This window comes from Stenotrophomonas sp. YJH_SMC_80 (assembly GCF_059372495.1).
In genome coordinates, this window is sequence record NZ_JCAFVP010000003.1 from 334,061 (window position 1) to 388,427 (window position 54,367).

Annotated in this window: 58 protein-coding genes and 2 tRNA genes (1 of these 60 only partly in view); 44 read left to right on the plus strand and 16 right to left on the minus strand. The window is 66.3% G+C overall.

Going from position 1 to position 54,367, the window contains the following annotated elements; translation table 11 throughout:
• On the minus strand, positions 1-73 hold the start of the coding sequence (locus AC5P99_RS07355; protein ID WP_005408921.1) for a transcriptional regulator. The gene continues 329 nt to the left of window position 1, outside the view; only the first 73 of its 402 coding nucleotides appear in the window; its start codon is at positions 71-73; its stop codon lies beyond the left edge, outside the window.
• Positions 74-184: 111 nt separating this feature from the next.
• Here AC5P99_RS07355 and AC5P99_RS07360 point away from each other — a divergent pair, with 111 nt between their 5' ends.
• Entirely contained in the window at positions 185-394 is a 210-nt protein-coding gene (locus AC5P99_RS07360; protein WP_005408922.1) for a helix-turn-helix domain-containing protein, read from the plus strand.
• Between the two features lie 352 nt (positions 395-746).
• A complete protein-coding gene (locus tag AC5P99_RS07365) occupies positions 747-983 on the plus strand; it encodes a hypothetical protein (protein ID WP_005408923.1) in 237 nt (78 codons plus the stop codon).
• Between the two features lies 1 nt (position 984).
• Here the strand turns inward: AC5P99_RS07365 and AC5P99_RS07370 are convergent, their stop codons facing one another.
• Both AC5P99_RS07370 and AC5P99_RS07375 read right to left on the minus strand, forming a co-directional pair.
• Positions 985-2,028 (minus strand): 4Fe-4S dicluster domain-containing protein, encoded by a 1,044-nt coding sequence (locus AC5P99_RS07370; protein ID WP_049449142.1) that lies wholly within the window; start codon positions 2,026-2,028, stop codon positions 985-987.
• Positions 2,025-2,312, minus strand: coding sequence for a hypothetical protein (locus tag AC5P99_RS07375; protein ID WP_005408925.1), 288 nt, complete (start codon positions 2,310-2,312; stop codon positions 2,025-2,027). The genes AC5P99_RS07370 and AC5P99_RS07375 overlap by 4 nt, the downstream gene beginning before the upstream one ends.
• 178 nt (positions 2,313-2,490) lie before the next feature.
• On the opposite strand from AC5P99_RS07375, the gene AC5P99_RS07380 reads away from it, so the two are divergent.
• Together AC5P99_RS07380 and hemN are read left to right on the plus strand one after the other, a co-directional pair.
• Positions 2,491-2,928 (plus strand): group III truncated hemoglobin, encoded by a 438-nt coding sequence (locus tag AC5P99_RS07380; RefSeq protein WP_049449144.1) that lies wholly within the window; start codon positions 2,491-2,493, stop codon positions 2,926-2,928.
• Positions 2,929-2,972: 44 nt separating this feature from the next.
• Entirely contained in the window at positions 2,973-4,382 is a 1,410-nt protein-coding gene (gene hemN, locus AC5P99_RS07385) for an oxygen-independent coproporphyrinogen III oxidase (protein ID WP_049449169.1), read from the plus strand.
• 23 nt (positions 4,383-4,405) lie between these two features.
• Here hemN and AC5P99_RS07390 read toward each other — a convergent pair.
• Positions 4,406-4,492 (minus strand) — tRNA-Leu (locus tag AC5P99_RS07390).
• Between the two features lie 128 nt (positions 4,493-4,620).
• Between AC5P99_RS07390 and AC5P99_RS07395 the strand changes: the two genes are divergently transcribed.
• From AC5P99_RS07395 to AC5P99_RS07410, 4 genes are all read left to right on the plus strand, one after another.
• Complete coding sequence (locus tag AC5P99_RS07395) at positions 4,621-5,055, plus strand: BLUF domain-containing protein (protein ID WP_049452791.1); 435 nt, start codon at positions 4,621-4,623, stop codon at positions 5,053-5,055.
• A 142-nt stretch (positions 5,056-5,197) separates the two neighbouring features.
• Positions 5,198-6,484, plus strand: a complete 1,287-nt coding sequence (locus AC5P99_RS07400; RefSeq protein ID WP_005408982.1) for a nucleotide sugar dehydrogenase — start codon at positions 5,198-5,200, stop codon at positions 6,482-6,484.
• Between the two features lie 55 nt (positions 6,485-6,539).
• On the plus strand, positions 6,540-8,162 hold the full coding sequence (locus AC5P99_RS07405) for an FMN-binding glutamate synthase family protein (RefSeq protein ID WP_109813829.1): 1,623 nt from the start codon (positions 6,540-6,542) through the stop codon (positions 8,160-8,162).
• Positions 8,163-8,288: 126 nt separating this feature from the next.
• Complete coding sequence (locus tag AC5P99_RS07410) at positions 8,289-8,750, plus strand: GNAT family N-acetyltransferase (protein WP_164223042.1); 462 nt, start codon at positions 8,289-8,291, stop codon at positions 8,748-8,750.
• 53 nt (positions 8,751-8,803) lie between these two features.
• On the opposite strand, the gene AC5P99_RS07415 is transcribed toward AC5P99_RS07410, so the two are convergent.
• Together AC5P99_RS07415 and AC5P99_RS07420 are read right to left on the minus strand one after the other, a co-directional pair.
• A complete protein-coding gene (locus AC5P99_RS07415; RefSeq protein ID WP_111108377.1) occupies positions 8,804-10,051 on the minus strand; it encodes a TIGR03862 family flavoprotein in 1,248 nt (415 codons plus the stop codon).
• Entirely contained in the window at positions 10,038-10,472 is a 435-nt protein-coding gene (locus AC5P99_RS07420) for an FKBP-type peptidyl-prolyl cis-trans isomerase (RefSeq protein ID WP_049449157.1), read from the minus strand. Before AC5P99_RS07420 ends, AC5P99_RS07415 begins: the two co-directional genes overlap by 14 nt.
• A 70-nt stretch (positions 10,473-10,542) precedes the next feature.
• Between AC5P99_RS07420 and AC5P99_RS07425 the strand changes: the two genes are divergently transcribed.
• The 4 genes from AC5P99_RS07425 to AC5P99_RS07440 all read left to right on the plus strand — a co-directional run bounded on the left by AC5P99_RS07425 (position 10,543) and on the right by AC5P99_RS07440 (position 13,754).
• Complete coding sequence (locus tag AC5P99_RS07425) at positions 10,543-10,908, plus strand: DUF6164 family protein (protein ID WP_108270445.1); 366 nt, start codon at positions 10,543-10,545, stop codon at positions 10,906-10,908.
• Positions 10,909-11,201: 293 nt separating this feature from the next.
• Positions 11,202-11,969 carry a sulfurtransferase gene (locus AC5P99_RS07430; RefSeq protein WP_033834118.1) on the plus strand — a complete coding sequence of 256 codons (768 nt, stop codon included), beginning with the start codon at positions 11,202-11,204 and terminating at the stop codon, positions 11,967-11,969.
• Between the two features lie 223 nt (positions 11,970-12,192).
• Positions 12,193-13,188 (plus strand): LLM class flavin-dependent oxidoreductase, encoded by a 996-nt coding sequence (locus tag AC5P99_RS07435; protein ID WP_329768877.1) that lies wholly within the window; start codon positions 12,193-12,195, stop codon positions 13,186-13,188.
• A gap of 68 nt (positions 13,189-13,256) precedes the next feature.
• Positions 13,257-13,754, plus strand: coding sequence for a pyridoxamine 5'-phosphate oxidase family protein (locus tag AC5P99_RS07440; protein WP_049449163.1), 498 nt, complete (start codon positions 13,257-13,259; stop codon positions 13,752-13,754).
• A 92-nt stretch (positions 13,755-13,846) separates the two neighbouring features.
• On the opposite strand, the gene AC5P99_RS07445 is transcribed toward AC5P99_RS07440, so the two are convergent.
• The gene (locus tag AC5P99_RS07445; RefSeq protein ID WP_049449166.1) at positions 13,847-14,506 is read right to left on the minus strand and encodes an exopolysaccharide biosynthesis protein; all 660 of its coding nucleotides are present in this window, start codon (positions 14,504-14,506) and stop codon (positions 13,847-13,849) included.
• Positions 14,490-15,794, minus strand: a complete 1,305-nt coding sequence (locus AC5P99_RS07450) for a hemolysin family protein (RefSeq protein WP_032966609.1) — start codon at positions 15,792-15,794, stop codon at positions 14,490-14,492. Before AC5P99_RS07450 ends, AC5P99_RS07445 begins: the two co-directional genes overlap by 17 nt.
• Before the next feature lie 292 nt (positions 15,795-16,086).
• Here AC5P99_RS07450 and AC5P99_RS07455 point away from each other — a divergent pair, with 292 nt between their 5' ends.
• On the plus strand, positions 16,087-16,713 hold the full coding sequence (locus tag AC5P99_RS07455) for a DUF47 domain-containing protein (RefSeq protein ID WP_004152833.1): 627 nt from the start codon (positions 16,087-16,089) through the stop codon (positions 16,711-16,713).
• Positions 16,714-16,726: 13 nt separating this feature from the next.
• Complete coding sequence (locus AC5P99_RS07460; RefSeq protein ID WP_005408993.1) at positions 16,727-17,848, plus strand: inorganic phosphate transporter; 1,122 nt, start codon at positions 16,727-16,729, stop codon at positions 17,846-17,848.
• A gap of 370 nt (positions 17,849-18,218) precedes the next feature.
• Here AC5P99_RS07460 and AC5P99_RS07465 read toward each other — a convergent pair whose 3' ends face one another.
• The 3 genes from AC5P99_RS07465 to parE all read right to left on the minus strand — a co-directional run bounded on the left by AC5P99_RS07465 (position 18,219) and on the right by parE (position 22,486).
• Positions 18,219-19,715, minus strand: a complete 1,497-nt coding sequence (locus tag AC5P99_RS07465) for a S10 family peptidase (RefSeq protein ID WP_005408994.1) — start codon at positions 19,713-19,715, stop codon at positions 18,219-18,221.
• 110 nt (positions 19,716-19,825) lie between these two features.
• Complete coding sequence (locus tag AC5P99_RS07470) at positions 19,826-20,404, minus strand: GNAT family N-acetyltransferase (RefSeq protein ID WP_024956351.1); 579 nt, start codon at positions 20,402-20,404, stop codon at positions 19,826-19,828.
• Positions 20,405-20,596: 192 nt separating this feature from the next.
• A complete protein-coding gene (parE, locus tag AC5P99_RS07475) occupies positions 20,597-22,486 on the minus strand; it encodes a DNA topoisomerase IV subunit B (protein ID WP_005408996.1) in 1,890 nt (629 codons plus the stop codon).
• Positions 22,487-22,658: 172 nt separating this feature from the next.
• Between parE and AC5P99_RS07480 the strand changes: the two genes are divergently transcribed.
• The 10 genes from AC5P99_RS07480 (at position 22,659) to truD (ending at position 30,552) form a co-directional block, all read left to right on the plus strand.
• Positions 22,659-22,892 (plus strand): hypothetical protein, encoded by a 234-nt coding sequence (locus AC5P99_RS07480; protein ID WP_005408997.1) that lies wholly within the window; start codon positions 22,659-22,661, stop codon positions 22,890-22,892.
• A 400-nt stretch (positions 22,893-23,292) separates the two neighbouring features.
• A complete protein-coding gene (gene pyrG / locus AC5P99_RS07485) occupies positions 23,293-24,957 on the plus strand; it encodes a CTP synthase (protein WP_005408998.1) in 1,665 nt (554 codons plus the stop codon).
• A gap of 89 nt (positions 24,958-25,046) precedes the next feature.
• Positions 25,047-25,877 carry a 3-deoxy-8-phosphooctulonate synthase gene (gene kdsA, locus AC5P99_RS07490; RefSeq protein ID WP_005408999.1) on the plus strand — a complete coding sequence of 277 codons (831 nt, stop codon included), beginning with the start codon at positions 25,047-25,049 and terminating at the stop codon, positions 25,875-25,877.
• Positions 25,874-26,221, plus strand: coding sequence for a hypothetical protein (locus AC5P99_RS07495; protein ID WP_099605599.1), 348 nt, complete (start codon positions 25,874-25,876; stop codon positions 26,219-26,221). The genes kdsA and AC5P99_RS07495 overlap by 4 nt, the downstream gene beginning before the upstream one ends.
• Positions 26,221-26,550: a hypothetical protein gene (locus AC5P99_RS07500; protein WP_099605598.1), complete on the plus strand. Its 330-nt coding sequence runs from the start codon at positions 26,221-26,223 to the stop codon at positions 26,548-26,550. The genes AC5P99_RS07495 and AC5P99_RS07500 overlap by 1 nt, the downstream gene beginning before the upstream one ends.
• Positions 26,551-26,646: 96 nt before the next feature.
• Entirely contained in the window at positions 26,647-27,939 is a 1,293-nt protein-coding gene (eno, locus tag AC5P99_RS07505; protein WP_005409002.1) for a phosphopyruvate hydratase, read from the plus strand.
• 4 nt (positions 27,940-27,943) lie between these two features.
• A complete protein-coding gene (gene ftsB, locus AC5P99_RS07510) occupies positions 27,944-28,297 on the plus strand; it encodes a cell division protein FtsB (protein WP_049448393.1) in 354 nt (117 codons plus the stop codon).
• Entirely contained in the window at positions 28,294-28,992 is a 699-nt protein-coding gene (gene ispD / locus AC5P99_RS07515) for a 2-C-methyl-D-erythritol 4-phosphate cytidylyltransferase (RefSeq protein WP_049448391.1), read from the plus strand. Before ftsB ends, ispD begins: the two co-directional genes overlap by 4 nt.
• A gap of 34 nt (positions 28,993-29,026) precedes the next feature.
• On the plus strand, positions 29,027-29,524 hold the full coding sequence (gene ispF, locus AC5P99_RS07520; RefSeq protein ID WP_005409005.1) for a 2-C-methyl-D-erythritol 2,4-cyclodiphosphate synthase: 498 nt from the start codon (positions 29,027-29,029) through the stop codon (positions 29,522-29,524).
• Positions 29,521-30,552 carry a tRNA pseudouridine(13) synthase TruD gene (gene truD / locus AC5P99_RS07525; protein WP_099605597.1) on the plus strand — a complete coding sequence of 344 codons (1,032 nt, stop codon included), beginning with the start codon at positions 29,521-29,523 and terminating at the stop codon, positions 30,550-30,552. The genes ispF and truD overlap by 4 nt, the downstream gene beginning before the upstream one ends.
• A 122-nt stretch (positions 30,553-30,674) precedes the next feature.
• On the opposite strand, the gene AC5P99_RS07530 is transcribed toward truD, so the two are convergent.
• Positions 30,675-31,214 carry a Smr/MutS family protein gene (locus tag AC5P99_RS07530; protein WP_005409007.1) on the minus strand — a complete coding sequence of 180 codons (540 nt, stop codon included), beginning with the start codon at positions 31,212-31,214 and terminating at the stop codon, positions 30,675-30,677.
• A gap of 209 nt (positions 31,215-31,423) precedes the next feature.
• Here AC5P99_RS07530 and surE point away from each other — a divergent pair, with 209 nt between their 5' ends.
• The 5 genes from surE to AC5P99_RS07555 all read left to right on the plus strand — a co-directional run bounded on the left by surE (position 31,424) and on the right by AC5P99_RS07555 (position 35,126).
• Positions 31,424-32,203, plus strand: a complete 780-nt coding sequence (gene surE, locus AC5P99_RS07535) for a 5'/3'-nucleotidase SurE (RefSeq protein ID WP_329768881.1) — start codon at positions 31,424-31,426, stop codon at positions 32,201-32,203.
• On the plus strand, positions 32,200-32,877 hold the full coding sequence (locus AC5P99_RS07540) for a protein-L-isoaspartate(D-aspartate) O-methyltransferase (protein WP_005409009.1): 678 nt from the start codon (positions 32,200-32,202) through the stop codon (positions 32,875-32,877). Before surE ends, AC5P99_RS07540 begins: the two co-directional genes overlap by 4 nt.
• Positions 32,878-32,895: 18 nt before the next feature.
• Positions 32,896-33,510: a YqaA family protein gene (locus AC5P99_RS07545; protein ID WP_005409010.1), complete on the plus strand. Its 615-nt coding sequence runs from the start codon at positions 32,896-32,898 to the stop codon at positions 33,508-33,510.
• Entirely contained in the window at positions 33,507-34,298 is a 792-nt protein-coding gene (locus AC5P99_RS07550) for a peptidoglycan DD-metalloendopeptidase family protein (protein WP_169448753.1), read from the plus strand. Before AC5P99_RS07545 ends, AC5P99_RS07550 begins: the two co-directional genes overlap by 4 nt.
• Positions 34,299-34,637: 339 nt before the next feature.
• On the plus strand, positions 34,638-35,126 hold the full coding sequence (locus AC5P99_RS07555) for a YqhG/Tai3 family protein (RefSeq protein ID WP_043034329.1): 489 nt from the start codon (positions 34,638-34,640) through the stop codon (positions 35,124-35,126).
• 25 nt (positions 35,127-35,151) lie between these two features.
• On the opposite strand, the gene AC5P99_RS07560 is transcribed toward AC5P99_RS07555, so the two are convergent.
• Together AC5P99_RS07560 and yhbY are read right to left on the minus strand one after the other, a co-directional pair.
• A complete protein-coding gene (locus tag AC5P99_RS07560; protein ID WP_005409013.1) occupies positions 35,152-35,526 on the minus strand; it encodes an Mth938-like domain-containing protein in 375 nt (124 codons plus the stop codon).
• Between the two features lie 13 nt (positions 35,527-35,539).
• Positions 35,540-35,845 (minus strand): ribosome assembly RNA-binding protein YhbY, encoded by a 306-nt coding sequence (yhbY, locus tag AC5P99_RS07565; RefSeq protein WP_004152868.1) that lies wholly within the window; start codon positions 35,843-35,845, stop codon positions 35,540-35,542.
• A gap of 65 nt (positions 35,846-35,910) precedes the next feature.
• On the opposite strand from yhbY, the gene rlmE reads away from it, so the two are divergent.
• The 15 genes from rlmE (at position 35,911) to AC5P99_RS07640 (ending at position 51,170) form a co-directional block, all read left to right on the plus strand.
• Positions 35,911-36,543 carry a 23S rRNA (uridine(2552)-2'-O)-methyltransferase RlmE gene (gene rlmE / locus AC5P99_RS07570; RefSeq protein ID WP_005409014.1) on the plus strand — a complete coding sequence of 211 codons (633 nt, stop codon included), beginning with the start codon at positions 35,911-35,913 and terminating at the stop codon, positions 36,541-36,543.
• A gap of 69 nt (positions 36,544-36,612) precedes the next feature.
• A complete protein-coding gene (ftsH, locus tag AC5P99_RS07575; protein ID WP_495213009.1) occupies positions 36,613-38,547 on the plus strand; it encodes an ATP-dependent zinc metalloprotease FtsH in 1,935 nt (644 codons plus the stop codon).
• A 102-nt stretch (positions 38,548-38,649) separates the two neighbouring features.
• Positions 38,650-38,835 (plus strand): hypothetical protein, encoded by a 186-nt coding sequence (locus tag AC5P99_RS07580; protein ID WP_021202558.1) that lies wholly within the window; start codon positions 38,650-38,652, stop codon positions 38,833-38,835.
• 578 nt (positions 38,836-39,413) lie between these two features.
• Positions 39,414-40,310, plus strand: a complete 897-nt coding sequence (gene folP / locus AC5P99_RS07585) for a dihydropteroate synthase (protein ID WP_049449786.1) — start codon at positions 39,414-39,416, stop codon at positions 40,308-40,310.
• The gene (gene miaA, locus AC5P99_RS07590; protein ID WP_088436847.1) at positions 40,310-41,263 is read left to right on the plus strand and encodes a tRNA (adenosine(37)-N6)-dimethylallyltransferase MiaA; all 954 of its coding nucleotides are present in this window, start codon (positions 40,310-40,312) and stop codon (positions 41,261-41,263) included. The genes folP and miaA overlap by 1 nt, the downstream gene beginning before the upstream one ends.
• 96 nt (positions 41,264-41,359) lie before the next feature.
• Positions 41,360-41,635, plus strand: a complete 276-nt coding sequence (gene hfq / locus AC5P99_RS07595) for an RNA chaperone Hfq (protein WP_004152891.1) — start codon at positions 41,360-41,362, stop codon at positions 41,633-41,635.
• A gap of 14 nt (positions 41,636-41,649) precedes the next feature.
• Positions 41,650-42,960, plus strand: a complete 1,311-nt coding sequence (gene hflX / locus AC5P99_RS07600; protein ID WP_005412934.1) for a ribosome rescue GTPase HflX — start codon at positions 41,650-41,652, stop codon at positions 42,958-42,960.
• Between the two features lie 120 nt (positions 42,961-43,080).
• Positions 43,081-43,575: a CinA family protein gene (locus AC5P99_RS07605; RefSeq protein WP_005409020.1), complete on the plus strand. Its 495-nt coding sequence runs from the start codon at positions 43,081-43,083 to the stop codon at positions 43,573-43,575.
• 34 nt (positions 43,576-43,609) lie between these two features.
• Positions 43,610-45,292: a 2-polyprenylphenol 6-hydroxylase gene (gene ubiB, locus AC5P99_RS07610; protein ID WP_088436848.1), complete on the plus strand. Its 1,683-nt coding sequence runs from the start codon at positions 43,610-43,612 to the stop codon at positions 45,290-45,292.
• 118 nt (positions 45,293-45,410) lie between these two features.
• On the plus strand, positions 45,411-46,046 hold the full coding sequence (gene lexA / locus AC5P99_RS07615; RefSeq protein WP_005412936.1) for a transcriptional repressor LexA: 636 nt from the start codon (positions 45,411-45,413) through the stop codon (positions 46,044-46,046).
• A gap of 204 nt (positions 46,047-46,250) precedes the next feature.
• A complete protein-coding gene (recA, locus tag AC5P99_RS07620) occupies positions 46,251-47,288 on the plus strand; it encodes a recombinase RecA (protein WP_005412937.1) in 1,038 nt (345 codons plus the stop codon).
• Between the two features lie 110 nt (positions 47,289-47,398).
• Positions 47,399-47,890 (plus strand): recombination regulator RecX, encoded by a 492-nt coding sequence (recX, locus tag AC5P99_RS07625; RefSeq protein ID WP_005409024.1) that lies wholly within the window; start codon positions 47,399-47,401, stop codon positions 47,888-47,890.
• Positions 47,891-47,999: 109 nt separating this feature from the next.
• Entirely contained in the window at positions 48,000-50,648 is a 2,649-nt protein-coding gene (gene alaS / locus AC5P99_RS07630; RefSeq protein ID WP_099485103.1) for an alanine--tRNA ligase, read from the plus strand.
• Positions 50,649-50,795: 147 nt separating this feature from the next.
• Positions 50,796-50,999 (plus strand): carbon storage regulator CsrA, encoded by a 204-nt coding sequence (gene csrA / locus AC5P99_RS07635; protein ID WP_004152909.1) that lies wholly within the window; start codon positions 50,796-50,798, stop codon positions 50,997-50,999.
• Between the two features lie 78 nt (positions 51,000-51,077).
• Positions 51,078-51,170 (plus strand) — tRNA-Ser (locus AC5P99_RS07640).
• A gap of 74 nt (positions 51,171-51,244) precedes the next feature.
• On the opposite strand, the gene AC5P99_RS07645 is transcribed toward AC5P99_RS07640, so the two are convergent.
• Together AC5P99_RS07645 and AC5P99_RS07650 are read right to left on the minus strand one after the other, a co-directional pair.
• Positions 51,245-51,706 carry a DUF4189 domain-containing protein gene (locus tag AC5P99_RS07645; RefSeq protein ID WP_005409026.1) on the minus strand — a complete coding sequence of 154 codons (462 nt, stop codon included), beginning with the start codon at positions 51,704-51,706 and terminating at the stop codon, positions 51,245-51,247.
• Positions 51,707-51,823: 117 nt separating this feature from the next.
• Complete coding sequence (locus AC5P99_RS07650; RefSeq protein WP_495213010.1) at positions 51,824-54,154, minus strand: TonB-dependent receptor; 2,331 nt, start codon at positions 54,152-54,154, stop codon at positions 51,824-51,826.
• Positions 54,155-54,367 lie beyond the last annotated feature (213 nt).

Consider the following 54,367-nt stretch of genomic DNA (forward strand, 5'->3'; position numbering starts at 1 on the left):
TGCTGATGGTTGCCGTGGTGGATTTGGCGGCGCGGGCCAGATCGGCCGGGCGGGGGTGCCCGGCTTTCTTCATGGCGGCGGCGAGTCGTTGGCCGAGAGTATTCATCTATGCAAGCCAGCTTAACGCGTGGAATGCGAAGAATCCTTGCCGCAAGAATAAGTCTGGTTAACAAAAGGGCAGACCATGACCGAATTCTGGAACAAGCGGCAGGTGCGTACGCGGCTGGGGTTCCAGACCGATGCGGAGCTGGCGCGCTTCTTCGGCATCAGCCGTTCCGCGGTATCGCAATGGCCGAAAGACTTCCCGATCCCCGCTCTGCGGCAGTACATCCTGCATCAGCGCTACCCGAACCTGTTCCCCGCAACTGGCGCCGCCGAAGTCGAATCCGCCTGAATTGCGCCGCCTTTTGTCGCATTTAGCATGCTAAGCGCATTCTGTTAAGTTCATTTAGCAAAATAGGAAAAACTGATCGTTTTGGCAGTACCTATTGTCGAGGCCTACCGGCTGCCGGACAGGTGCCTGGGGCGCGTTGTCGGCTTCACCCCATCCGCGAGGGGCGGGGTCCCGTATGTGGTTTCGTGAACGATTAATAATTTCAATCGCGAAAGTCGCTGCATGTAATTGACCTGTCGTGAAATCTGTGACTAATTTGAATCAACCGGGCGTGAAGCCTGGGAGTCTTTCAGTAGCACGCAAGTGAGTCGGTAGACCGTCAACGATGCAGAACAAGTCCAACGGAGGTCGTATGGAATACGGCATGCATGGCTTGGCTGAACGGGTACGCCGCGAACTGGAAGCCAGCTATCACAAACACGGATGCGGTCCGGCGTTCTGGGATACCTACCAGCAGGTGCTGGACCGGCTCGTCCCGCAGGGGACCGAGCGTACCGAGTTCACCAACGAAATGGCGCTGATCATCGAGCAGCTGGGCATTGTCCGACGCGCGCAGCTGGTACCACCGCACGCCGACGGGCCGCGTTGATTCAGAGCAGGCGCCAGGCGCCGCAGGCAAGCAGCGCCAGCAGCAAAGACAGCAGGGCCAGGGTCCGGGGTCGCCACCAGCGCTTCGGTTGTCCGGCCATCGCCTGCGGACTGCAGTAGCGCACCAGCCCCGGACCGAACCCGGCCCGGTGCTGTTGCTGTGCGCAGGCTTCCAGACAGGCGCCGCAGGCCAGGCAGTCGGCCTGCGGCCCCTGGCGGATGTCCAACTGCATCGGGCAGGCGCTGATGCAGGCCGCGCAATCGGTGCAGTCGCCAAGACGGTCGGCGCTGAAGGTCGGCATTGGTCCGGCCAGCAGCGGATGCGCGGCGCGGAACACGTAGTCCTGTGCAGTGGTCGGGTCGAGCAGGCCGCGGCCACGGCCCAGCACGCCGCCCAGTCCGGATGGGCGAGGTCCGCGTGGCTCGCCGCGGCGGGCGTCGTACAGCATGCGCGGCGTATGTGGATCGGTCAGCAGCGGCTGCATGCGTGCGAACGGGCACAGCGAACGGCAGACCTGCTCGCGCAGGAAGCTGGCGTTTGCCCAGGTGGCGGCGGCATAGAACAGCACCCAGAACGTTTCCCAGCCGCTCCAGCCGGCGCGCGGCGCTGCGATCACCAGCTCGGCGATCGGGCTGAACAGGCCCACGAAGGTGATGCCGGTCCACAGCGAGAGCAGCCCCCAGGCCAGCTGTGTGGCCGCGCGCGCAACGCGTGCCGGAAGCGCGCGGGCCACGCCGTCGGCGATCCAGTCGAAGGCACGGCGCCACAGTGTCTGCGGGCAGGCGTGGCCGCACCAGATGCGCCCGGCGAGGTGGGTGAGCAGTGCCAGCCCCACCGCGAGCACCGCCAGCAGGCCGACCAGCACCCCGACGTCTCCCGGCCACAGCGTCCAGCCGAACAGATCGAAGCGGCGGGCGTTGATATCCAGCAGCAAGGCCTGGCGGCCGTCCCAGCGCAGCCATGGCAATGTGTAGAACAGCACCAGCAAGGCGGCGCTGAGCGTGCCGCGCCAGTGCCGTGGTCTCGGTGTGCAGGTCGTACTCATCCCAGCGGCAGCTCGTCGTCGTCGCCGCTGGGCATCGGTCGCTGCAAGTACCAGGTGATCGCGCTGGACAGCGCCGTCACCGTCCAGAACATGAAGAAGCCGGCCGTGTAGCCCATTTCACGGCTGATCTGCGTGCCCGGGAAACTGATGGCCTGCAACCGCAGCGGGTCGACGAAGGCGAAGAACACCACGCTGGCCAGGCCGGCAGCGATGAAGCTGGGCCAGAGGATCGCGCCCCATTGCTGGATCAACTGCTGGCGACGGTTGGGAGAGGGTCTGTTCATGCTGTCCCGGATCGAAAAGTGGGCGGCGCGTATACTCGCCTGGGTTGGCGCGGCATCCGCAGGGCATGCTTCCTGCAAGCGTGCCAGCCTAGGTGCAGCGGACTGCGCCGACATTGATCTGGATCAACGGTGGTGCCGGCCGGCTGCGGCACACTGCCGGCACGCTTTGGGTACCCCGATGAACGCAACGCCGCCTGTCCTTCCTGTCGCCTCGCCCGAGCTGTGCACCGAGCAGGAAGTGACCCGCTTGGTCCACGACTTCTACGCCCGCGTGCGCGAGGAGGAGCGATTGGGGCCGGTGTTCGAGGCCCACGTCCACGACTGGCCGGAGCATCTGGCCCAGCTGGTCGACTTCTGGTCGGCGATGCTGCGCGGCACCCGGCGCTTCAAGGGTTCGCCGATGTCCAAGCACATGGCCATCGAGCTGGACAAGGATCTGTTCGACCGCTGGCTGGTGCTGTTCCGGATCACCACCGCCGAATGCGACAACCCGCCGATGGAGGAGCTGGCCAACGACGTGGCCGCGCGCATCGGTGACACCTTCTGGAAGCGCTACCAGATGCTGCGATGGCCGCAGGTCGGCCTGCCGGTGCTGGCGATGCCCGCCAAGGATTGATCTGGGTCAAGGCGGCGCAGGCCGCCCGGCGCGATGCTGGCGCCATGGACACGTTCTCTCCCGCCGCTGGTGGCCTGGCCTGGACCTTCGACCCCGACCTTCTGCGCCGGCACGACCGGCCGGGCCCGCGCTACACCTCGTACCCGACCGCGCCGCATTTCCATGATGGGTTCGACGCGCCGGCGCTGCGCCAGGCGATCGCCGACAGCAACCAGCTGGCCCGCGCGCTGTCGTTGTACGTGCATGTGCCGTTCTGTTCCAGCCCGTGCTTCTACTGCGGCTGCAACCGGGTGATCACCCGCGATCGCGGCCGTGGCCACAGCTATGTGTCGCGCGTGCTGGCCGAGGCCGATCTGCTGGCACCACAGTTCGAGGACGGTCGCGAGGTCATCCAGCTGCATCTGGGCGGTGGTACGCCGAACTTCCTCGATGCCGAGGCGATGACCACACTGGTGGAAGGGTTGCGCAGGCGCTTCGATTTCAGCGATTCACCGCAGCGCGATTTCTCGATCGAACTCGATCCACGCTTCATCGACACCCGTGACGTCGCCATGCTGGCGCGCCTGGGCTTCAACCGGGCCAGCCTGGGCGTGCAGGATTTCGACCCGCAGGTGCAGGAATCGATCAACCGCATACAGGGCGTGCAGCAGACACTGGACATCCTGCGCGCCTGCCGCGACAGCGGCATGCGTTCGGTCAACGTCGACCTGATCTACGGCCTGCCCGGGCAGAGCCTGGAAGGATTCGGCCTCACCCTCGAACGGGTGCTGGCGCTGCGCCCGGACCGCCTGGCGGTGTATGGCTACGCGCACCTGCCGCATCTTTTCCGGGCGCAGAAGCAGATCGACGAAAGCAGGTTGCCGTCGCCGGAAGACAAGCTGGCGCTGCTGGGTCTGGCGGTGGAGAAGCTCTCCACGGCTGGCTACCAGTACATCGGCATGGATCATTTCGCATTGCCGGAAGAGGATCTGTCACGCGCGCAGCGTGCCGGCCAGCTGCATCGCAACTTCATGGGTTACACCACCCACGCCGATACCGATCTGCTCGGCCTGGGCGTAAGTGCGATCAGCCATATCGGCGCCACCTACAGCCAGAATCCACGTGACCTGGCGTCCTGGGAGGACGCGGTGGACCAGGGGCAGTTGCCGGTCTGGCGCGGTGTCGCGCTGAGTGCCGACGACCAGTTGCGCGCGGAGCTGATCCAGCAGCTGATGTGCCAGGGCGAGGTGGATGGTGCGGTGCTGGGGCAGCGCCACGGCGTGGATTTCCAGCAGTACTTCGCCGAGGACCTGCGTTCGGTACAGCGGCTGCAGGAAGATGGCCTGGCCGAATACCGCGATGGCGTGGTGCGTGCGAGCGAACCCGGGCGACCGTTGCTGCGGTTGCTGGCAATGTGCTTCGACCCGTATCTGCGTGCCGCACATGAGCAGCCACGTTACTCGCGGGCGATCTGAAAGCCGGATGTGCTGCGTGCGTGTGGTGCCCGGAGCCGGAATCGAACCGGCATGGGGTTGCCCCCGGCGGATTTTAAGTCCGATGCGTCTACCAGTTTCGCCATCCGGGCCTGCAGCGCGGCGCCGATTGTAGCCTACCCGTGTCGCTGCAGCCGGATTGCGCGGGAGCGACGTGCTTAACTGTTATCCCTGTTCATGTCATAGTCCCAGCCACCGTTCCCAGGGGGGGAGCCACCCGATGTCGCTGCACGCGATTGCCTATGCCAGTGAGGCCCGCGCCGATCTGCGGACAACCGATCTTGATCGCCTGCTGGCCGACGCCACGGCATTCAATCGTGTAGCCGGTGTCACCGGTGTCCTGATGTTCGACGGCAGCCGCTTCCTGCAGTATCTGGAAGGCCCCGAAGATGGCATCGATTCGGTGTTCCAGCGCATCTTCAATGCACGCAGCCACACGCAGATGAGGCTGTTGTGCCGCGCGCCGGTGGTGCAGCGTGCGTTCCCGCGCTGGTCGATGGGGACGCGGCGGATCGATGCGGACCTGCTGACCCAGATCGTTGACGCGGCGTGGCCGGGTTTCCTGCTTGGCAGCGGTGGTTTCGAGCGCCTGCTGCAGGCCTGGACCGGTGCCGACGGCGAGCTGGAACCCGCTGCGGTCGCGCTGGGTTCCTGAGCCCGCCTTGGCGGCGGGGTACCGGGGCCGGTAGGCTGTAGCCTTTCTGGTGCGGGTTTTCCGGAGTGGTACAGCGAATGAGTGGGTTGGCCCAAGCCATGGCGGCACGCATCCGGTTTCACCCGGTGCACGGGACATGCCGATGAGCGTGCCCGTTGCGGCGGCGGTGACGCCGCGTTTCGCCGTGATCGGCCTGGGTTACGTCGGCCTGCCATTGGCGGTGGCGTTTGGCCGGCACTGGCCGACACTGGGCTTTGACATCGATGCTGGCCGCATCGCAGAGCTGCGCGGTGGCCGCGATCACACGCTGGAGATGGAGGCCGACGAGCTGGCCGAAGCCACGCATCTGCAGTACGGCAGCGATCCTTCGCTGCTCGATGCCTGCAACGTCTATATCGTCACCGTGCCGACCCCGATCGATGCATACGAGCAGCCCGACCTGGAGCCCCTGCGTTCGGCGACACGGCTGATTGCCAGTCATCTTCGCGCCGGCGATCTGGTGATCTACGAGTCCACGGTGTACCCCGGCACCACCGAGGAAGTGTGCGTGCCGCTGCTGGAACAGGGTTCGGGCCTGGGATTCAACGAAGACTTCTATTGCGGCTACAGCCCGGAACGGGTCAGTCCAGGTGACCGCCAGCGGCGCCTGGCCGACATCCGCAAGATCACGTCTGGTTCGACCCCGGAAGTCGCTGCGGTGATCGATGGTCTCTACCAGCGCATCATCGACGCCGGTACGTTCCCGGCGCCGTCGATGCGCGTGGCCGAAGCAGCCAAGGTGGTCGAGAACATCCAGCGCGACGTCAACATCGCGCTGGTCAACGAGCTGGCGCTGATCTTCGACCGGCTCGGCATCGATACCCAGGACGTACTGGACGCCGCTGGCAGCAAGTGGAATTTCCTGCCGTTCCGGCCAGGCCTGGTTGGCGGTCACTGCATCGGCGTCGATCCGTACTATCTGCTGCACAAGTCCGAAAGCGTGGGCTACCACCCGGACCTGATCCACACCGCGAGGCAGGTCAACAACCGCGTCGGCGAGCACGTGGCGGCGCGCGTGCTGGCGATGCTGGCCGAGCGTGGCCGTGCACCGGCGGAGGCACGCATCCTGGTGCTGGGCGTGACCTTCAAGGAGGATTGCCCCGACCTGCGCAACAGCCGCGCGCTGGAACTGGCCCAGCGCCTGCGCGATGCGGGGGCGCAGGTGGAGGTGAGCGACCCGTGGGTCGGCCCGGCGGCATTGACCGGCGAGGGCCTGGATTGGCTGGCCGAACCCGGGGCAGGGCGCTACGACGCGGTGGTGCTGGCGGTGGCCCACGCCCGTTTCAAGGCAATGGATGAAGACGCAATCCGGGCGCTGCTGGCGCCAGGCGGCCTGGTCTACGACGTCAAATCGGCCTGGCCGCGCAACGTGGTTGACGATCGTTTGTAAGCCTTGGCAGCGAGCGGCGCGGTAGACTCGGGAACAGTTGCAACCGAGGAAAGCCATGCACCGGTACATCGTCTACCTGCTCGCCATCCTGATGTTCCCGATATGCCTGTGGCTGGCCACGATCTGGCCGGCCTGGTACTGGGGCGTCGGCCTGACTGCCGCGATGGTGGCATTGGGGACCTGGGACCTGCTTCAGAAACGCAGCACGCTGCGCCGCAACTATCCGGTGATGGCGCACTTCCGCTACGGGCTGGAATCGATCGGCCCGGAGATCCGCCAGTACTTCGTGCAGAGTGACCTGGAGGACGTGCCGTTCTCGCGCCAGCAACGTGCACTGATCTACCAGCGCGCCAAGAACGAGATGGACACGGTACCGTTCGGCACCCTGCGCAGCACCTATGCGGTGGACTACGAATGGATCAACCATTCACTGGCGCCGACCGCCATCGCCAAGCATGACTTCCGCGTGCTGATCGGTCCGAACTGTGCCAAGCCCTATTCGGCCAGCGTGTTCAACATCTCGGCGATGAGCTTCGGTTCACTGTCGGCCAATGCCATCCGCGCACTGAACGAAGGCGCACGGCGTGGTGGTTTCTACCACGACACCGGCGAAGGTTCGATCTCGCCCTATCACCGTGAGATGGGCGGCGATCTGGTCTGGGAAATCGGCTCGGGCTACTTCGGTTGCCGCGACGAGAAGGGTGGTTTCAGCGAGGAACGCTTCGTTGCCAATGCCGCCCATGACCAGGTCAGGATGATCGAGATCAAGCTGTCGCAGGGTGCCAAGCCGGGTCATGGCGGCGTGCTGCCAGCGCCGAAGGTGACTGCCGAAATCTCGGTGACCCGTGGCGTGCCGATGGGCGTGGACTGCGTGTCGCCGTCGCGTCACTCGGCGTTCTCGACACCGGTCGAGCTGCTGCAGTTCGTCGCCCGCCTGCGCGAGCTGTCCGGTGGCAAGCCGGTCGGTTTCAAGCTGGCGATCGGCCACCCGTGGGAGTGGTTCGGCATTGCCAAGGCGATGCAGGAAACCGGGTTGCTACCGGATTTCATCGTGGTGGACGGTGCCGAAGGGGGCACCGGCGCGGCGCCGGCCGAGTTCGTCGACCATGTCGGCGTGCCGATGCACGAAGCGCTGCTGCTGGTGCACAACACCCTGGTCGGCCTCGATCTGCGCGAGCGCATCCGCATCGGTGCAGCCGGCAAGATCACCAGTGCGTTCGACATCGCGCGCACCATCGCGCTGGGTGCCGACTGGTGTAATGCCGGCCGCGGCTTCATGTTCGCGCTGGGCTGCATCCAGTCGTTGAGTTGCCATACCGACAAGTGCCCCACCGGCATCGCGACCCAGGACCCGGCGCGCTGGAAGCATCTGGATGCACCGGACAAGGCCACCCGTGTGTACAGCTACCACGAGCACACGCTGCATGCCTTGAAGGAACTGCTGTGTGCTGCGGGCCTGAACGACCCGGCGGAACTGGGCCCGGAGCATATCCTGCGTCGGGTTTCGCCTGTTGAGATCCGTTCGCTGGCCTCGCTGTACCGTTACCTTGAACCGGGCGAGCTGCTGCACAAGGTACCGGATCACGCCGTGTTCCATGCGTTCTGGGCCGATGCGCGCAGCGATTCCTTCCAGCCGCCGCCGAAGATCCAGGCGCTGCGCGCCAGCAAGTCGCGATAAGGTGTTGCTGTAGATACCGTGTCGCCCTCGCCTAGGCAAGGGCCGAGCCCATGCTCGGCTGCTTCTCTCATCGCGATGTTGGAACGAAGAACCGTCGAGCATGGCTCGACGCTGCAAGGAGATGCCATGCGGTTCAGGACCGGCACCACGGATGACGTGGCCACGCTGTGGGCGTTGCGCACGCGTTGCGTGCGCGGGACCTGCAGCAGCCATTATCCGCCCGAAGTGATTGCGCCCTGGTCGGCCTCGCCACCGCCGTCGCAGTACGCGCGGCTGCTGGGGCAGGGTGGCTGCGTGGTGGCCGAGGATGGGCAGGGCGGCCTTCTTGGCTTCGGTGTGTTCGATGCCGATGCCAATGAAGTCGACGCGTTGTTCGTTGATCCTGATCGTGGCGGCCAGGGAATCGGCCAGGCGCTGATGCAGCGCCTGCTGGCAATGGCCGATCGTGAGCGTGAGGTGGTGCTGTCGGCCTCGCTCAACGCGGTGCCGTTCTACCAACGGCAGGGATTCATCAGCGTGCGCGAAGAGGTCTATCCGCATCCCAGCGGCGTGGCGCTGGCTTCGGTGAGCATGCGCAGGCCATGGTGAGCACCCGGGGACTGTAAGGCAGTCGAGGATGGCTCGACTCTACAATGCAGGCGTCACCGCCCGGCCAGCCACCTGATCACGCCCTCGGCGGCGCGCAGGCCACTGGCGTAGCACGCGGTCAACAGGTAGCCACCTGTCGGCGCCTCCCAGTCCAGCATCTCGCCGGCGCAGAACACGCCGGGCACGGCCCGCAGCATCAGGCCATCATCCAGCGCATCCAGGCGCACGCCACCGGCGGTGCTGATCACCTCGGCCATCGGCCGGGGACGCAGCAGGCGCAGCGGCAGGCGCTTGAGCGTAGCCGCCACGGCAGGCAGGTCGTTGCCGGCTTCCTTACCCAGAATCTCGAACACCAGTGCGGCCTTCACCGCATCAAGGCCCGCCTGGCGACGCAGGTGCTCGCCGAAGCTGCGGCCCTTGCGCGGGCGTGACAGATCGGCCAGCAGGCGCGCCTCGTCGCGGCCCGGCACCAGATCCAGCCACAGCATCGCGTGGCCATCGCGGTTGATGGTCTCGCGCAGGTCCGCCGCCAACGCATAGATCAGGCTGCCTTCGATGCCGTACTCGCTGGCCACGCATTCGCCCTGCAGCGACTGTGGCTGTCCGGCCAGGTCGATCCAGTGCGCGACGACCGGCTTCAACGGTGCACCGGCATTGCGCTGGGCGAAGAACGGGGTCCAGTCCACGTCGAAGCCGCAGTTGGCTGACTGCAGTGGCGCGATGTCCACGCCACGGGCCTGCAGTGGTGCAACCCAGGCGCCGTCGCTGCCCAGCTGCGGCCAGCTGCCGCCGCCCATCGCCAACACGGTGGCATCGGCGTGGACATCGATCTCGCCGGCTTCGGTGGCGAAGCGCAGCGCGCCGTCGTTGCTCCAGCCGATCCAACGGTGGTTGGCATGCAGGCGCACGCCCTGTTCCTTCAGCCGGCGCACCCAGCCACGCAGCAGCGGCGCGGCCTTGCGGTCGACCGGGAACACGCGGCCGGAGCTGCCCACATAGGTCTCCACGCCAAAGCCGCCGGCCCAGTCGCGCAATGCCTGCGCATCGAAGCCATCCAGCCAGCGGCCCACGGTCGTGGACTGCTCGCGGTAGCGGCTGTCGAACAGCGGACGCGGATCGGAATGGGTGAGGTTGAGTCCGCCCTTGCCGGCGATCAGGAACTTGCGGCCGGGCGAACCCTTCGCCTCGTACAGGTCCACCTCCAGACCGGCGGCGCGCAGGCGCTCGGCGGCGAACAGGCCGGCCGGGCCACCGCCGATGACGGCGACCCGCGGAAGCGGTGCGGCATTACGGTTTGACATCGAGCAGCTCGACATCGAACACCAGCGACGAACCGGCCGGAATCGGGCCAACCCGGCGGTCGCCATAGCCGTAATCCGGCGGGATCATCAGGGTGCGCTTGCCACCGACCTTCATGCCGGCCACGCCCTCATCCCAGCCGCGGATGACCTGGCCGGCGCCGAGCGCGAAGGTGAACGGTTCGCCGTGCTTGAAGGAGCTGTCGAAGGTCTTGCCGTGCTTGGTTTCGGTGCGGTTGTCGTAGATCCAGCCGGTGTAGTGCACGGTGACCTTGCTGCCGGCAACGGCTTCGGTGCCGGTGCCGGGCACGGTATCGATGCGCTCGAAGCTGGTCAGGGTGCCGCCGGGCGGTGGGCCGGACGGTTCGGTTGTGCAGCCAGCGGCGGCGAGGGACAGCAGCAGGGGAAGCAGCAGGCGGCGCATCGGGCGTCTCCGGAAGGGCGCAGGGCGAGGGCGGCAAGGGTAGCGCATCGGCGCCGGGTATCATGGGGGCATGGCAAAACTCCTGCTCAATCTGCGCAATGTCGGCGACGACGAATATGCCGATGTCTGCACGCTGCTCGACCAGCACGGCATCGCCTGGTATCGCACCGAACCCAGCCCTTGGGGCATCTCCAATGGTGGCCTGTGGCTGCGCGAGGACGCCGATCATCCACGTGCGAAGGCGCTGATGGCGGAATACCAGGCCGAACGCGGGCCGCGCATCCGTGCCGAGCGTGAGCAGGCATTGCGTGATGGCACGGCGGAGACCTTCGGCAGCCTGTTCCGGCGGCGGCCGGTCTACGTGGTGCTGGTGCTGCTGGGGATGGTGGCTGCGGCGGCGCTGGTACTGCTGCCGTTCGTGTTGTTGCGGGGGTAATGGGGCTTCTGGCCGGGTTGCACCCGGCACCCGCAGACGCAACGGCAACAGCAACGACAAAAGCCGGGCTTCAGTGGGAGGGCGGGGCGGTGTGGACAGGCGGGGGACGGCAAAAGCTGCTCCTGCGTGCCTCGTAGAGCGCCATCCATGGCGCTCTGCGCCCCCGCCTGCCCACACCGCCCCCCCTGACAGATTCCGGATGTCTGCCGGGCTTGGGGTCGGGTCCCTCTGCTGCGCAGAGGGCTCTGACCCCTGAATCTGCCCGGAGGGGCGGGAGGCGCTAAAATGGCAGGATGATCGCCAATACTGCTGCCTACCATTTCGCCGTCATCGACGCTCCCCAGGCCCTGTGCGACCAGTTGCTGGCGCGTGCCGAGGCGGCGCAGTTGCGGGGCACGATCCTGGTGGCGGGCGAGGGGCTGAACCTGTTCCTGGCGGGTGCGCCGGAGGCGGTCGAGGGTTTCTACGCGGCGCTGCGTTCTGACGCGCGGTTTGCCGATATGCGGGTCAAGACCAGCTTCAGTGAACATCAGCCGTTCGCGCGGCTGAAGGCCAAGGTGAAGGACGAGATCATCAGCTTCCGCCGTGACGACGGTCAGCCGCTGGACTATCCGCGCGCGCCGGCGGTCGATCCGGCCACGCTGCAACGCTGGTTGCGGCAGGGGCATGACGACGCCGGCAAGCCGGTGGTGATGCTCGATACCCGCAACCTGCAGGAAGTGGAGTACGGCACCTTCAAGGATGCGCTGGTGCTGCCGATTCACAAGTTCACCGACCTGCCCGAGGCGCTGGCGCCGCACCGCGAGGCGCTGAAAGACAGCACCGTGGTCAGTTTCTGCACCGGCGGCATCCGCTGCGAGAAGGCGGCGCTGTGGATGGTCAACGACGGCATGGACAACGTGCTGCAGCTGGACGGTGGCATCCTCGGCTACTTCGAGGAGGTGGGCGGCGAAGGCTACGAAGGCCGCTGCTTCGTGTTCGATGAGCGCGTGGCGCTGGATGCCGAGCTGAAGCCGATGGTCGACCAGCCGCTGCCGGAGCCGCGCCCCAGCGCGTTCTGACGTTTCCGCGGTAGAGCCGGCCGCTGGCCGGCTGCGAAGCCATCTACCTGTATGCCGGCCAGCGGCCGGCACTACCAATCGCGCTTGGCGCGGACCAGGGCACCCCGGATCGGCCCGGTCAGCCCTGAACCCGCCACACGGGAATCAGCATCCCGCCACCGTCACTGGCCGCGGCACCCGGCCGACCCCATGCATGGGGGATCCTGTGACGGAAAAACGCCTGATGATCCCGTTGTCGATCCTTGACCTGGCCCCGGTCTGCGAGGGCAGTGACACCACCGCCGCTTTCGCCAACATGCTGGAACTGGCCCAGCATGCCGATGCGCTGGGCTACCGCCGCTACTGGCTGGCCGAACACCACAACATGCCGGGCATCGCCAGTGCGGCCACCGCCGTGCTGATCGGCCACGTCGCCGGTGGCACAAAGCGCATCCGCGTCGGTGCCGGCGGCATCATGCTGCCCAACCATGCCCCGCTGCAGGTGGCCGAGCAGTTCGGCACGCTGGCTTCGCTGTATCCGGACCGCATCGACCTCGGCCTGGGCCGTGCACCCGGTACCGACCAGCCGACCGCGCGTGCGCTGCGCCGCTACTTCGACAGCGCCGACCAGTTCCCGCAGGACGTGCGCGAGCTGCTGCATTACTTCGAGCCGGTACAACCCGGGCAGGCGGTGCAGGCGGTTCCGGGTGGCGGCCTGCGGGTGCCGACCTGGATCCTCGGTTCGAGCCTGTTCGGTGCGCGCATGGCCGCCTCGATGGGCCTGCCGTATGCGTTCGCCTCGCACTTCGCACCCGACGCGATGGATGAAGCCCTTGCCGTGTACCGCCGCGAGTTCCGCCCCTCGGCCACGCTGAAGCAGCCGCACGCGATGCTGGCCCTGAACTTCGTTGCCAGCGACAGCGAAACCGAATCGCGGCGCCTGTTCACCAGCCAGCAGCAGAGTTTCGTGAACCTGCGTCGCGGCCGACCGGGCAAGATTCCGGCACCGATCGACGACATCGAGTCCTTCTGGGAGCCGCACGAAAAACTGGGCGTGGAGCGGGCGCTGGCCTGCACCGTGCTGGGCGATCCGCAGCAGGTGGCGGAGGGCATCGCCGCGTTCGTCGAACGGCACAAGCCCGACGAGCTGATGCTCACCGCCAACCTGTACGACCACCGCGCGCGCCTGCGCTCGTTCGAACTCACCATGCAGGCCTGGCACGCCCGCCACGCGGGCTGAACAATTGCGTCACGGCCCATTGCGGCCGAACCGCGTCTGATGGGGCCTCATATCGAAGGAGCCCCCACATGGCCGATACCCGTGCCGAACACATCGCCCAGCTGGCCGAACTGATCAAGGACGTGGAGGTGGCGATGTTCACCACCACCGGCGTCGACGGCCGCCTCTACAGCCGGCCGTTGGCCACCCAGCAGGTCGCCTTCGACGGTGACCTGTGGTTCGTGATCACTGGCGACAGCCCCAAGGTGGCCGAGATCGCGCTCGACCCGCGGGTCAACGTGGCGTATGCCTCGCCCTCGAAGAACACCTATGTGTCGGTGGCGGGGCGGGCACGCGTGGTCGACGATCGCGCGAAGATCGAGGCGCTGTGGTCACCGGCGATGAAGCTGTTCTTCCCCGGTGGCAAGGATGACCCCAACCTTCGCCTGATCCATGTGCGCGCCGACAGTGCCGAGTACTGGGACGGTCCGGGCACGCTGCTGGGCACGGCGCTGAGTTTCGTGCTGTCGGCAGTGCAGGACGAACCGGCGGCGCTGGCCGACAACGGTTTCATTGATCTTCGGTGATGACCGATGTCCGGTATTGGTAGTGCCGGCCGCTGGCCGGCAGCCCTGGAAACGTGGCAGCCGGCCAGCGGCCGGCTCTACCGGATTCCGGATCAGAACCAGCGCTGGAACAGCTCCACCGTATAACCCACCAGCTGCCCCGAACTGAAACCGAAGAAGGCGATCGCTGCCACGGCGGCGATCCAGTTGAACAGCATCAGCGCGCCATCGCGTTCCAGCAGCGCCAGCGAGAACAGCAGCAGCTGGAAGCCGAACAGGAAATTGGTGAAGGGAATCGGCAACGACAGCAGCAGGCCCAGCAGCACCAGCAGCAGGCCGGTGAAGGCGTGCGCCATCAGCGGTGTCAGCAGTTGCGGCAGGCGGGGTTTCAGCATCTTGTCCAGGCGCCGCAGCGGGCGGTCGATGCGGTCCAGGAAACGATGCATGGTGCCGCGCTTCGGCCCGCGGCGGGCAATGAAGCCGGGCAGCCAGGGCCGGCGCAGGCAGAACAGCATCTGCAGGCCGATCAGGACCACCAGTGGTCCGCTGACCGCGCCGCCCATGCCCGGGATCGGGATGAACGACGGCAGGATCGCCACGAACAGGAACACGCCGAACGCGCTCTGCTGCAGGTTGCCGAGGATCTGGCCCAGCGGCATGTGCTCGGCGGGATCGCCAGAGGCGAACATCTCCAGCAGGGTACGGATGCCCTCGTTACGGTAGGCCGGGCGCTCGTCGCCCGGACCCTTGCCGGGCTCAGGCGGTGAGCTCATCGGCCTGCTCGTCGGACAACGTGCGCAGCAGCAGCTTGTCCACGCGCGCACCATCCAGGTCAACCACTTCGAAGCGCCAGCCCGCCCAGTCGAAGTACTCGCCTGCGTGCGGAATGCGGCCGAAGTAATGGATGCACATGCCGGCCAGCGTGTAGTAGTCGCCGTCCTCGGCGTCGGGCAGGTCGTTGCTGCCGATCAGTTCGCGCACGTCTTCGATCGGCAGCGAGCCGTCCACCAGCAGCGAGCCGTCTTCGCGGGTCACCACCAGCGCGTCCTCGTCGGCGTTCTCCACCGCCTGCAGGCGGCCGACCACCGCGCCCATCAGGTCGCTGATGGTCACCAGGCCCTGGATCTCGCCGTACTCGTCCACCACCAGTGCCATCGACTGCTGTTCCTCACGGAAGATTTCCAGCAGCTTCATCGCGTGGGTCGATTCGGAGACGTACAGGGGTTCGCGCAGGGTCTGGAACAGCGCGTTGTCGCCGCGCGCCATGCGCGTGGCCAGCGATTTCAGTTCGAGCACGCCGACCACGTCCATGTCGTTGTCGCGGTACACCGGGTACCGGGAGAACTCGTGTTCGGCCATGATTTCCAGGTTGCGCTCCAGCCCGGCCTGGGTATCCAGCCACGCGATGCGGTTGCGCGGGGTCATCAGGCTGTCGGCGGTGCGGTCGCCGAGGCGCATGACGCGGTTCATCATGTCGCGCTCGTGGGCATCGATCACGCCGGCCTCGTGGCTTTCGGCGACCAGCATGCGGATCTCTTCTTCGGTCACCGAGGCGACTTCATCCTTGCCCAGGCCGAACAGGCGCAGCACCAGCTGGGTGGTCCTGGACAGCAGCCAGACGAAGGGCAGGGCGAGCTTGGCCAGCCAGCTCATCGGCATCGCGACCAGGCCGGCAATGGCCTCCGAACGGGTCAGCGCCAGGCGCTTGGGCACCAGTTCGCCGAAGATCAGCGTAATGAAGGTGATCAGGCTGACCGCCAGCGCGGTACCGATGTTGCCGGCATAGGCGAAGCCCGGCATCAGGCCCTGGATCCAGCCGGCGAAGGCTTCGCCCAGCGCTTCGCCGCCGAGGTAGCCGGTCAGCACGCCGATCACGGTAATGCCGATCTGCACGGTGGATAGGAAGCTCTCCGGCTTCTCGGACAGCTCCAGCGCCTTGGCCGCGCGCTTGGAGGTGGCGGCCATCTGCTTCAGGCGGCTCTTGCGCGAGGTCATGACCGACATCTCGGACATGGCGAAGAAGCCGTTCAGCAGAACAAGCGCGAAGACAATCAGGATCATTTCAAACACGGGCGTCGTCCCCGGTTGGTGGCAGGGAGGGCGGGTGCTTGCGATGGCGGCAGGCGCTCAGGAACGGGGTCCGGCGCGGCGCAGGGGGATAAGGGTCGTCGTCCATAAGGTGCGCCCGAAGGCGCGCTGGCATCTTAGCAAAGGGGCGTGGCAGGGTGGCAACCGCCTGTTCAGGTTCGGGGTTCCGAGCCCCGGAAAGGGGGCGGGGATACCCGAGATGGTCATCTAGCCGTCATAATTCCGTCTGGTGCCGTCCTTCCCGCGACGGCTGACAGGTTTCTCAATGTTCTCTCTGCAGACCATTTTCGGTTCCGGCAAACAGTTCTACACCCTGCTCGATGAGGCTGCCGTCGCGGCCTCCGACGCCGCCAAGGCGCTGCATTCCATGCTGCGCGAGGCCGACCGCCAGCCCGCGCTGGACGCCTTCAAGCTGGCCCGCCTGCGCGAGCGCGCGGCCTCGGACAAGATCAGCCAGGCGCTGGTGGACAGCTTCATGACCCCGATCGAGCGCGAAGACATCGAAGCGCTGGGCTCGGCCCTGTACAAGATCCCCAAGCAGATCGAGAAATTCGCCGATCGCTATTCGCTGGCCACGACCCACCTGGAGCACATCGACTTCGCGCCGCGCGCGGCGATGCTGGAACAGGCCGCCGGCGTGGTGGTGGAGATGGTGGCCGACCTGCGCCACATGAACCTGGACCGGATGACCGCGCTGAACGAGAAGCTGCGCTCGCTGGAAAATGAGGCCGACCGCCTGATGCTCGAGCTGTACCGCGACATCTATTCCGGCCGCCTGGACAACCTGCAGATGTTCCTGCTGAAGGAATTCTTCGAGATCCTGGAAAAGGCCATCGACCGTTGCCGCGAGGCAGGCGTGGTTGCTTACCAGATCGTGTTGAAGAACAGCTGACGGACGCCGCCGCATGTTGACCCTTGTCCTGGTGGTGATCCTGGCCGCGCTCGTCTTCGAGTTCATCAACGGCTTCCACGACACCGCCAACTCCATTGCCACCGTGGTGGCGACCAAGGTGCTCTCGCCCGGCTGGGCGGTGATGCTGGCCGCCTTCATGAACCTCATCGGTGCGCTGACCGGCACCGCGGTGGCGCTGACCATCGCTTCGGGCCTGCTCAACACCAACGTGGTCGAGGTCACCCCGCAGGTGATCCTGTGCGCGCTGCTGGGCGGCATCATCTGGAACCTGATCACCTGGTGGAAGGGCCTGCCGTCCTCGTCCTCGCATGCGCTGATCGGTGGCCTCTGCGGCGCCGGCCTGGCGGCTGCCCACAACAACTGGGACGCGCTGATCTGGTCCGAGCGCCTGGGCAGCTGGGCGCAGAACAAGGGCCTGCTGTGGAAGGTGTTCGTGCCGATGATCACCTCGCCGATCGCCGGTTTCCTGCTCGGCATCGTGGTGATGGTGCTGCTGTGGGGCCTGATCGCCGGCCTGGCCAGGATCGGTGGCGCCATCGGTCGCCTGGCCCGCCCGCGCATCGTCAATGCCTTCTTCGGCAAGGCCCAGATCGCCTCGGCGGCCTACATGGGCTTCGCCCACGGCCACAACGATGCGCAGAAGACCATGGGCATCATCGCCATGACCCTGATCGGTGCCGAGGCCACCGGCGCACTGGATGACCTGCCGTCCTGGCTGGCCTTCATGCACCCGGACGCCCACGCCGGTGACGGCATCGCGATGTGGATCGTGCTGACCTGTGCGGTTGTGATGGCCGCCGGTACCGCTTCGGGCGGCTGGAAGATCATCAAGACCCTGGGCCACAAGATGGTCAAGCTGCACCCGATCCACGGCTTCGCCGCGGAGACCAGCTCGGCCACCATCCTGACCCTGGCCGCCCACTTCGGCATGCCGGTCTCGACCACGCACAGCATCTCCACCGCGATCATGGGCGTCGGCTTCGCCAAGAACCCGCGCTCGCTGAAGTTCGGCGTGATCGAACGCATCGTCTGGGCCTGGATCCTGACCATCCCGGCAGCCGGCGGCTGTGCGTACCTGATCCTGAAGCTGTTCGAGCTGTTCGGCTGGACCTGATCGCCACGCCAGGGTTGCAAACGAAAAAGCCCGCCGGTATCCGGCGGGCTTTTTCATGGGCAGAGAATTCTTCCGGACACATCGTGTCGACCAAGGTCGACACCTACCAGAGCAGAAGCAGGGATCCGATCCCGTGCCGACCAACGGTCGGACCCACCAACAGCAGCAGGAACCTGTCAGCGGCGGGGTGGGGTGGGGTTGCAGGACCGTTGGCGCCATGGATGGCGCCATCGAGCCCCCAGGGACGGGTTTACGACGTGTCCTGCAACCCCACCCCACCTCGCCAGCCCACGGAAACCCTGCTTTTGCCGTTGCAGTTGCCGTTGCCGTCGATCCGGCGGGTGCCGGGCCGCAGGCCCGGCCGAACCCCTCAATTACGCTGGAACAGCGCCTGCACATCCTTGCGGAACGCCGCCTGGCTGTCCGCCCGGCTGTAGAACATGTGCCCGCCCGGATAGCTCCGCACCTGCACCCGGTCCGGGTTGCTGCCCATCGCCGGCATCTGGTCCACCGTCAGGATCGAACCCATGAACGGGCACGACAGGTCGTTCCAGCCATGCACGATCAGCACCTGCAGATGCGGATCGATCGCCACCGCCTGGCGCAGCTGGGTCACCGCACCCTGGCGCAGCTCGCCGTTGCGGTCCCACAACCGATTCACGTCGTAGTTCAGCGCCTGGTAGCGTGCATCCACCTTCCAGCCGACCACGCGCGTCACGAAGTCGACCATCGCCGTGGTGGTCGGCGCAATGATGCTGTCCAGCAGCGGATCATTGGCGCGCTGCTCCGGGTCATTCGGGAATGGATCGAACGCGGTCACATTGGAGTCGTAGCGGCTGCCCAGCGTGCCCTTGTCGCGGAATACTTCGCGCAGGTAGGCCTGGGTTTCAAGACGGCCACCGGCACGGCGCACGAACTGCGGGTCAAGCCCGGTCAGCTCGGTCACCCGGCGCAGCATCGCCTCGGTCGCCTGCGGATCGCTGCGGCCCTTCATCAACGCGGTGGCGTAATCGCCACGGGTGTACTCCACCACCTCGCGCATTGCCGCGTCGGTGAGCCTGCCCTGGCGCTCCAGGTGCGCCGCGGCGATCGACGGCAGCGTCTGCATCCATGCCATCGGCGAGACGTCGGCGTTGTCTTCCAGCGTCGGGCTCAGGTACGGCGAGACCAGTACCAGGCCGTTCATCGCCACGCCCAGCCGGGTCTGCAGGAAATGGGTGATGCGCGGGCCGCGATAGCCGCCGTAGCTCTCGCCGGTCAGGTACTTGCGTGACGCCATGCGCTGGTTGCGCAGCAGCCAGTCGTAGATCGAGCGCGACAGGTACTCGATGTCGGCGCCGGGGTTGTACAGCTGCTTCTTCGCCTCGTCATCGCCGATGCGCGCGCGGCTGAAACCGGTGCCGACCGGGTCGATGAATACCAGGTCGGTGAAATCCAGCCAGGTGCCCGGGTTGTCATGCAGGGTGGCGGGCGCCGAGGCGCTGTCGCCTTCCGAACCGAAGGTGACCACCTTGGGCCCGATCGCGCCCATGTTGAGGTACACCGACGAGGCACCGGGCCCGCCATTGAGCGCGAACGTCACCGGCCGGTCCTTGCCCGGCATCGTGTACGCAGTGAACACCACATCGGCGATGACCTTGCCCTTCTCATCGCGCACCGGCAGGGTGCCGACGGTGGCGGTGTAGTCCAGGGTGCGGCCGGCCAGGCGCATGCTCTGGCGCGCCGACGCATCGGCGGGCAGCGCAGGCGCGTCGGTCCTGTCGTCTTTCGAATCGGGCTTGGTGTCAGCAGCGGGCGCGGCCAGCACGCTGGTGGGGGCGATGAGCAGGCCGACGCAGAGCGCGGCAGTGTGCAGCAGGGACTTCATGGCACCGGATCGGCAGCGGAAGGGGGTTCCGATGCTAGGCCGGTGGAGTGCCATGCCGTATGTGTCCAAAGCCATGGCCACGTTCTGCAGCGGCTTGCGGCCAGATTGGATCAAACGGGCAGGGCGGCTGCCGCTTCGTCGTTGGCCAGCAGGCCATAGACGGCCGAGTCCGAAAGCTCGCCCTGGATGCGCCAGCGCTGGCGCAGCACCCCCTCGCGGTGGAAGCCGAGGCGGTCAAGCACATGTGCCGAGGGTACGTTGCGTGGATCGATCTCGGCTTCGATGCGGTGCAGGTGCAGGGTGTGGAACAGATAGCCCAGCATCTGCTGCAGGGCCTCATGCATGTAGCCCTGGCCCTGGCGGTCGGGCGCCAGCAGATAGCCGATCTCGGCCCGCATGGCCTCACGATCAATGGCGAATGCGACGCAGACGCCCAGCAGTGGGCCGTTGGGTGATTCGCGCAGGGCCAGCTTCAACTGGGTGCCGATCGCGTGCGCGGCAAGGTCGTCGTCGATCTGTTCGCGGGCTTCGGCAGGTCGTGTCCAGGCCGGATGGTTCCACCAGCGCATCACGTCCGGATTGGATTGCAGCGCGAACAGCGCGGCCGCGTCGTCACGGCGGATCGGGCTCAGCACCAACCGCGCGCTGTGCAGCGGCAGGGCGGGGAACAGCAGCGAGTGGCTGGCCAATACGATGGTCCACACGGGTGGACGCGCATTATGCCGCCGCCGGGTTTGCCGATGGCGGCGTAATGCCAAGGGCGCATGAGCCGGTAGTGCCGGCCGCTGGCCGGCAGTCGAGGTTGCCGGCCAGCGGCCGGCACTACCGGGCAGCGGGTCAGAGCCCTTTGCCAGGCAAAGAGATCCGACCCCGTGCCAGGATCAGACCTCCAGCGAGGCCAGATCGCCCTTCGACTCCAGCCAGCCCTTGCGGTCGGAAGCGCGCTTCTTGGCCAGCAGCATGTCCATCAGCGAGCTCGTCTGCTCGCGATCGTCCACGGTCAGCTGCACCAGGCGGCGCGTATCCGGGTGGATGGTGGATTCACGCAGCTGCGGCGGGTTCATCTCGCCCAGGCCCTTGAAGCGGGTCACGTTGATGGCGCCCTTGATCTTCTCGCGTTCGATCTTGTCCAGCATCGAGCGCTTTTCTTCTTCGTCCAGGGCGTAGAACACCTGCTTGCCCACGTCGATGCGGAACAGCGGCGGCATCGCCACGAACACGTGGCCGGCATCGACCAGCGCCGGGAAGTGCTTCAGGAACAGTGCGGTCAGCAGGGTTGCGATGTGCAGGCCGTCGGAGTCCGCGTCGGCCAGGATGATGACCTTGCCGTAACGCAGGCCGCTGATGTCGTCCTTGCCGGGGTCGCAGCCGATGGCGATGGCCAGGTTGTGTACTTCCTCCGAGGCCAGCACGCTGTTGGACGAGACTTCCCAGGTGTTCAGGATCTTGCCGCGCAACGGCATGATGGCCTGGAAGTCCTTGTCGCGGGCCTGCTTGGCGCTGCCCCCTGCCGAGTCACCTTCCACCAGGAACAGCTCGGTGCGCGACAGGTCCTGGCTGATGCAGTCGGCCAGCTTGCCGGGCAGGGCCGGGCCTTGGGTGACCTTCTTGCGGACGACCAGCTTCTCGGTCTTCAGGCGTGCGCTGGCGCGCTCGATGGCGATCTGCGCGATTTTCTCGCCCAGCTCGACGTTCTGGTTCAACAGCAGGCTGAAGGCATCGTGGGCGGCGCCTTCAACGAAGCCCGCGGCCTGGCGCGAGGACAGGCGTTCCTTGGTCTGGCCACTGAACTGCGGGTCGGTCATCTTCAGCGACAGCACGAACGACACGCGGTCCCATACGTCTTCCGGGGCCAGCTTGACGCCACGCGGCAGCAGGTTGCGGAAGTCGCAGAACTCGCGCAGCGCCTCGGTCAGGCCGGTACGCAGGCCGTTGACGTGGGTGCCGTGTTGGGCGGTGGGAATCAGGTTGACGTAGCTTTCCTGCACCAGCTCGCCTTCCGGCAGCCAGGCCACGGCCCAGTCCACCACCTCGGTGTCCTTCTTCAGGTTGCCGACGAACAGGTCGGCCGGCAGCGATTCGCGTTCGCCCAGTTCCAGCTTCAGGTAATCGCGCAGGCCGTCTTCGTAGTACCAGGTGTCGACTTCACCGGTGGCCTCATCGGTCAGCTTGACCGTCAGCCCCGGGCACAGCACGGCCTTGGCACGCAGCAGGTGCTTCAGCGCGCGCACCGCGAACTTGGGCGTGTCGAAGTATTTCGGGTCAGGCCAGAAGCGCACGCGGGTGCCGGTGTTCTTCTTGCCGACGCTGCCGACCACTTCCAGCGGCGTGGCGCGGTCGCCGTTGCGGAAGGTGATGCGGTGCTCGGCACCTTCGCGCTTGATGTGCACTTCCACCAGGGTCGACAGCGCATTGACCACGCTGACGCCGACGCCGTGCAGACCGCCGGAGAAGGTGTAGTTGTTGTTGCTGAACTTGCCGCCCGCATGCAGGCGGGTCAGGATCAGCTCGACACCCGGGATCTTCTCTTCCGGGTGGATGTCCACCGGCATGCCGCGGCCGTCATCGCTGACCTCCACGCTGCCGTCCTTGTACAGGGTGATCTCGATCGAGCGGGCGTGGCCGGCGAGGGCCTCGTCCACCGAGTTGTCGATCACTTCCTGCGCCAGGTGGTTCGGGCGCGCGGTGTCGGTATACATGCCGGGACGGCGCTTGACCGGGTCAAGGCCGGACAGGACTTCAATATCGGCGGCGTTATAGCGGGCGTTCATCTGTCTTCGAAAGCTTGGAGCGACGGGCAAGTGTGGGGTCTGGCACCGGATTTTGCACGCCTGCGGTTCAGTCTCGGCGACGCAGAGGGGGTAAAATGGCAGCCGCTGGAATCTGAATGCCGGCGACCCCCGTTGGGTCGAAACATCCAAGCCATACCGCGAGGAGGACCTCATGAAGAAGTTGCTGACCATTGCGATCCTGGCCGCTGCCGCCGTTGCAGTGCCGCTGGTGGTGGCGCAGAACGCCGGCCAGCCGGCCCCGCAGCAGGGTGGCCAGGCCGACAAGGCGCAGGCCGAAGCCGATGCCAAGGCCAAGCGCCGCGCCCAGGCCAATGCCGAAATGAAGGCGCAGGGCCAGCCGGCCCCGCAGCAGGAAGAGGAAGAAGAGGCGCGGAAGAAGAAGTAATTCTTCCGCCCTCCGAAGCCCTTGCCGCAAGGGATTCGCCCCCCGACGCCCCGCCCAGCGGGGCGTTTCTTTTGGGTGATGGCCGCAACTGCCCCTTGGGTTGGCGGCCATCAATCTGTAAACTATGGCTTTCCGGGAGTAAGTGCGTGTCCACCCTTTGCGAATGGGCTGGCACGGCCATGCGTGGTCGCCAGCAATGCGGGTCGCAGGTGACGGTCGATTTGACCGGCACGGCCGCCCCGACCTCGCAGGGTGGTCCCCGTCCGGCGCCTGCCGCCGCACGGCCCAGCACCTCCCTCGCTGCCCCAGCGAACCGGAAAACCCCCTTCAAGCTCCATGCCCGCCCTCCGGGTGCGCGTGGTGCTGCCGTTTTCCATTTCCAGACAGGATGCTTGCAGCCATGACTCCCTTGATTTTCGTAACCGGCGGCGTGGTGTCCTCGCTCGGCAAAGGCATTGCCGCTGCGTCACTGGCCGCCATTCTCGAAGCCCGTGGCCTGAAGGTCACGATGATGAAGCTCGACCCGTACATCAACGTCGACCCGGGCACCATGAGCCCGTTCCAGCACGGTGAGGTCTACGTCACCGACGACGGCGCCGAGACCGACCTCGACCTGGGCCACTACGAGCGCTTCGTGCGCACCCGCCTGAGCCGCAAGAACTCGGTCACCACCGGCCGCATCTACGAGAACGTGATCCGCAAGGAGCGCCGTGGCGACTACCTGGGCGCGACCGTGCAGGTCATCCCGCACATCACCGACGAGATCCGCCGCTGCATCGATGAAGCCACGGAAGGTTACGACGTGGCGCTGGTCGAGATCGGCGGTACTGTCGGCGACATCGAGTCGCTGCCGTTCCTGGAAGCGATCCGCCAGGTGCGCACCGAGCGTGGCCCGGAGAAGGCGCTGTTCATGCACCTTACCCTGGTGCCGTACATCGGCGCCGCCGGCGAGCTGAAGACCAAGCCGACCCAGCATTCGGTGAAGGAGCTGCGCTCGATCGGCATCCAGCCGGACGTGCTGCTGTGCCGCTCCGAGCAGGCGGTGCCGGATTCGGAGCGCCGCAAGATCGCCCAGTTCACCAACGTCTCCGAGCGCGCGGTGATCAGCGTGCCGGACGTGGACGTGCTGTACCGCATTCCGTCGGGCCTGCACGCGCAGGGCCTGGACGAGATCGTGGTCAACCAGCTGAAGCTGGCCGACAAGGCCGGCCCGGTCGACCTGTCGATGTGGGAAGACGCGGTCGACGCGACCCTGCATCCGCTGGACGAAGTGACCATCGCCGTGGTTGGCAAGTACGTCGATCACCAGGATGCCTACAAGTCGGTCGGCGAAGCCCTCAAGCACGGTGGCCTGCGCCAGCGCACCAAGGTCAACCTGAAGTGGCTGGAAGCACAGGACCTGGAAGGCACCGACATGGCCGCACTGGCCGATGTCGACGGCATCCTGGTGCCGGGTGGTTTCGGTGACCGTGGTTTCGAAGGCAAGGTGCTGACCTCGAAGTTCGCCCGCGAGCAGCAGGTGCCGTACTTCGGCATCTGCTACGGCATGCAGGCGGCCGTGGTCGACTACGCGCGCAACGTGGTCGGCCTGGAAGGTGCCAACAGCACCGAGAACGACCGCCAGTCGCCGAACCCGGTGATCGGCCTGATCACCGAATGGCGCACCGCGACCGGTGACGTGGAAAAGCGCGACGACAAGAGCGACCTCGGCGGCACTATGCGCCTGGGCCTGCAGGAACAGCGCCTGAAGCCGGGCACGCTGGCCCGCGAGCTGTATGGCAAGGACGTCGTCGCCGAGCGTCACCGCCACCGTTACGAGTTCAACAACCGTTACCGCACCCAGCTGGAAGATGCCGGCCTGGTGATCGCCGGCAAGTCGATGGACGACACCCTGGTGGAAGTGGTCGAACTGCCGCGCGACGCGCACCCGTGGTTCCTGGCCTGCCAGGCGCACCCGGAATTCCTGTCCACGCCGCGTGACGGCCATCCGCTGTTCATCGGTTTCATCCGCGCCGCTCGCGAGCGCAAGGCCGGCGGCAAGCTGCTTTCCGAAGCGCGCGCCTGACTTGTGAATGGGGGCTTCGGCCCCCATCCTGCATGCTTCAACCCCCAGCGCACCGGCCCGGCCGGTGCTGCGGACAACAAGGAAACGCCATGAAACTGTGTGGATTCGAGGTCGGGCTGGACCAGCCCCTGTTCCTGATCGCCGGCCCCTGCGTGATCGAGTCGATGCAGCTGCAGCTCGATACCGCCGGCAAGTTGAAGGAAGTCACCGACAAGCTCGGCGTCAACTTCATCTTCAAGTCCAGCTTCGACAAGGCCAACCGTACTTCGGGCACCGCGTTCCGTGGCCCGGGCATGGAAGAGGGCCTGAAGGTCCTGGCCGAGGTCAGGAAGCAGATCGGCGTGCCGGTGCTGACCGACGTCCACGAATACACCCCGATGGACGAAGTGGCCTCGGTGGTGGACGTGCTGCAGACCCCGGCGTTCCTGGTCCGCCAGACCGACTTCATCCGCAAGGTGTGCTCGGCCGGCAAGCCGGTCAACATCAAGAAGGGCCAGTTCCTGGCGCCGTGGGACATGAAGCCGGTCGTGGAGAAGGCCAAGGCCACCGGCAACGAGCAGATCATGGTCTGCGAACGTGGTGCCAGCTTCGGCTACAACAACCTGGTCAGCGACATGCGTTCGCTGGCGGTGATGCGCGACACCGGTTGCCCGGTGGTGTTCGACGCCACCCATTCGGTGCAGCTGCCGGGCGGGCAGGGCACCAGTTCCGGTGGCCAGCGCGAGCACGTGCCGGTGCTGGCCCGTGCTGCCGTGGCGGTGGGCATCTCCGGCCTGTTCGCCGAGACCCATCCGGATCCGTCCAAGGCGCTGTCCGATGGCCCCAATGCGTGGCCGCTGGACCAGATGGAAGCACTGCTTGAGACCTTGATGGAACTCGACGCAGTGACCAAGAAGCACGGCTTCTCGCGCTTCGCGTGAGTCGTGACCCGTGGCTGGCGCTGGAAACCCAGCGCCGCCGCCGGCATTGGAAACAGTGGCCGTGGGGCCTGATCGCACTGGGCCTGGCCGTGCTGTTCACTGTGGGCATGTTCGGGCTGGTGCTGATCGGTGCCGCGTCCGTGCGGCCGCCGGGTGATGGCAGCAGCGCACTCGATCTGCGCGCGTACTTCATTGCGCTGCTGGTGGCAGAGCTGCTCGGTGCAGTGGGATGCGTCGCTGCTGCTGTGCAGGCCTGGAGGCTGAATCGCGGCAAGGTGGCCGCCGGCCTGGCGATCATCCTGCTCTCGCTGTGGCTCGGCGCCCTGTTCTACGAATTGCTTTGATGAATGCGACCACATCGGCGCGAGGCTGGCCCTGGGGCCTGATCGCCCCGGGGCTGTCCGTGTTGACCTGGATCGCCCTGGTGGTGGGCGTACTGGCCTTCACCGCCGGTTTCCGGCCGCCGGGGGACGGGAACAACGGCGTTCAGGCCACGCAGTGGTGGTTGCTGGGCGCACTGGTCACGATGGTGCTGTCCTTCCTGGGTAGCCCGGTTGCGATGGTGCTGGCCTGGCGACGGCGGCGTGGCCCCATCCTGGCGGCGCTTGCTGGTGCATTGCTGGTGATGCTGGTGTCGATGGTCCTGATCGTGATCGGGTCCAGCTGGGGCTGAAGCCGCCCACGCCATTTGGCAAGTGGCGGGCAGCCGGGGATAATCACGCGGCATTCGTTTTGTCGCCCCCTCTCCAGACAGGTAACCGGTCCGACCATGAGCACGATCCGCAGCATCCACGCCCGTGAAATCCTCGACAGTCGTGGCAACCCCACGCTGGAAGCCGAAGTCATCCTGGAGGACGGTTCGTTCGGTCGTGCCGCGGTTCCCTCCGGCGCCTCGACCGGCACCAAGGAAGCGGTCGAGCTGCGTGACGGCGACAAGACCCGTTACCTGGGCAAGGGCGTGCGCAAGGCCGTCGACAACGTCAATACCACGATTGCCGCCGCGCTGAAGGGCTTTGAGGCCACCGACCAGGCCGGCCTCGACCGTCGCCTGATCGATCTCGACGGCACCGAGAACAAGGGCCGCCTGGGCGCCAACGCACTGCTGGGTGTTTCGATGGCCGCTGCGCACGCCGCCGCCGCATCGAACAAGCAGGCGCTGTGGCAGTACCTGGCCGCCAGGACCGGCGTGACCCCGTCGCTGCCGGTGCCGATGATGAACATCATCAACGGCGGCGCGCACGCCGACAACAACGTCGACTTCCAGGAATTCATGGTGTTGCCGGTCGGCTTCACCTCGTTCTCCGAAGCGCTGCGTGCCGGTACCGAAATCTTCCATTCGCTGAAGTCGGTGCTGAAGGGCCACGGCCTGAGCACGGCGGTCGGCGACGAAGGCGGCTTTGCTCCGGACTTCCGCAGCAACGTCGAAGCGCTGGACACCATCCTTGAAGCGATCGGCAAGGCCGGCTACACCGCCGGTGAAGACGTGCTGCTGGGCCTGGACGTCGCCTCCAGCGAATTCTTCGAGAACGGCAAGTACAACCTGGTCGGCGAGAACAAGCGCCTGACCTCCGAGCAGTTCGTCGACTTCCTCGCCGACTGGGCCGCGCAGTACCCGATCATCACGATCGAAGACGGCCTGGCCGAGAACGACTGGGCTGGCTGGAAGCTGCTGACCGACCGCATCGGCAAGAAGGTGCAGCTGGTCGGTGACGACCTGTTCGTGACCAACCCGAAGATCTTCCAGGAAGGCATCGACTCGGGCACCGCCAACGCGATCCTGATCAAGGTCAACCAGATCGGCACCCTGAGCGAAACCCTGGAAGCGATCGCCATGGCCGACCGCGCCGGTTATGCCGCGGTGGTCTCGCACCGTTCGGGCGAAACCGAAGACACCACCATCGCCGACATCGCAGTGGCTACCACCGCCACCCAGATCAAGACCGGTTCGCTGTGCCGCAGCGATCGCGTGGCCAAGTACAACCAGCTGCTGCGCATCGAGGAAGCCCTCGGCGCCGGCGCGCGTTACGCCGGTCGTGACGCGTTCGTTTCGCTGAAGCGCTGAGCCGATGCGCGACTGGCGCTGGATGCTGCTGGTGCTGGCCCTGCTGCTGGGCTGGCTGCAGTACCGCTTCTGGTTCGGTCCGGGCAATTCGGGCGAAGTGATGATGCTCGAAGCCCAGGTCGCCAACCAGGAGCGGGACAATGAGGGTCTGCAGCAGCGCAACGACGCGCTCGCTGCCGAAGTGAAGGACCTCAAGGAAGGCCAGTCCGCCATCGAGGAGCGCGCACGCAGCGAGCTGGGCATGATCAAGCCCGGCGAGAAGTTCTATCGTGTGGTCGAGGATGCGCCGGTCCATCCGGCGCAGCCTGCGGTAGGTGTCAGTGCGCAGGTTGGCGACCACCCGGCGGACGTGCCATGAGTGCGGCCATCTGGGTCGTGGTTCCGGCTGCGGGCCGTGGCACCCGCTTCGGCGCGCCGTTGCCCAAGCAATACCTGCAGGCAGGGGGACAGATCCTGCTTGCCCATACCCTGGACGCCCTGCTGGCGCACCCGGCCGTGGCCGGGGCGATGGTGGTGATCGGCCAGGACGACGCCGACTGGCCCGGCTGGAACGAGTGGGCGGGCAAGCCGGTGCTGAACTGCATCGGTGGCGCGACCCGTGCCGCTTCGGTGCTGGCTGGCCTGCAGGCGCTGCCGGAGACGGTGCGCGCTGATGAGTTCGTACTGGTCCACGATGCCGCGCGGCCGAACCTGTCGCCGGCCGATCTCGGCCGCCTGCTTGAAGTCGGTCGTACCGACCCGGTGGGGGCGATCCTGGCCGCACCGGTACGTGACACGCTCAAGCGTGCAGGCGACGACGGTGGCATCGATGGCACCGAGCCGCGTGAGCGCCTGTGGCGTGCACTGACACCACAGCTGTTCCGCCGCCACCAGCTCAGCCGCGCGCTGTCCGACGCCGCTGCCGCCGGTGTTGAAGTCACCGACGAGGCCATGGCCATGGAGCGCCAGGGCCAGCGCCCGCTGCTGGTGGAAGGCAGCGAGGACAACTTCAAGGTCACCACCCCGGCCGATCTGGACCGGTTCGAATTCGTACTTTCCCGCCGCGCCGGCTGACCGCCCGCGCGGCCCTGTAGCAAGGGTTGCATCCATGAGCACCGCACCGTTCCCGCCCGTCCGCATCGGCCAGGGCTACGACGTCCATGCCTTCGGCGAAGGCGATCACATCATGCTTGGCGGCGTGAACGTTCCACACAGCTGTGGCGTGCTTGCGCACAGCGATGGCGACGTGATCCTGCACGCCTTGTGCGATGCGATGCTCGGTGCGCTGGCGCTGGGCGACATCGGCCAGCATTTCCCACCCAGTGACGACCGCTGGAAGGGCGCCGACAGCAGCGACTTCGTGCGTCATTGCGACAGCCTGCTGCGCGAGCGCGGCTGGCGCGTCGGCAACACCGACATCACCGTGATCTGCGAGCGGCCGAAGGTTGGCCCGCATGCGCTGGCGATGCGTGAGCGCATCGGCGGCCTGCTGCAGTTGCCGCTGGATGCGGTCAGCGTCAAGGCCACCACCTCGGAAAAACTGGGCTTCACCGGCCGTGGTGAAGGCATTGCCGCACAGGCGGTCGTGTTGCTGGTGGCGGCATGATTCCGCTGCCGTTGGCATTTGGTGCGCCGTTGTTGACGGCGCGCATCCGCACCACGCCAGACGATTTCCAGGTTGACGAGCTGCCGGCCTTCGAGGCCACCGGCGAAGGCGAGCACCTGTTGCTGCACATCCGAAAGCGCGGTGCCAACACCGTGCATGTGGCCAAGGTGCTGGCCAAGTGGGCGGGCCTGCCGGAAATGGCGGTGAGTTACGCTGGCATGAAAGACCGCCACGCGGTCACCACCCAGCGTTTCAGCGTGCACCTGCCCAAGCGCATTGCGCCGGACCTGGCCGAGCTGGCCAGTGACGAGATCGAAGTGCTCGAAGCGACCTGGCATAACCGCAAGCTGCAGCGTGGCGCACTGGCCGGCAACCGCTTCAAGCTGGTCCTGCGCGAGGTGCAGGGCGATGCCGCAGCGATCAGCGAACGCTTGCAGCAGATTGCCGGGCGCGGCCTGCCGAACTGGTTTGGCGAGCAGCGCTTTGGCCGCGACGGCGGCAACGTGCCGGCGGCACTGGCGATGTTCGGTGGCCGCCGCATGCGCAAGGACCAGCGTTCACTGCTGCTGTCTGCCGCCCGATCGGCGCTGTTCAACCGCGTGCTGGCTGCGCGCGTGGAGCAGGGCAACTGGGATCAGCCACTGGACGGCGAGGTGTGGATGCTGGACGGCAGCCGCAGCGTGTTCGGCCCGGAGCCGTACACCGACGTGCTGGCCGAGCGCCTCGCGCGGTTCGACATCCATCCCAGCGCACCGCTGTGGGGTGAAGGCGAGCTGCGCAGCACCGGAGCGGCACGCGAGCTGGAGCTGGCCGCACTCGACGACGAGGAATCGAAGGCACTGCGGGCCGGGCTGGAAGACGCGCGCCTGAAGCAGGAGCGCCGCGCGCTGCGCCTGCGCCCCGCGTTGTTGCAGCACCAGTGGCTGGGCGATGACGTGCTGGAGCTATCGTTCGCGCTGCCGCCGGGCTGCTACGCCACCGCCGTGCTGCACGAGCTCGGCCCGGTCGAAGACGCCTCGCAGGCCTGAGCAGGGCGCGCGGTAGAGTCGACTGTCAGTCGACTTGCGCGCGCAGCGCGGGGTATTCGCTTGCCGCTGGAAGAGCAGTCGACTGACAGTCGACTCTACCTGGACTCATGGCGTCCCTTTTTTCAGCGCCGTGCCAGCAGCACCAGCACCGCGCCGGTGCCGCCTTGCCCGGTCGGCGCCGAATGGAATGCCAGTACGTCGTTGCGCAGCCGCAGCAGGCGGTCGACCAGGTTCTTCAGTACCGGTGCACCGCCGTCGGACTGCAATCCCTTGCCGTGGATGATGCGCACGCAGCCATACTCGTGTGCATGCGCTTCCAGCAGGAACTGGCGCAGCAGCGTCTCGGCCTGCGCGGCGGTGGCGCCATGCAGGTCCAGTTCGTCCTGCACCGAATACTGGCCACGCTTGAGGCGCTGGAACAGGCGAGGTGGCAGGTTGTCGCGGCGATAGCTGGCCACGTCGCCGGCTTCCAGTGGCGTGCTGTCGCGCAGCAGCCGGGCGAACTCGCCGGCGGCTTCGGCCTCGTCACGTTCGGCCATGCGCGCGCGCGGCTTCGGCCGGGGCGCAGCCGGTGCCGGCTCGGCATCCTTGCGCAGCGGCGTCACTTCGCCGATGGCCGCGCGGAACAACGCGGCGGGATCTTCGTCTTCAGGGTGCGACATGCGCACAGGGTAAACCGCTGGCGCAGGTCTGCCTATGACGGTTCGATGTCGGCCGTGACCGCCGGCAGGGTAGGACCGGCGGCTCGCATGCGGCACAATAGACGATGCCCTTGCAGGGTCGACGGCTTCCGCAGGGGAGTACGACGGTCCCGCCCACACTGCACGGTGATGGAATCGAATTCTTGGAAAATCAAGCGGTTAAATCGAAGATGCGAATCCTGGTCAGTAACGACGATGGCGTCGACGCCGCAGGCATCCGGATGCTTGCTTCGGTGCTGCGTGAGGCCGGTCACGAAGTCACGGTGGTCGCGCCCGACCGCGATCGCTCCGGCGCCAGCAATTCGCTGACCCTGGACCTGCCGATCCGCCTCAAGCGCATCGACCATTACACCGTCTCGGTGGCCGGTACCCCGACCGACTGCGTGCACCTGGCGCTGACCGGGCTGCTCGAGTTCGAACCCGACATTGTCGTGTCCGGCATCAACAACGCCGCCAACCTCGGCGATGACGTGATCTATTCCGGCACCGTCTCGGCGGCGATGGAAGGTCGCTTCCTCGGCCTGCCGGCGGTGGCGGTCTCGCTGGTCACCCGCAACCACGATCCGAAACATTTCGAGACCGCCGCGCGCGCTGCGGTGGAGATCGTCGCCCGGCTCAAGGCCGATCCGTTGCCGGCTGACACCATCCTCAACGTCAACGTGCCGGACCTGCCGTGGAACGAGGTCAAGGGCTTCGAGGTCACCCGCCTGGGCAACCGCCATCGTGCAGAAGGCTGCATCGCGCAGAAGGACCCACGCGGCAACGAGGTGTACTGGATCGGCCCGGCCGGTCGTGAGCAGGACTCCGGCCCCGGCACCGACTTCCACGCGGTGCGCACCGGGCATATCTCGATCACCCCGATCCAGGTCGACCTGACCCGCTACCAGGCACTGGACAAAGTGGCCAGCTGGGTCGGCGGCCTCAGCGCCGCGCTGGACCAGCCGGCATGAGTCCACGCCTGCGCCTGCAACCGGAAGCCGTCGGCATCGGCATGACCTCGCAGCGTGTGCGCGACCGCCTGGTCGATCGCCTGCGCGAGGCTGGCATCGTCGACGAGTCGACCTTGAATGCGATCCGGGTGGTGCCACGTCATCTGTTCATCGACGAAGCGCTTGCGTCACGCGCCTACGAAGACACCGCCCTGCCGATCGGCCACGGCCAGACCATCTCGCAGCCGTGGGTGGTGGCGCGCATGACCGAAGCCGTGCTGCAGGTCTCGCCGAAGAAAGTGCTGGAAGTCGGTACCGGCTCCGGTTACCAGGCCGCCGTGCTCGGCGCGCTGGGCCTGGAGATCTACACCGTCGAACGCATCGGCGACCTGCTGCGACAGGCGCGCAAGCGCTTCCGTGCGCTGGGCATGAATATCCGCACCAAGCATGATGATGGCCGCGCCGGCTGGGCCGAGCACGGCCCGTTCGATGCCATCGTCGTCACCGCCGCGGCGCCTGCACTGGTCGATGAACTGGTCGGGCAGCTGGCCGAGGGCGGCCGCCTGGTGGCGCCGGTCGGCGGGCCGGGTGGGCAGTCGCTGGTGCAGCTGGACCGCAGGGCTGACGGCAGCATCGAACAACGCGTGCTTGCGCCGGTCACCTTTGTGCCGCTGCTGTCCGGCATGCTCGACTAATCCACGGAGCAGGGTTGCATGAAGATTTTCGGGCCGCTGTACGAGCGGGCGATGAAGTGGGCGGCGCACGAACGCGCGCCGACCTACCTGACGGTGTTGAGCTTCTTCGAGGCGATCATCTTTCCGGTGATGCCGGAAGTGATGCTGGCGCCGATGTGCGTGGCCCAGCCGAAACGCGGCTGGTGGTTCGCCACCCTCAGTCTGGCCGGCTCGATGGTCGGCGCGCTGATTGGCTATGCATTGGGTCATTACGCCTTCGAAGCGATCAAGCCGTTGTTCGAAGCACTGGGCATGCTGCCGGCCATCGAGCAGGGCATCACCACCGTGCAGGCCAAGATGGCCGAGTCGCCGTGGGCGGTGTTCACCTTCCTGGTGCTGGGCGGCTTCATGCCCATCCCGATGAAGGTCTTCACGTGGGCATCGGGTATCGTCGGCGTGCCGATGCCGCAGTACCTGTTGAGCATGCTGATCGGTCGCGGCAAGCGCGTGTTCGTGCTGGCTGCGGTCATCCGTATCGGTGGTGCGCGTGCTGAAGCGGCACTGCGTCGCTGGATTGAACCGCTGGGCTGGATCGCCACCGCGTTGGTGGTGGTGCTGATCGCCTGGCTTGTATGGAGGTCGAAGTTCGCATGAATCCTGATCGTCTGAGCAAGGGAGTGCGCATCGGCGCGCTGGCGTTGCTGGTTTCCACCCTGGCCGCCTGCGGCACCGCCACCGTGGTTCGTCCTGGTGGTGGCAGCACCGGCGGTGGTGTGACCACGCCGAAGACCTCGGTGCCCAAGCCCGGGCAGACCGTGGTGGTGCGCAAGGGCGATACCATCTATGCGCTGGCCCGCATCCATGACATCACTCCGGCCGACCTGATTGCCTGGAACAGCCTGGACAACCCCTCGACCATCCATCCGGGGCAGGTGATCCGACTGTATCCGGCCGGTGCCAGCGGCGGCCGCGCGCCGACCACGGTGGTCACCCCGCCGCGCTCGGGTGGCAGCAGCGGCGGCAGTACCACATCGGCCCCGGCCCCGGCGCCGGTGGGTCCGGTGAAGAGCAACATCGCCTGGCGCTGGCCGGCCGATGGCGCGATCGTCGGCCGCTACGTGGCCGGTGACGCGACCAAGCAGGGCGTGGACATCGCCGGTACCAGCGGCCAGCCGGTCAAGGCCGCCGCCAACGGTGTGGTGGTGTACTCCGGCGCCGGCCTGGTCGGCTACGGCGAGCTGATCATCATCAAGCACAGCGACCAGTGGCTGTCGGCCTATGGCCACAACCGCAAGCGCCTGGTGAATGAAGGGCAGAGCGTGAAGGCCGGTGAGCAGATCGCCGAGATGGGTCGCACCGGTGCGAACCGCGACATGGTCCACTTCGAGATCCGCTATAACGGCAAGCCGGTGGACCCGCAGCAATACCTGCCGGCACGCTGATCGTCGATTCGGCATCTGGGCGGATCCCCGGCCCGGCGCAGCGCGCCGGGCGTTCGCCAACGGTGCGGCCCATGGGCCGCAAACACCGCCGGCTCACCCGCTACAACGGCAAGCCGGTGGACCCGCAGCAGTACCTGCCGGCGCGTTGAGTCCGTGGGGTCGGGTGGCGCCGGGCAATGCTCGGCGTTGCCGACCTGTAGCGTCGAGCCATGCTCGACTCGCTGTACGCTGGCTGCCGTGGGTGGCCATTTGCGACCATGAGTGGCGCATCTCAAGCTTCCCGGCAAGCCAGGGAAGCGGCATGCTTCAACGGAACCCGCCCCCCCAATCCGGTGCCGCATGTCTCGCCCAACAGCCCTTTTCGTGCTGCTCATCGCGCCATTGGCGGCCGCCGCCAGCAGCGATCCACGTGACGTGGTCACCCGCCTCTACGACGTCATCCAGGCGCCGACGTCGAACGAAACGGCCATTTCCCCGCTGCTGGGTGAGGCCCTCCGCTCAGCCATCGCTGCGCAGCGTGCATATGAACAGGCCTGCACCGCACTGGCGGCGCCCGATGAAAAGCCGCACATGCTGGACCAGAGCCCGTATCTGCTGGCGCCGGATCGACCGGAAACGATATCCGTGGGAATGCCCGGATCGAGCGGTGACGCCACCTGGATCCATGTCGACATGGCCGTGGGCGACTACCGCTGGACCGACAGGGTCCTGCTGCAGCGGCAGGACCGGGACTGGAAGGTCATGGATATACGCTGGGGGCAGGGCGGCAACCTGATTGGCCGGCTCAAGGCGTTCTCGGCATTCCGCTGCACACCTTCGGGCAGCTAGCCGGGAGCCACCCGGCGACTCGACCTCAGCCTTCCAGAATGAAGGCGGCGGCGACCTTGCGGCCTTCGCCCGCCAGGATGTTGAAGGTGCGCGCGGCGGCTGGATTGTTCATCACTTCCAGGCCGATGCCGCGTGACAGGCAGGCGGCCATCACCACCGCCGGCGGGAACACCTGACGGTCACCCGTGCCGAGCACGATCAGCGCCGGATTCAGCGCCAGGATCGGCTCCAGGTCAGCCACCTGCAGCGCAGTGGCGCTCACCACCGGCCATTGCGTGACCAGCTGGTCCGGGGTCAGGAAGAAACTGCTGCCCAGCGCCTGGTCATTCACCTTGGCCGAGCGGCCATCGGCGGCACGGAGGCTATAGGCGTAATCCGGCGGTTCGTGGTTCAGCTGCATGGCAGTAGGGCGATCAGCCGCGCGGCAGCACGATCTGGCGCTGTTCCTTGCTCGGGCGGTACAGCACGGCGACGTGGCCGATGCGCTGCACCAGCGCGCTTTCGGTGGCTTCGACGATCTCGCCGATCATCACGTCACGGGCGTCGCGGTCTTCAGCAGCGACCTTCACCTTGACCAGCTCGTGGCGCTCCAGCACTTCGTTCAGCTCAGCGATGAAGGCCGGGGTCACACCCTTGCCGCCGGTCTGCAGCAGGGCCTTCAGGTCGTGGGCTTGGCCGCGCAGGAAACGGGTCTGGGAGGCGGTCAGGGCGATGGACATGCAGGAAAACACGGTTGAATGGGGCGATCAGGGTATCATGAGGACCCCATCAGCCCCTATTTTCAATGGCTACCCGCAGCAAAAGCAGCCAGCGCTGGCTCAAGGAACACTTCTCCGACCCCTTCGTGAAGAAGGCCCAGGCCGAAGGCATGCGCTCGCGCGCCGCCTACAAGCTCGAAGAGCTGCTGGAACGTGACCGGTTGCTGAAGCCGCACATGGTGGTCGTCGACCTCGGTGCCGCCCCGGGCGGCTGGTCTCAGCAGGTGCGGAGACAGATCGGCGACACCGGTCGCGTGCTGGCGCTGGACATCCTGGACATGCCGCCGCTGGCCGGCGTGGAGTTCCTTCATGGTGACTTCAGGGAAGAAGCCGTTCTATCGCAGTTTGAAGCCATGCTCGGGGATCAGCCGGTAGACCTTGTGCTGTCGGACATGGCCCCCAATAAGAGTGGCGTAGGCGCGGTCGACCAGCCGCGGATGATGCACCTGGCGGAGCTGGCCCTGGATTTTGCCGACAACCACCTGAAGACCGGTGGGGCGTTCCTGATCAAGCTGTTCCAGGGTGAAGGCTTTGACGACTACGTGCGCGACATGCGCCGCCGGTACGACAAGGTCTCCATCCGCAAGCCGGAAGCGTCGCGCAAGCGCTCTCCCGAGGTGTATGCCTTGGGTCAGGGAAAACGCGCCCACATGAAGTAAGCTCGCAACGTACGCAAGTTCGACCCCAACGCAACGCCAGCACTGAGAGGAACACCGGAGCCAATGAGGATGAACGACTTGACCAAGAACCTCCTGCTATGGGTGGTCGTCGCCGTCGTGCTGATGGTGGTCTTCCAGAGCTTCTCGCCGAAGTCCTCCGGGACCGGCGCGCAGGGCGCGTCGTACTCGCAGTTCCTGGACCAGGTGGACAGCGGCAACGTGCAGAAGGTCGCCTTTGGCGGCGACATGCGTGGCGGCACCAGCCAGCTGACCTACACCACCCGCGGTGGGCAGTCGTCCACCATCACCGCGCCGTTCGATCGTGACCTGATCAACGTGCTGCGTACCAAGAACGTGGAGATCGTGCAGGAGGAGCCGTCCAGCGGCATTTCCCTCGGCGCGATACTGATGAATTTCCTGCCGGTCATCCTGATCATCGGCTTCTGGTTGTTCATCATGCGCCAGATGCAGGGCGGTGGCGGCGGTGCCAAGGGCGCGATGTCCTTCGGCAAGTCGCGCGCCAAGCTGCAGGGCGAAGACCAGATCAAGGTCACCTTCGCCGACGTCGCCGGCTGCGACGAGGCCAAGGAAGAAGTGGGCGAACTGGTCGACTTCCTGCGCGACCCGTCCAAGTTCACCAAGCTGGGCGGCAAGATTCCGCGCGGCGTGCTGATGGTGGGCCCGCCGGGTACCGGCAAGACGCTTCTGGCCAAGGCCATCGCCGGCGAAGCCAAGGTGCCGTTCTTCTCGATCTCCGGTTCGGACTTCGTGGAAATGTTCGTCGGCGTCGGCGCCAGCCGCGTGCGTGACATGTTCGAGCAGGCCAAGAAGCACGCGCCGTGCATCATCTTCATCGACGAAATCGACGCCGTCGGCCGCCACCGTGGCGCCGGCCTGGGCGGCGGTCACGACGAGCGCGAGCAGACCCTGAACCAGCTGCTGGTCGAGATGGACGGTTTCGAGGGTGGCGAAGGCGTGATCGTGATCGCCGCGACCAACCGTCCGGACGTGCTGGACCCGGCGCTGCTGCGCCCGGGCCGTTTCGACCGCCAGGTCGTGGTCGGCCTGCCGGACGTGAAGGGCCGCGAGCACATCCTCAAGGTCCACATGCGCAAGCTGCCGCTGGCTGACGACGTCGAGCCGATGGTGATCGCGCGTGGTACCCCGGGCTTCTCCGGTGCGGACCTGGCCAACCTCTGCAACGAGGCGGCCCTGTTCGCCGCGCGCGGCAACGAGAAGGAAGTCCGCATGGACCACTTCGACCGTGCACGCGACAAGATCCTGATGGGTGCCGAGCGCCGCTCGATGGCCATGAGCGAGGACGAGAAGACCCTGACCGCGTACCACGAGGCCGGCCACGCCATCGTCGGCCGCCTGGTGCCCGAGCACGACCCGGTCTACAAGGTCACCATCATTCCGCGCGGCCGTGCGCTGGGTGTGACCATGTACCTGCCGGAAGGCGACAAGTACTCGATGAACCGCGTGGCGATCCAGTCGCAGCTGTGCTCGCTGTACGGCGGCCGCGTCGCCGAAGAGCTGATCTTCGGCGAGGACAAGGTCACCACCGGCGCCTCCAACGACATCGAGCGTGCCACCAAGATGGCCCGCAACATGGTCACCAAGTGGGGCCTGTCCGAGCAGCTCGGCCCGATCGCGTATGGCGAAGAGGACGACGAGGTGTTCCTGGGCCGTTCGGTCACCCAGCACAAGAGCGTGTCCAACGACACGGCGCGCCGGATCGACGAGGAAGTGCGCAACATCCTCGACAAGGCCTACGCCCGCACGACCCAGCTGCTGACCGAGAACATCGACAAGCTGCACGCGATGTCGCAGCTGCTGCTGCAGTACGAGACCATCGACGCGCCGCAGATCGACGCGATCATGGAAGGCCGCGATCCGCCGCCGCCGGCGGGCTGGAGCAAGTCGAACAAGGATGGCGGCAACGACAAGGGCGGCGACGCCCGTCCGCTGCCGCCGATCGCAGGCCCGGCCGAATCGCACTGACGGCCCGCTGCAGGTGACGCCAGACGAGGCCGGGGCAACCCGGCTTCGTCGTTTCCGGGCCACTGGCCCATCCCGAAGATCCGATCTGACGCTGGAGCCCGCATGTCCGCCCCGAAGCCCGAACCGATTTCCCACACTGCCGAAATGGTGATCGCCACCGTGGTCGGCGTGGGTGTGGGCCTGGGGGCCGACAACCTGCTGCTGGGCTGCGTGGTGGGCATCGGAGTCGGCATCGTGCTGAGCATCGCCAGGACCCTGTACGTGGACCGCAAGCGCCGCCGCCGTTGAGAGGGTGTCGGCAGGGCTGCGCCCTGCACCCGTGGTTGTGCCGGCCGCTGGCCGGCAACCTCAACAGCAACAGCAACAGCAACAGCAACAGCGGGCTTTCCGTAGGATGGCGGGGCGGTGTCGGAGTGCGGGGGCGCTGCAAGTACGTCCCTGTAAGCTTGGCAGCCGCATCCATGCGGCTGACACCCCGCACTCCGACACCGCCCCACCTCTGACAGATTCCTGCTGCTGTTGGTAGGTGTCGACCTTGGTCGACACGGTAGATCCACGCCATGCGTGGATGCATTTCGATTCCAATTCGAAATATTCGATTCCGATGGAGATTCATCCACGCATGGCGTGGATCTACTGCAGATCGCGGAGATCTGTCGAAGGCGGGGTGGGTCCGGTTGCGGGGGCGTGAGCCGCATGGATGCGGCGACCGAGCCTACACGGACGTACTTGCGGCGTCCCCCGCAAACTGACCCACCCCGCCACCCCACGGAGAACCAGCTTCTGACGTTGACGTTGATTGCAGCGGGTGCAGGGCGCCGCCCTGCCGAACTAAACTACCCGCCGTTGTCCCTGCAGGATTGCCCATGTTCGATACCTCGCCCCAGCTCGATTGCGCCGGCCGCATCCTGCGCCTCGACCGTGCCCGGGTCATGGGCATCGTCAACGTCACCCCGGACTCGTTCTCCGATGGCGGCGCGCACGACACCACCGAGGCTGCGGTCGCCCATGGCCTGAAGCTGGTCGAGGAGGGCGCGGACCTGCTGGACATCGGCGGCGAATCGACCCGGCCGGGCGCTGCGCCGGTATCGGTGGAGGAGGAACTGCGCCGGGTGATTCCGGTGATCGAGCAGCTGGCCGCACGCACCCGGGTGCCGATCAGCATCGACACCTTCAAGCCGGAAGTGATGCGCGCGGCCGTGGCGGCTGGCGCCGGCATGATCAATGACATCTACGGCCTGCGTCAGGAAGGGGCGCTGGACGCCGCCGCTGCAACCGGCGTGCCGGTGGTGCTGATGCACATGCAGGGCGAGCCAGGCCACATGCAGGCCGATCCACATTACGACGACGTGGTCGCCGAGGTGCACGGCTTCCTGGTCCAGCGCCTGTTCGCTGCCGAGATGGCGGGCATTGCGAAGAAGAACCTGCTGATCGATCTCGGTTTCGGTTTCGGCAAAACCACCGCCCACAACATGACCCTGCTGGCACGCTCCGAGCAGTTCCTGGAGCTGGGCGTGCCGATGCTGGCGGGCCTGTCGCGCAAGCGCAGCCTGGGCGAACTGACCGGTCGCGACACACCGTCCGAGCGCGTGGCCGCCTCGGTGGCCGCGCACCTGATCGCGGTGCAGCGCGGCGCACGCATCGTGCGCGTGCATGACGTGGCCGCCACCGTTGATGCACTGAAGATCTGGCAGGCAGTCGAGGCCGTGCCAACGCCGCGCGCCGACGCCACGCCGACGATCCGCTGGCCGGACGAAGACTGATGGGCATCGACCGGCGGCCACTGGCGATCGCCGTGATGGGGCCGACTGCCAGTGGCAAAACCGCCACCGCGATCACCCTGGCGAAGCAGCTGGATGGCGAGATCGTCAGCGTCGATTCGGCGCTGGTCTACCGGCATCTGGATATCGGCTCGGCCAAGCCGGATGCGGCCGAGCGGGCGCAGGCGCCGCACCATCTGCTGGACCTGCGCGATCCGTGGCAGACCTATTCGGCGGCCGAGTTCGCCGCCGATGCCGGCCGCGTCGTGGCCGACATCGTGGCACGCGGCAAAACGCCGATCCTGGCAGGTGGCACGGGGCTGTACTTCCGAGCCCTGCTGCAGGGCCTGTCGCCGATGCCGGAGGCCGACCCGGTGATGCGCGAAGCACTCAGCACCGAGGCGGCCGAGCGGGGCTGGGCGGCACTGCACGCAGAACTGGCCAAGGTCGATCCAGCCGCAGCCGCACGTATCCATGCCACCGACCCGCAACGCATCCAGCGGGCGTTGGAGGTCTATCGCCTCACCGGCACGCCGATCAGTGAATGGCAGCGCCGGCCGGGCGTCGCGCCATTGCCGGTGCGCACCCTCAAGCTGATCCTCGCCCCGCGTGACCGCGCGGTACTGCACCAGCGCATCGAGGCGCGCTTCGACGCCATGCTGGCGCAGGGCTTCCTGGACGAGGTGCGGGCACTGCGTGCAATGCCGGAAATGGCCGCCGTGACGGCGCCGCTGGACCTGCCGGCGGTGCGCGCGGTTGGCTATCGCCAGGCCTGGGAATACCTGGACGGGGAGGGTGATGCCGCCCGTTTCCGTGACAAGGCGATCTTCGCCACCCGGCAGCTGGCCAAGCGCCAGCTGACCTGGCTGCGCGGCGAGCTTGATGCGCGCTGGTTCGACCCCCATGTCGATGGGGAGCGCCTGGCCGGCGCGGTGTCGACCTTCGTCGCACGCTGAACCCCCGCCAGCCGTGTAACATCATCGGTCGGCGGGCGGCTCGGGGGCCGTGGCAACCGTCGGCAACCCAATAAGAACAATAATCAGGAGTGTGCAATGTCCAAGGGGCAATCGCTGCAGGATCCTTTCTTGAACGCACTGCGGCGCGAACGCGTGCCGGTTTCGGTGTACCTGGTCAACGGCATCAAGCTGCAGGGCACGATCGAGTCGTTCGACCAGTTCGTGGTCCTGCTGCGCAACACGGTCAGTCAGATGGTCTACAAGCACGCCATTTCCACGGTCGTTCCGGCACGTAACGTGAAGGTCGGTCCGGGCGGTGGTTACGTGCAGTCGGGTGAAGGTGGTCAGGCAGGTGATGAAGCAGACGAGTAAGACCGGAGCGGTGAATGTTTGACCGCTCGAAAAAGGGCGAACACGCCCTGTTGATCCAGCCCCATTTCGGCAAGCTGGAAGACGATGTGCTGGAAGAATTCGGTGATCTGGCCCGCTCGGCTGGGGCCAGCATCGCCGCGACGATCACTGCGCGCCTGGACCGACCGAATCCGTCGACCCTGATCGGCAGCGGCAAGCTGGACGAGATCAAGGCCGCGGCCGACGCCAGCGGTGCCGACCTGATCCTGGTCAACCATGCGTTGAGCCCGGGCCAGGAGCGCAACCTGGAACGGTTCCTGGAGCGCCGGGTGATCGACCGTACCGGCCTGATCCTGGATATCTTCGCCCAGCGTGCGCACAGCCACGAGGGCAAGCTGCAGGTCGAGCTGGCGCAGCTGCGTCACCTGGCCACGCGGTTGGTGCGCGGCTGGACCCACCTGGAGCGCCAGCGCGGTGGTTCGATCGGTCTGCGCGGCCCGGGTGAAACCCAGCTGGAAACCGACCGCCGCCTGCTGCAGAAGCGGGTCGAACAGCTGCAGAAACGCCTGGAAAAGGTCGAAGTGCAGCGCACCCAGATGCGCCGTGCACGCGTGCGCAGCGAACTGCCGCGCGTGGCCCTGGTGGGCTACACCAACGCAGGCAAGTCGACCCTGTTCAACGCCATGACCGGCGCCGAGGCTTATGCCGCCGACCAGCTGTTCGCGACGCTGGACCCAACCGTGCGCCGCATTGCGGTTCCGGGTGGCAACGTGGTCCTGGCCGACACCGTCGGCTTCGTCCGCGACCTGCCACATGACCTGGTTGCGGCGTTCCGCTCGACCCTGTCCGAGGCGCGCGAGGCGGATTTCCTGCTGCACGTGGTCGACGCCGCCGATCCGCATCGCGAGGAGCGCATCGCGCAGGTCGACGAGGTGCTGACCGCGGTCGGTGCCGGCGACCTGCCGCAGCTGCTGGTATTCAACAAGATCGACCGCATCGACGGTGCCGACGTCCGCCACGACGGCCAGGATGGCATCCCGGACGAATCGCGCCGCGAGCGGGTGTGGATTTCCGCACGCGACGGGCAGGGCCTGGAGCTGCTGCAGGCGGTGCTGGGCAAGCGCCTGGGCCTGCAGCACGTCACCGGCGAACTGCGCCTGCCACCCGATGCCGGCCGCCTGCGCGCGCGCCTGCACCAGCTGGAAGTGATCCGCAGCGAGCAGGCCGATGAAGACGGCTGGCTGCTGCAGGTCGACCTGCCGATCGCCGAAGCCGAAAAGCTGGCTGCCAGTGCCGACGGCGCGCCGATCCGGGCGCTGCTGCCGGAGAAGCTGCCGGAGTGGTGAGGTAGCGGCCAATCCCCGATAGTGCCGGCCGCTGGCCGGCAACCACCGTGCTGGAGGGGCGCGACATCCGCCTGTGATCTGCGGTACAACGTGCAGGTTCTTCACCCCACCGTCATGCCGATGTCCATCCCCACCGACGCCGACCTCAACGCCCAGTCCGCCGCGCTCGGGCAGCGCCTGCAGCAGGCTTCGCTGCAGCTGGTGACCGCTGAAAGCTGCAGTGGCGGCTGGATCGCCAAGTGCATGACCGATATCGCCGGTTCCTCGGCGTTCTTCGACTGCGGCATGGTGGTCTACAGCTACGAAGCCAAGCAGCGCCTGCTGGGCGTGCGTGCGCAGACGCTGGAGCAGTTCGGCGCGGTCAGCCGCGAAACCGTGCTGGAGATGGTGTCCGGCGCACTGGTCAATTCCGGTGCCGGCATCGCCGTGGCGGTGACCGGCATCGCGGGTCCTGGCGGTGGCAGCCCGGACAAGCCGGTCGGCAGTGTCTGGATCGGCTGGAAGCGCCGCGGCGGCTACGCCCGCGCCGAACTGTTCCAGTTCGATGGCGACCGCGAAGCCATCCGCCGGCAAACCGTGGCGGCGGCATTGCGCGGTATCGACGCCCAGCTGTGACATGCTGCTCCGGTAATCGTCCGGAGCACGCATGATGTGGGAAACGCTGGGCACGGTCCGTGACCTGGGCCGACTGCAGGAAATCGCGGTTGTCCTGATCCGCTATGGCTTCGGCGACGTGGTGCGGCGCATCGGCCTGGCCAGCACATTGGAGCGGGCAGGGCGCCTTCTGCACTGGAACGAGGAGCGGCAGGAACTGTTGCGGATGACCGCACCGGTGCGCGTGCGCAGCGCGATGCAGGATCTCGGTCCCACTTTCGTCAAGCTCGGGCAGGTGCTGGCGACGCGCGTTGACCTGCTGCCGCCGGAATGGATCGCCGAGCTGTCCGAACTGCAGAACGCGGTGCCGGCGCTGCCGTACGCGGATATCCGTGAGCAGCTCGAAGCCGACCTTGGCGCCTCGCCGACGCAGGTGTTCGCCTTCCTCGATGAAACCCCGATGGCCGCCGCCTCGCTGGCGCAGGCCCATCGCGCGCGCCTCCATGACGGCCGTGAGGTGGTGCTGAAGGTGCGGCGCCCGGGTATCCGCGATGTGGTCGAGGCCGACCTGCGTCTGCTGGCCCGCCTGGCCGAGATCGTTGAAGCGCGACTGCCGGACCTGCGTCGTTACCGCCCGGCCGAGGTCGTGCAGCAGTTCACCGTGTCGCTGCGCCGCGAACTGGATTTCGCGGCGGAATGCCGCAATGCCGAGCGCATCGCGCGCAACTTCAGCGGCCGTGATGACATACTGATTCCGAAGGTGCACTGGCAGTGGACCTGCGAGAGCCTGAACGTGCAGGACTTCGTCGACGGCATTCCTGGCCGAGACCTGGCCGGCGTCGATGCGGCGGGCCTGGACCGGCGCGAGCTGGCACGGCGTGGCGCCGGCATTGTGCTGAAGATGGTGCTGGAGGACGGCAGCTTCCACGCCGATCCACACCCCGGCAACATCATCTACCTGCGTGACGGCCGCATCGGCGTGATCGATTTCGGCATGGTCGGCGCCTTGTCGGAAGTGCGGCGTTTCCAGGTGGCTCAGCTGCTGCACGGGCTGGTCGAGCAGGACCCGCAGGGCGTGGCCGACGTGCTGCTGGACTGGGCCGGCGGTGTTGAGGTGGACGAGAACCGGCTGCAGCACGACATCAGCCAGTTCGTAGATCAATACCGTGGCGTGCCGCTGAAGGACCTGCACATCGGCCTGATGCTGGGCGACATCACCCAGCTGCTGCGCAGCTACAGCCTGACCCTGCCGGCTGACCTGGCGCTGATGATCAAGGCGTTCCTGACCCTGGAAGGCATGGGCCGGCAGCTGGACCCGGATTTCGACATGGCCAGTGCCGCGCGCCCGTTCCTGGAGCGGGTGGTGCTGCAGCGCTATGCGCCCAAGGCGCTGCTCAAGCGCGGCCGCCGCAGCCTGCTGGGCCTGGTCGACTTCGCCGGTGAGCTTCCCCGCGACCTGCGCAAGCTGGTGCAGGCGGCGCGCCGGGGACGCCTGCAGTTGAAGGTGGAAACCACGGCGCTGCAGGGCTTCGGCGAACAGGTGAACCGCGCAGCGAACCGGTTGGTGATGGGCATCGTCACTGCTGCGCTGATCATCGGTTCCTCGATCGTGATGCACAGCGTCGGCGGCGTCTCCAGCCGCTGGCTGCTGGCGCTGGGCGTCTGCGGCTTCATCGGCGCCGGCTTCTGCGGCGTGTGGATCCTGTTCTCGATATGGAGAAGCGGTAAACACACGTGAGTGTGTTTACCGCGGAATCGCGCAGCGATTCCTGTAGAGCCGACTGTTAGTCGGCTGCATTTGCTTTTGTCGCCCCCGGCACTTGCAGTCCCGGATATTAGTAGTAATACTACTAACCATGGACCTGACCGACACCCAGCAGGCGATCCTGCAGTTGATCGCCGAGCGTATCGAGAGCGAAGGCGCGCCGCCCTCGCAGACTGAAATCGCACGTGCGTTCGGCTTCAAGGGCGTGCGCGCGGCCCAGTACCACCTGGAAGCCCTGGAGCAGGCCGGTGCGATCCGTCGCATCCCGGGCCAGGCCCGCGGCATCCGCCTGGTGCAGGCGCCGCCGGTCGAGAAGCTGGCCGAGCCGGGCCTGCCCGACAGTGTGCTGCGCCTGCCGGTGCTGGGCCGGGTTGCGGCCGGCCTGCCGATCGGCGCCGACATCGGCTCGGACGATTTCGTGGTGCTGGACCGGGTGTTCTTCTCGCCCGCGCCGGACTACCTGCTGAAGGTGCAGGGCGATTCGATGATCGACGAGGGCATCTTCGACGGTGACCTGATCGGCGTGCATCGCACCCGCGACGCCCATTCCGGGCAGATCGTGGTGGCCCGCATCGATGACGAGATCACGGTCAAGCTGCTGAAGATCGCCAAGGATCGCATCCGCCTGCTGCCGCGCAATCCTGATTACAAGCCGATCGAGGTACTGCCGGATCAGGACTTCGCGATCGAGGGCCTCTATTGCGGCCTGCTGCGGCCCAACCGTTGACCCGTTCCATAGCGCATTACCCCGCGGTCTTTTGTGGCGATTCTCTGGTTCCACTGAGGTTGGTACGGATGTCCGATAATTCTTTTCAGAGCGCCGGGCAGAATCTCAGCCTGTGCGATACGTCCGACTTAAAGTGAACCCATGGCAAAGAAGACCCCCAAAGACAGCACCTCCAACGACACGACCTCTGCAAGGACCAATCCGATGGACGAGAACAAGAAGCGCGCCCTCGCTGCAGCTCTGGGCCAGATCGAAAAGCAGTTCGGCAAGGGCTCGGTGATGCGCATGGGCGACCGCGTGGTCGAACCCGTCGAAGCCATCCCGACCGGTTCGCTGATGCTCGACATCGCGCTGGGCATTGGTGGTCTGCCGAAGGGCCGTGTCGTTGAGATCTACGGGCCGGAATCCTCGGGCAAGACCACCTTGACCCTGCAGGCCATCGCCGAATGCCAGAAGATGGGCGGTACCGCGGCCTTCATCGACGCCGAGCACGCGCTGGACCCGATCTACGCCGCCAAGCTGGGCGTGAACGTGGACGACCTGCTGCTGTCGCAGCCGGACACCGGTGAGCAGGCGCTGGAAATCGCCGACATGCTGGTCCGTTCGGGTTCGGTCGACATCCTGGTGATCGACTCGGTTGCCGCGCTGACCCCGAAGGCCGAAATCGAAGGCGAGATGGGCGACCAGCTGCCAGGCCTGCAGGCCCGCCTGATGAGCCAGGCGCTGCGCAAGCTGACCGGCAACATCAAGCGCTCCAACACCCTGGTGATCTTCATCAACCAGCTGCGCATGAAGATCGGCGTGATGATGCCGGGCCAGAGCCCGGAAACCACCACGGGTGGCAACGCGCTGAAGTTCTACGCCTCGGTCCGCCTGGACATCCGCCGTATCGGCGCGATCAAGAAGGGTGACGAGATCATCGGTAACCAGACCAAGATCAAGGTCGTCAAGAACAAGCTGGCACCTCCGTTCAAGCAGGTCATCACCGAGATCCTGTATGGCGAAGGCATCAGCCGTGAAGGCGAGCTGATCGACATGGGTGTGGATGCCAAGCTGGTCGAGAAGGCTGGCGCCTGGTACAGCTACGGTGAAGAACGCATTGGCCAGGGCAAGGACAACGCCCGCGGCTACCTGCGCGACAACCCGACTGTCGCCGCCAAGCTCGAGGCCGAGCTGCGCGAGAAATTCCAGCCGGCCGAAGCGGCCCGCGAGGAAGGCGACGACGAAGGCGAAGACGAATAAGGCTTGCTGTGGGGCAGGGTGGCGCCGTCAGTGACGTCGCCCTGTCCCGCAGGTTCGAATCGCCCAGGGATGGGCTGGGCGCCACGGATGGCGCCACCCTTGGAGTACCCATGTCCGACGCCGAAGACATTCCGACCGGCCGCAAGCGCCGGCCGCGTGAGCAGACCCCCGTGCAACGGGCACTGGGCCTGCTGGTCCGCCGCGAGCACTCGCGCAAGGAACTCACCCGCAAGCTGACCGCCCGTGGCATCGAAGACGAAGCCGCGCAGGCCGCTGTCGCCAAGTTGACCGAGGCCGGCTGGCAGGACGACACCCGTTTTGCCGAGAACCTGGTGAGGATGCGCGCCAACACCGGTTATGGGCCGATCCATGTCCGCGCCGAGCTGGGGACCCACGGCCTGGACAGTGCCGCGATTGCCGCAGCGATGGACAGCTACGAAGGCGACTGGCAGGAAAACGCCCGTGATCTGGTCCGCCGACGCTTTGGCGAGGCCGGCCCGCAGGACCTGACACAGCGGCGCAAGGCCGCCGATCTGCTGGCCCGACGGGGCTTCGACGGCGACAGCATCCGCCGCGCGACCCGCTACGACCCGGATGACTGAGACTGGCGGCGCCGGGCCTGATACCCTTTAGGTTTTCGGCGGTCCCTCGCGACCCTGGCCAACGCGGCCGGTGGTCCGGGTCCGCCGGCCCGCAGACTGCCAGCCCCCAATGAACGCATCCGCCAAATTCACGACTTCCCAGATCCGCAGCGACTTCCTTGAATTCTTCAAGGGCAAAGGCCACACCATCGTGCCGTCGGCGCCGCTGGTGCCGGGCAATGATCCGACCCTGCTGTTCACCAACTCCGGCATGGTGCAGTTCAAGGACGTGTTCCTTGGCGCGGAAAAGCGCAGCTACGTGCGCGCGGCCGACGTCCAGCGCTGCCTGCGCGCGGGCGGTAAGCACAACGACCTCGACCAGGTCGGCTACACCGCGCGCCACCACACTTTCTTCGAAATGCTGGGCAACTGGTCGTTCGGCGACTACTTCAAGAAGGACGCGATCGCCTGGGCCTGGGAACTGCTGACCCAGGTCTGGAAGCTGCCGGCCGATCGCCTGCTGGTCACCGTCTACCAGACCGATGACGAAGCCTACGCGCTGTGGCGCGACATGGTCGGCGTGCCGGAAGAGCGCATCGTGCGCATCGGCGACAACAAGGGCGCACCGTTCGCCTCGGACAACTTCTGGCAGATGGCCGACACCGGCCCGTGCGGCCCGTGCACCGAGATCTTCTACGACCACGGTGACCATATTGCCGGTGGCCCCCCGGGTTCCCCGGATGAAGATGGCGACCGCTTCATCGAAATCTGGAACCTGGTGTTCATGCAGTTCGACCGCCAGCCCGACGGCACCCTGGTACCACTGCCGGCGCCGTGCGTGGATACCGGCATGGGCCTGGAGCGCCTGGCGGCGATCCTGCAGCACGTGCACACCAACTATGAGATCGACCTGTTCCAGGCGCTGATCCGCAAGGCCTCCGAGCTGACCGGCACCGCCGACCTGGAAAACAAGTCGCTGCGCGTGATCGCCGACCACATCCGTGCCTGTTCGTTCCTGATCGTCGATGGCGTGCTGCCGTCCAACGAAGGCCGCGGTTACGTGCTGCGCCGTATCATCCGCCGCGCACTGCGCCACGGCTGGATGCTGGGCGTGCGCCAGCCGTTCTTCAGCAAGCTGGTGCCGACCCTGGTCGAGCAGATGGGCGAAGCCTATCCGGAACTGCCGGCGGCGGTGGACACCGTCACCCGTGCGCTGCAGGCCGAAGAAGAGCGTTTCGCCGAAACCCTCGATGCCGGCATGAAGATCTTCGAGGACGTCGCGGGCAAGGCCAGCAATGGCGTGATCCCGGGCGTTGACGCCTTCCGCCTGTACGACACCTATGGTTTCCCGCTCGACCTGACCCAGGACATCGCCCGCGAGCGCGACCTGACCGTCGACATTGCCGGCTTCGATGCCGCGATGGAGCAGCAGCGCGAGACCGCGCGCGCGGCCGGCAAGTTCGGTGGTGGCGTGACCCTGCCCGCCGAGCTGGTGGCGACCCTGAGCCCGACCCTGTTCCTGGGCTACGATCGCCTGCAGGCTGACGGCCTGACCGTGCTGGCCCTGCTCAAGGACGGCCGTCCGGTGCAGTCGGCCGATGCCGGTGACGCAGTCATCGTCATCACCAACCAGACCCCGTTCTACGCCGAGTCCGGCGGCCAGGTCGGTGACACCGGCGTACTGACCGGCAACGGCGTGCGCCTGGCGGTGGACGACACCCAGAAGTTCGCCGGCCAGTTCCATGGCCATGTCGGCACCCTGTCCGAAGGCGGCCTGAAGGTCGGCGACGTGCTCTCCGGCCAGGTCGATGGCGAGCGCCGTGGCGCCACCATCCTCAACCACTCGGCCACCCACCTGCTGCACGCCGCCCTGCGCGAAGTGCTGGGCAGCCACGTGCAGCAGAAGGGCTCACTGGTCGCTCCGGACCGCCTGCGTTTCGACTTCTCGCACTTCCAGCCGATCAGCGCGGAAGAGCTTGCCGTGATCGAGCGCAAGGTCAACCAGCAGGTGCGCGCCAACAACGCCGCTGAAGTACACAACATGGGCATGCAGGAGGCGCTGGATTTCGGCGCGATGGCCCTGTTCGGCGAGAAGTACGGCGAGCACGTGCGCGTGCTGAAGATGGGTGACTACTCCACCGAACTGTGCGGTGGTACCCACGTCAACCGTACCGGCGACATCGGCCTGTTCAAGATCACCTCCGAGGGCGGCGTCTCCGCGGGCGTGCGCCGCATCGAGGCTGTTACCGGCCAGGGTGCGCTGGATTACGTGGACGCCGAAGAGGCCCGCCTTGCCGAGGCCGCTGAACTGCTCGGTGGCAGCGCTGCCGACGTGGTCGAGAAGATCCGTGCCCTCGGCCAGCGCCAGAAGCAGCTGGAGCGCGAACTGGAGGCCGTGAAGGCCAAGGTCGCCGCCGGTGCCACGGCCGATCTGTCCGGCCAGGCCGTCGAGGTTGCTGGCGTGAAGGTACTGGCTGCCCGCCTGGAGGGCTTCGACGCCAAGGCCCTGCGTGACGCCATGGACCGCCTCAAGCAGCAGCTGGGCGACGCGGTGATCGTGCTGGCCGGCGCCCAGGACGGCAAGGCCGCCTTGGTCGCGGGTGTGAACGGCAGTGCAATGGGCAAGGTCAAGGCCGGGGAACTGTTGTCCCATATCGCCAGTCAGATCGGGGGCAAGGGCGGCGGACGCCCGGACCTCGCCCAGGGTGGTGGCGAGGACGGGCCCGCCCTTGCCACTGCGCTGGCTGCAGTCGTCGAATGGGTCAGCCCCCGCCTGTGATGAACCTGGCCGTCCCCCTCCTTGTAGGAGCGGGACGGCTGACGGTACCATTGCGAATCTTTTCCCTTTGTCGTGGTAGCGCTTCTTGACGGAGCGTCAAGCCGGTGGGGGATACCCTTCCACACGGTTCCATGGAGACTTACAAAAATGTTGATCCTGACTCGCCGCGTCGGCGAAACCCTGATGATCGGAGACTCGGTGAGCGTCACCGTGCTTGGCGTCAAGGGTAACCAGGTGCGTATCGGCATCACCGCGCCGAAGGACGTTGCTGTGCATCGCGAAGAGATCTATCAGCGCATCCAGCGCGGTGACGAAGCCGGTGGCACCGGTAGCGAAAATTCTGCCGAATAACGCTTTACCTTCGCACTCGATTAACGTTATGATTCACGCCCCGCTGAGGTGCAACGCACCAGACGCGGAGAAAACCCCGGAGTGATGCCCGAGTGGCCGAAGGGGCTCCCCTGCTAAGGGAGTATAGGGTCAAAAGCTCTATCGAGGGTTCGAATCCCTCTCACTCCGCCAGATACAAAGAAGCGCCTGCAGATCCTCGATCTGCAGGCGTTTTTCTTTATCCGACACTCGCAGCGTGGAGCTGACTATCCTGGCTGATCGGTGCGGGAGGCAGGCGTTGGCATGGGCGTGGGTGTCATCGCCGGTGCCGGAGCGGGTGTACCCGGCAGCTGTGGCGGTTCAATGTGACGAGGTGGAATTTCCCGCCACAGCAACGCGAGCGTGCAGTCGTTGGCACGTTCCCTGCACATTCTTTCGGCCTTCCGCTGCGCGGCGTCCGCCGTCTTCTCGCCCAGTGCAAAGCCCAACGCAATCGTGCCGGTCGCTATGGCCGAATAGCCTTCGCTGGTGGTGCTGGCGGACTGACCGCAATTGCGCGATCGCGCTGCGCAGTAGTGCAGCGACTGCTGCATCGCAGTGGTGAGGGAAGACTGGTTCATCGAATAGCCGTAGCGGCCATCCTTGTCGTAGGTGATCGCAGACGCAGCACTTGCGGCTGATGAAACGGACAACAACAGCGCCAGTGAAACCGCATGCTTCCAGTTCATCACGCTCTCCTCTTTTGCCGATGGTGAATCAACCGGCGCGTGTGGCGCAACCACGCAGGGGGGGGGAGAACGCCTGCAGGCCATTTGCCCGCAGGCGCGTACCGACGCGTTCGATCCTCAGAGCTTCACCGTCACGCCCACCTGGAAACCGCGCCCGGGCAGCGGCGCGATGTACTTCAGCGGCGAGTTGTGCGGCCGTGCTTCTTGATTGAGCAGGTTGCTGCCGTTGACGAACACCTCCATGCCGGCGATGTAGCTGTTGCGTACCGGCAGCTCACGGCTGACCTGCAGGTCGACCAGGTTGAATGCATCCAGCGGCACTTCCTCGCTCACGTTGCGGCCGAGGTACTTCTGCGTGTCGTAGTAGGTGCTGGACAGCTGCGCCTTCCAGCCCTCGCGCTGCCACTGCAGGGTGGCACCGTAGCGGTTGGTCGGCATGTTCGGCAGGTACTCGCCGTCATTGTGGGCACGCAACGAATCGGGGCGGTCGGCCTTGTTCTTCACCAGGTCGGCGAAGGCGGACAGGTTCAACGTGCCGTAGCGGCCCAGGTCCAATGCCTGCGAGGCATCGATCTCGAAGCCCTTCACCGTGGTGTCGGTCTGCTTCCAGTACTTCAGCGGCAGGCGGTTGGCGGTCTGCATGCCCGAGTAACCCAGGTACAGATAGTTCTCGTACTTCATCCGGTACGCGGTGGCCGACAGTTCGAAACCACCGAGGTGGAACAGGCCGGTCAGTTCCAGGTTCTTCGCGCGTTCCGGCTCGAGGTTCTGGTTGCCTTCTTCCTGGGTCATCACCGAATAGTGAGCATTGCTCGCATACAACTCGTTGATCTCCGGTGCGCGTTGCGAAGACGAGTAGCGCACCTTGGCGGCGAACAACGGACCGAGCTCGACATACGATCCCAGGCTGTAGCTGTTGAGCCGGTAGTCGCGGTCCTGCAGTTTCGCGTTGGCGGCATTGCGCGCGGTCTTGAAGCGGCTTGGTTGCAGGTCATGGTCAACGCGCTCGTGGCGCACGCCAGCGTCGAAACTGGCCCAGCCGAAGTCCAGCGTCTCCTTCAGGAACACCGCGTTGCTGCGGGTGTCGACGTCAGGCAGGTAGCGCAGCGAGCCACTGCCGGTGACATCACGCGACTGGTGGCTGAAACCCAGCATGCCGCTGAGCGGACCGACGCGCTGATGGCTGAGCAGCAGCTCGGCCTGGGTGCTCTCGAAATCGTAGTCGTTGGCGCGGGTGGCACCCAGCCGCTCGCCCGAGGTGTTGTCCAGCTTGGAAACGCGCAGTTCGGCGCGCTCGAACCACGGCAGCGGATCGCGCAGCAGGGCTTCCAGTGCATAGCGTTCCTGCTTGATCACCACCCCCACCGGCAGCCCGTTGGCATAGTTGGAACCGAACGACAGGTTCTGCATCGAGAACCCCGGCACGCCGTACTCGCTGTCCTTGGCATCGATGCTTATACCCACGTAACCACGGTCGAAAAACAGGGTCGACCCGAACGCCACCTGCGAGTTGCGCGCGTAGCTGTTGCCCAGCGTGTGGTGATAGTCGGGAGTCACATCGTTGTTGATCTGCTTCTGCACGTACGAAGGCGTGCCGGGTACGTAGGCCGGGTTGACCAGATTGATGTAGGTGCGGCGCTGCCAGACCGAAGTCGGGTTGTTGGTGTAGAACGAGAAGTCACCGTCGGCCCAGTCCGGGTTCTCGGTCATGAACTGGTCGATGTAAGGCTGCGAGGCCTTGTTGTAGATCTGTTGGACGCGCGCTTCCTTCTGGCAGCTGTCGGCCAGCGCAGAGTTCACGCCACCGGTCGGCGGGAACAGGCGCGTGTTGCAGACACTGGCCTTGCTGTTGCCTGGAATATCGTAGTGCGAGATGCGCTGACGCGAGACCTGCAGGTTGGTCGAGAAGTTGCGCTGGTTGTTGAAGTTCATGCGGAAGCCCTGCGCGTCGGCGGCGTTGAAGCTCTTGCGCAGGACCAGTTCCATCGACTGGTCCTTGTCTTCCATGCGGCGCGAGATCAGGCCCGAATCGATCTCCACGCTGCCGCCGATCGCATTGCCGCCGTAGCGCACGGTGTCGGAAGACTTGTTGACGGTGACGCTGCGTACGAACAGCGGATCGAACGGGATGTTGATGTCGCCGCTGATCGCGTTCATCCCGAGGATGGACTGGCCGTCCTGCAGGATCTGCACGCGGTTGCCGCTGAGGCTGCGGATGACCGGGGCACCCGCGTTCGGCCCGAAAGCACTGTTCTGCACGCCGGAGACGTGTTCGAGCAGGCCGCCCAGGGTGCGGTTCTGCGCCTGTGGGTTGTCGACGGTGACCCGGCTGTCGATACGGGAGGGCTGGCTGGCCTGGACCTGGAGGGTGGGGAGGGTGGGTTCGTCCGCGGCCTGGGCGCTGTGGACGGCGAACAGAAGGGCGGTAGCAAGGAGATGGCGACGCATGGCACGGTCCGTGAAATTGACGTGAAATGTTATAACGTAACTATTCAGGTCAACAAGAGCGGAAACCGCCTCGATTCAATGGGGCAGGGTGCTTTGGCCTCTCGGGATGGGACGGAGTCTCCCTCGTTCAGCGCACCGCCTTGCGCGTGCTGCTGGCGACCGGCACGATCTGGGCACTGCCCCGCAACGCCCCACGCAGAGCTTCCTCATTCA

Bases quoted from the DNA above. Each gene is read 5' to 3' on its own strand.
- AC5P99_RS07360 (WP_005408922.1), top strand. From the start codon at position 185: ATGACCGAATTCTGGAACAAGCGGCAGGTGCGTACGCGGCTGGGGTTC.
- AC5P99_RS07365 (WP_005408923.1), top strand. From the start codon at position 747: ATGGAATACGGCATGCATGGCTTGGCTGAACGGGTACGCCGCGAACTG.
- AC5P99_RS07370 (WP_049449142.1), bottom strand. From the start codon at position 2,028: ATGAGTACGACCTGCACACCGAGACCACGGCACTGGCGCGGCACGCTC.
- AC5P99_RS07375 (WP_005408925.1), bottom strand. From the start codon at position 2,312: ATGAACAGACCCTCTCCCAACCGTCGCCAGCAGTTGATCCAGCAATGG.
- AC5P99_RS07380 (WP_049449144.1), top strand. From the start codon at position 2,491: ATGAACGCAACGCCGCCTGTCCTTCCTGTCGCCTCGCCCGAGCTGTGC.
- hemN (WP_049449169.1), top strand. From the start codon at position 2,973: ATGGACACGTTCTCTCCCGCCGCTGGTGGCCTGGCCTGGACCTTCGAC.
- AC5P99_RS07395 (WP_049452791.1), top strand. From the start codon at position 4,621: ATGTCGCTGCACGCGATTGCCTATGCCAGTGAGGCCCGCGCCGATCTG.
- AC5P99_RS07400 (WP_005408982.1), top strand. From the start codon at position 5,198: ATGAGCGTGCCCGTTGCGGCGGCGGTGACGCCGCGTTTCGCCGTGATC.
- AC5P99_RS07405 (WP_109813829.1), top strand. From the start codon at position 6,540: ATGCACCGGTACATCGTCTACCTGCTCGCCATCCTGATGTTCCCGATA.
- AC5P99_RS07410 (WP_164223042.1), top strand. From the start codon at position 8,289: ATGCGGTTCAGGACCGGCACCACGGATGACGTGGCCACGCTGTGGGCG.
- AC5P99_RS07415 (WP_111108377.1), bottom strand. From the start codon at position 10,051: ATGTCAAACCGTAATGCCGCACCGCTTCCGCGGGTCGCCGTCATCGGC.
- AC5P99_RS07420 (WP_049449157.1), bottom strand. From the start codon at position 10,472: ATGCGCCGCCTGCTGCTTCCCCTGCTGCTGTCCCTCGCCGCCGCTGGC.
- AC5P99_RS07425 (WP_108270445.1), top strand. From the start codon at position 10,543: ATGGCAAAACTCCTGCTCAATCTGCGCAATGTCGGCGACGACGAATAT.
- AC5P99_RS07430 (WP_033834118.1), top strand. From the start codon at position 11,202: ATGATCGCCAATACTGCTGCCTACCATTTCGCCGTCATCGACGCTCCC.
- AC5P99_RS07435 (WP_329768877.1), top strand. From the start codon at position 12,193: ATGATCCCGTTGTCGATCCTTGACCTGGCCCCGGTCTGCGAGGGCAGT.
- AC5P99_RS07440 (WP_049449163.1), top strand. From the start codon at position 13,257: ATGGCCGATACCCGTGCCGAACACATCGCCCAGCTGGCCGAACTGATC.
- AC5P99_RS07445 (WP_049449166.1), bottom strand. From the start codon at position 14,506: ATGAGCTCACCGCCTGAGCCCGGCAAGGGTCCGGGCGACGAGCGCCCG.
- AC5P99_RS07450 (WP_032966609.1), bottom strand. From the start codon at position 15,794: ATGATCCTGATTGTCTTCGCGCTTGTTCTGCTGAACGGCTTCTTCGCC.
- AC5P99_RS07455 (WP_004152833.1), top strand. From the start codon at position 16,087: ATGTTCTCTCTGCAGACCATTTTCGGTTCCGGCAAACAGTTCTACACC.
- AC5P99_RS07460 (WP_005408993.1), top strand. From the start codon at position 16,727: ATGTTGACCCTTGTCCTGGTGGTGATCCTGGCCGCGCTCGTCTTCGAG.
- AC5P99_RS07465 (WP_005408994.1), bottom strand. From the start codon at position 19,715: ATGAAGTCCCTGCTGCACACTGCCGCGCTCTGCGTCGGCCTGCTCATC.
- parE (WP_005408996.1), bottom strand. From the start codon at position 22,486: ATGAACGCCCGCTATAACGCCGCCGATATTGAAGTCCTGTCCGGCCTT.
- AC5P99_RS07480 (WP_005408997.1), top strand. From the start codon at position 22,659: ATGAAGAAGTTGCTGACCATTGCGATCCTGGCCGCTGCCGCCGTTGCA.
- pyrG (WP_005408998.1), top strand. From the start codon at position 23,293: ATGACTCCCTTGATTTTCGTAACCGGCGGCGTGGTGTCCTCGCTCGGC.
- kdsA (WP_005408999.1), top strand. From the start codon at position 25,047: ATGAAACTGTGTGGATTCGAGGTCGGGCTGGACCAGCCCCTGTTCCTG.
- AC5P99_RS07500 (WP_099605598.1), top strand. From the start codon at position 26,221: ATGAATGCGACCACATCGGCGCGAGGCTGGCCCTGGGGCCTGATCGCC.
- eno (WP_005409002.1), top strand. From the start codon at position 26,647: ATGAGCACGATCCGCAGCATCCACGCCCGTGAAATCCTCGACAGTCGT.
- ftsB (WP_049448393.1), top strand. From the start codon at position 27,944: ATGCGCGACTGGCGCTGGATGCTGCTGGTGCTGGCCCTGCTGCTGGGC.
- ispD (WP_049448391.1), top strand. From the start codon at position 28,294: ATGAGTGCGGCCATCTGGGTCGTGGTTCCGGCTGCGGGCCGTGGCACC.
- ispF (WP_005409005.1), top strand. From the start codon at position 29,027: ATGAGCACCGCACCGTTCCCGCCCGTCCGCATCGGCCAGGGCTACGAC.
- truD (WP_099605597.1), top strand. From the start codon at position 29,521: ATGATTCCGCTGCCGTTGGCATTTGGTGCGCCGTTGTTGACGGCGCGC.
- AC5P99_RS07530 (WP_005409007.1), bottom strand. From the start codon at position 31,214: ATGTCGCACCCTGAAGACGAAGATCCCGCCGCGTTGTTCCGCGCGGCC.
- surE (WP_329768881.1), top strand. From the start codon at position 31,424: ATGCGAATCCTGGTCAGTAACGACGATGGCGTCGACGCCGCAGGCATC.
- AC5P99_RS07540 (WP_005409009.1), top strand. From the start codon at position 32,200: ATGAGTCCACGCCTGCGCCTGCAACCGGAAGCCGTCGGCATCGGCATG.
- AC5P99_RS07545 (WP_005409010.1), top strand. From the start codon at position 32,896: ATGAAGATTTTCGGGCCGCTGTACGAGCGGGCGATGAAGTGGGCGGCG.
- AC5P99_RS07550 (WP_169448753.1), top strand. From the start codon at position 33,507: ATGAATCCTGATCGTCTGAGCAAGGGAGTGCGCATCGGCGCGCTGGCG.
- AC5P99_RS07555 (WP_043034329.1), top strand. From the start codon at position 34,638: ATGTCTCGCCCAACAGCCCTTTTCGTGCTGCTCATCGCGCCATTGGCG.
- AC5P99_RS07560 (WP_005409013.1), bottom strand. From the start codon at position 35,526: ATGCAGCTGAACCACGAACCGCCGGATTACGCCTATAGCCTCCGTGCC.
- yhbY (WP_004152868.1), bottom strand. From the start codon at position 35,845: ATGTCCATCGCCCTGACCGCCTCCCAGACCCGTTTCCTGCGCGGCCAA.
- rlmE (WP_005409014.1), top strand. From the start codon at position 35,911: ATGGCTACCCGCAGCAAAAGCAGCCAGCGCTGGCTCAAGGAACACTTC.
- ftsH (WP_495213009.1), top strand. From the start codon at position 36,613: ATGAACGACTTGACCAAGAACCTCCTGCTATGGGTGGTCGTCGCCGTC.
- AC5P99_RS07580 (WP_021202558.1), top strand. From the start codon at position 38,650: ATGTCCGCCCCGAAGCCCGAACCGATTTCCCACACTGCCGAAATGGTG.
- folP (WP_049449786.1), top strand. From the start codon at position 39,414: ATGTTCGATACCTCGCCCCAGCTCGATTGCGCCGGCCGCATCCTGCGC.
- miaA (WP_088436847.1), top strand. From the start codon at position 40,310: ATGGGCATCGACCGGCGGCCACTGGCGATCGCCGTGATGGGGCCGACT.
- hfq (WP_004152891.1), top strand. From the start codon at position 41,360: ATGTCCAAGGGGCAATCGCTGCAGGATCCTTTCTTGAACGCACTGCGG.
- hflX (WP_005412934.1), top strand. From the start codon at position 41,650: ATGTTTGACCGCTCGAAAAAGGGCGAACACGCCCTGTTGATCCAGCCC.
- AC5P99_RS07605 (WP_005409020.1), top strand. From the start codon at position 43,081: ATGTCCATCCCCACCGACGCCGACCTCAACGCCCAGTCCGCCGCGCTC.
- ubiB (WP_088436848.1), top strand. From the start codon at position 43,610: ATGTGGGAAACGCTGGGCACGGTCCGTGACCTGGGCCGACTGCAGGAA.
- lexA (WP_005412936.1), top strand. From the start codon at position 45,411: ATGGACCTGACCGACACCCAGCAGGCGATCCTGCAGTTGATCGCCGAG.
- recA (WP_005412937.1), top strand. From the start codon at position 46,251: ATGGACGAGAACAAGAAGCGCGCCCTCGCTGCAGCTCTGGGCCAGATC.
- recX (WP_005409024.1), top strand. From the start codon at position 47,399: ATGTCCGACGCCGAAGACATTCCGACCGGCCGCAAGCGCCGGCCGCGT.
- alaS (WP_099485103.1), top strand. From the start codon at position 48,000: ATGAACGCATCCGCCAAATTCACGACTTCCCAGATCCGCAGCGACTTC.
- csrA (WP_004152909.1), top strand. From the start codon at position 50,796: ATGTTGATCCTGACTCGCCGCGTCGGCGAAACCCTGATGATCGGAGAC.
- AC5P99_RS07645 (WP_005409026.1), bottom strand. From the start codon at position 51,706: ATGAACTGGAAGCATGCGGTTTCACTGGCGCTGTTGTTGTCCGTTTCA.
- AC5P99_RS07650 (WP_495213010.1), bottom strand. From the start codon at position 54,154: ATGCGTCGCCATCTCCTTGCTACCGCCCTTCTGTTCGCCGTCCACAGC.